The organism is Acidisoma sp. L85 (genome assembly GCF_009765865.1).
Taxonomy (GTDB): domain Bacteria; phylum Pseudomonadota; class Alphaproteobacteria; order Acetobacterales; family Acetobacteraceae; genus Acidisoma.
Genome location: NZ_LMUQ01000061.1, coordinates 186268 through 238111 on the forward strand (window position 1 = coordinate 186268; position 51844 = coordinate 238111).

General features: G+C 64.7%; 42 protein-coding genes and 3 pseudogenes (1 of these 45 cut by a window edge). 14 read left to right on the plus strand and 31 right to left on the minus strand.

Translation table 11 applies throughout. The features are described from left to right. The 3 genes from GSQ83_RS19280 to GSQ83_RS19290 all read right to left on the minus strand — a co-directional run. On the minus strand, positions 1 to 829 hold the 5' portion of the coding sequence (locus tag GSQ83_RS19280; RefSeq protein ID WP_158804506.1) for a zinc-binding alcohol dehydrogenase family protein. Its footprint begins 176 nt before the window's first position; 829 of the gene's 1005 nt are visible here — the first part of the coding sequence; it begins with the start codon at positions 827 to 829; its stop codon lies beyond the left edge, outside the window. Between the two features lie 93 nt (positions 830 to 922). Continuing rightward, a complete protein-coding gene (locus GSQ83_RS19285; RefSeq protein ID WP_254065792.1) occupies positions 923 to 1645 on the minus strand; it encodes a M48 family metallopeptidase in 723 nt (240 codons plus the stop codon). 5 nt (positions 1646 to 1650) lie between these two features. Next, a complete protein-coding gene (locus tag GSQ83_RS19290) occupies positions 1651 to 3063 on the minus strand; it encodes a nitronate monooxygenase family protein (RefSeq protein WP_158804507.1) in 1413 nt (470 codons plus the stop codon). Positions 3064 to 3329: 266 nt separating this feature from the next. Between GSQ83_RS19290 and GSQ83_RS19295 the strand changes: the two genes are divergently transcribed. From GSQ83_RS19295 to GSQ83_RS19305, 3 genes and pseudogenes are all read left to right on the plus strand, one after another. Next, complete coding sequence (locus GSQ83_RS19295; protein WP_254065793.1) at positions 3330 to 4175, plus strand: N-formylglutamate amidohydrolase; 846 nt, start codon at positions 3330 to 3332, stop codon at positions 4173 to 4175. Between the two features lie 44 nt (positions 4176 to 4219). Next, a pseudogene (locus tag GSQ83_RS19300) lies at positions 4220 to 4423 on the plus strand (hypothetical protein); the annotation flags it as partial. A gap of 77 nt (positions 4424 to 4500) precedes the next feature. Then, positions 4501 to 5547, plus strand: a complete 1047-nt coding sequence (locus GSQ83_RS19305; protein ID WP_158804509.1) for an LLM class flavin-dependent oxidoreductase — start codon at positions 4501 to 4503, stop codon at positions 5545 to 5547. Between the two features lie 153 nt (positions 5548 to 5700). Here GSQ83_RS19305 and rpiA read toward each other — a convergent pair whose 3' ends face one another. The 6 genes from rpiA to lepB are packed head-to-tail and all read right to left on the minus strand — an operon-like array spanning position 5701 to position 10719. Next, entirely contained in the window at positions 5701 to 6423 is a 723-nt protein-coding gene (gene rpiA / locus GSQ83_RS19310) for a ribose-5-phosphate isomerase RpiA (RefSeq protein WP_158804510.1), read from the minus strand. A 5-nt stretch (positions 6424 to 6428) separates the two neighbouring features. Next, the gene (locus GSQ83_RS19315) at positions 6429 to 7463 is read right to left on the minus strand and encodes an NADP-dependent oxidoreductase (protein WP_158804511.1); all 1035 of its coding nucleotides are present in this window, start codon (positions 7461 to 7463) and stop codon (positions 6429 to 6431) included. A 24-nt stretch (positions 7464 to 7487) separates the two neighbouring features. Further along, positions 7488 to 8357, minus strand: a complete 870-nt coding sequence (locus tag GSQ83_RS19320; protein ID WP_158804512.1) for a D-amino-acid transaminase — start codon at positions 8355 to 8357, stop codon at positions 7488 to 7490. Between the two features lie 33 nt (positions 8358 to 8390). Further along, on the minus strand, positions 8391 to 9290 hold the full coding sequence (era, locus tag GSQ83_RS19325; protein WP_158804513.1) for a GTPase Era: 900 nt from the start codon (positions 9288 to 9290) through the stop codon (positions 8391 to 8393). Further along, a complete protein-coding gene (gene rnc / locus GSQ83_RS19330) occupies positions 9287 to 9985 on the minus strand; it encodes a ribonuclease III (RefSeq protein ID WP_158804514.1) in 699 nt (232 codons plus the stop codon). The genes era and rnc overlap by 4 nt, the downstream gene beginning before the upstream one ends. Further along, positions 9982 to 10719 (minus strand): signal peptidase I, encoded by a 738-nt coding sequence (gene lepB, locus GSQ83_RS19335; protein WP_158804852.1) that lies wholly within the window; start codon positions 10717 to 10719, stop codon positions 9982 to 9984. Before lepB ends, rnc begins: the two co-directional genes overlap by 4 nt. Before the next feature lie 208 nt (positions 10720 to 10927). Here lepB and GSQ83_RS19340 point away from each other — a divergent pair, with 208 nt between their 5' ends. After that, the gene (locus GSQ83_RS19340; protein ID WP_158804515.1) at positions 10928 to 12733 is read left to right on the plus strand and encodes an ABC-F family ATP-binding cassette domain-containing protein; all 1806 of its coding nucleotides are present in this window, start codon (positions 10928 to 10930) and stop codon (positions 12731 to 12733) included. Positions 12734 to 12844: 111 nt separating this feature from the next. Next, positions 12845 to 13453, plus strand: coding sequence for a hydrolase (locus GSQ83_RS19345; RefSeq protein WP_158804516.1), 609 nt, complete (start codon positions 12845 to 12847; stop codon positions 13451 to 13453). Positions 13454 to 13522: 69 nt separating this feature from the next. Here the strand turns inward: GSQ83_RS19345 and acpS are convergent, their stop codons facing one another. The 4 genes from acpS to folK all read right to left on the minus strand — a co-directional run bounded on the left by acpS (position 13523) and on the right by folK (position 17282). Further along, positions 13523 to 13933 (minus strand): holo-ACP synthase, encoded by a 411-nt coding sequence (acpS, locus tag GSQ83_RS19350; RefSeq protein ID WP_158804517.1) that lies wholly within the window; start codon positions 13931 to 13933, stop codon positions 13523 to 13525. A gap of 10 nt (positions 13934 to 13943) precedes the next feature. Further along, complete coding sequence (locus GSQ83_RS19355; protein ID WP_158804518.1) at positions 13944 to 16244, minus strand: bifunctional (p)ppGpp synthetase/guanosine-3',5'-bis(diphosphate) 3'-pyrophosphohydrolase; 2301 nt, start codon at positions 16242 to 16244, stop codon at positions 13944 to 13946. Positions 16245 to 16252: 8 nt separating this feature from the next. Beyond that, positions 16253 to 16660, minus strand: coding sequence for a DNA-directed RNA polymerase subunit omega (rpoZ, locus tag GSQ83_RS19360; RefSeq protein WP_158804519.1), 408 nt, complete (start codon positions 16658 to 16660; stop codon positions 16253 to 16255). 121 nt (positions 16661 to 16781) lie between these two features. Further along, entirely contained in the window at positions 16782 to 17282 is a 501-nt protein-coding gene (folK, locus tag GSQ83_RS19365) for a 2-amino-4-hydroxy-6-hydroxymethyldihydropteridine diphosphokinase (RefSeq protein ID WP_158804520.1), read from the minus strand. A 258-nt stretch (positions 17283 to 17540) separates the two neighbouring features. On the opposite strand from folK, the gene GSQ83_RS19370 reads away from it, so the two are divergent. Both GSQ83_RS19370 and GSQ83_RS19375 read left to right on the plus strand, forming a co-directional pair. Beyond that, on the plus strand, positions 17541 to 18140 hold the full coding sequence (locus GSQ83_RS19370; RefSeq protein ID WP_158804521.1) for an NYN domain-containing protein: 600 nt from the start codon (positions 17541 to 17543) through the stop codon (positions 18138 to 18140). Further along, complete coding sequence (locus GSQ83_RS19375; protein ID WP_158804522.1) at positions 18140 to 18808, plus strand: uracil-DNA glycosylase; 669 nt, start codon at positions 18140 to 18142, stop codon at positions 18806 to 18808. Before GSQ83_RS19370 ends, GSQ83_RS19375 begins: the two co-directional genes overlap by 1 nt. Before the next feature lie 37 nt (positions 18809 to 18845). Here GSQ83_RS19375 and GSQ83_RS19380 read toward each other — a convergent pair whose 3' ends face one another. From GSQ83_RS19380 to GSQ83_RS19400, 5 genes and pseudogenes are all read right to left on the minus strand, one after another. Next, positions 18846 to 19910: a lipid A deacylase LpxR family protein gene (locus GSQ83_RS19380; RefSeq protein ID WP_158804523.1), complete on the minus strand. Its 1065-nt coding sequence runs from the start codon at positions 19908 to 19910 to the stop codon at positions 18846 to 18848. A 65-nt stretch (positions 19911 to 19975) separates the two neighbouring features. Then, complete coding sequence (glgX, locus tag GSQ83_RS19385; RefSeq protein WP_158804524.1) at positions 19976 to 24232, minus strand: glycogen debranching protein GlgX; 4257 nt, start codon at positions 24230 to 24232, stop codon at positions 19976 to 19978. A gap of 62 nt (positions 24233 to 24294) precedes the next feature. After that, positions 24295 to 25740 (minus strand): annotated as a pseudogene (glgA, locus tag GSQ83_RS19390) (glycogen synthase GlgA); the annotation flags it as partial. Between the two features lie 15 nt (positions 25741 to 25755). Then, positions 25756 to 27933 carry a 1,4-alpha-glucan branching protein GlgB gene (gene glgB / locus GSQ83_RS19395; RefSeq protein ID WP_254065825.1) on the minus strand — a complete coding sequence of 726 codons (2178 nt, stop codon included), beginning with the start codon at positions 27931 to 27933 and terminating at the stop codon, positions 25756 to 25758. 77 nt (positions 27934 to 28010) lie between these two features. After that, positions 28011 to 30425, minus strand: coding sequence for a glycogen/starch/alpha-glucan phosphorylase (locus GSQ83_RS19400; RefSeq protein ID WP_158804853.1), 2415 nt, complete (start codon positions 30423 to 30425; stop codon positions 28011 to 28013). Between the two features lie 476 nt (positions 30426 to 30901). On the opposite strand from GSQ83_RS19400, the gene treY reads away from it, so the two are divergent. Next, positions 30902 to 33475, plus strand: a complete 2574-nt coding sequence (treY, locus tag GSQ83_RS19405; RefSeq protein ID WP_158804527.1) for a malto-oligosyltrehalose synthase — start codon at positions 30902 to 30904, stop codon at positions 33473 to 33475. Between the two features lie 150 nt (positions 33476 to 33625). Here the strand turns inward: treY and GSQ83_RS19410 are convergent, their stop codons facing one another. The 5 genes from GSQ83_RS19410 to GSQ83_RS19430 all read right to left on the minus strand — a co-directional run bounded on the left by GSQ83_RS19410 (position 33626) and on the right by GSQ83_RS19430 (position 37673). Continuing rightward, positions 33626 to 34450, minus strand: a complete 825-nt coding sequence (locus GSQ83_RS19410) for a hypothetical protein (RefSeq protein WP_158804528.1) — start codon at positions 34448 to 34450, stop codon at positions 33626 to 33628. Positions 34451 to 34561: 111 nt separating this feature from the next. Beyond that, positions 34562 to 35281, minus strand: coding sequence for a phosphate regulon transcriptional regulator PhoB (phoB, locus tag GSQ83_RS19415; RefSeq protein WP_256367114.1), 720 nt, complete (start codon positions 35279 to 35281; stop codon positions 34562 to 34564). A 15-nt stretch (positions 35282 to 35296) separates the two neighbouring features. Then, entirely contained in the window at positions 35297 to 36016 is a 720-nt protein-coding gene (gene phoU, locus GSQ83_RS19420; RefSeq protein WP_158804529.1) for a phosphate signaling complex protein PhoU, read from the minus strand. A 13-nt stretch (positions 36017 to 36029) separates the two neighbouring features. Beyond that, a complete protein-coding gene (pstB, locus tag GSQ83_RS19425; protein WP_158804530.1) occupies positions 36030 to 36851 on the minus strand; it encodes a phosphate ABC transporter ATP-binding protein PstB in 822 nt (273 codons plus the stop codon). A gap of 168 nt (positions 36852 to 37019) precedes the next feature. Then, entirely contained in the window at positions 37020 to 37673 is a 654-nt protein-coding gene (locus tag GSQ83_RS19430) for a peroxiredoxin (protein WP_158804531.1), read from the minus strand. 522 nt (positions 37674 to 38195) lie between these two features. Here GSQ83_RS19430 and GSQ83_RS19435 point away from each other — a divergent pair. From GSQ83_RS19435 to GSQ83_RS19450, 4 genes and pseudogenes are all read left to right on the plus strand, one after another. After that, a complete protein-coding gene (locus GSQ83_RS19435; protein WP_158804532.1) occupies positions 38196 to 38867 on the plus strand; it encodes an HAD-IA family hydrolase in 672 nt (223 codons plus the stop codon). A gap of 112 nt (positions 38868 to 38979) precedes the next feature. Further along, positions 38980 to 39363, plus strand: a complete 384-nt coding sequence (locus GSQ83_RS30035; protein ID WP_216850357.1) for a hypothetical protein — start codon at positions 38980 to 38982, stop codon at positions 39361 to 39363. 38 nt (positions 39364 to 39401) lie between these two features. Continuing rightward, positions 39402 to 40094, plus strand: a pseudogene (ispD, locus tag GSQ83_RS19445) (2-C-methyl-D-erythritol 4-phosphate cytidylyltransferase); the annotation flags it as partial. A gap of 145 nt (positions 40095 to 40239) precedes the next feature. Next, positions 40240 to 40980 (plus strand): SDR family oxidoreductase, encoded by a 741-nt coding sequence (locus GSQ83_RS19450; protein ID WP_158804534.1) that lies wholly within the window; start codon positions 40240 to 40242, stop codon positions 40978 to 40980. Between the two features lie 7 nt (positions 40981 to 40987). Here the strand turns inward: GSQ83_RS19450 and GSQ83_RS19455 are convergent, their stop codons facing one another. The 8 genes from GSQ83_RS19455 to GSQ83_RS19490 form a co-directional block, all read right to left on the minus strand. Further along, positions 40988 to 41905: an NAD(P)-dependent oxidoreductase gene (locus GSQ83_RS19455; RefSeq protein ID WP_158804535.1), complete on the minus strand. Its 918-nt coding sequence runs from the start codon at positions 41903 to 41905 to the stop codon at positions 40988 to 40990. Between the two features lie 33 nt (positions 41906 to 41938). After that, entirely contained in the window at positions 41939 to 42595 is a 657-nt protein-coding gene (locus tag GSQ83_RS19460; protein ID WP_371418047.1) for an acetate uptake transporter, read from the minus strand. 92 nt (positions 42596 to 42687) lie between these two features. Next, positions 42688 to 43857, minus strand: coding sequence for an aromatic ring-hydroxylating dioxygenase subunit alpha (locus GSQ83_RS19465; protein WP_158804537.1), 1170 nt, complete (start codon positions 43855 to 43857; stop codon positions 42688 to 42690). Between the two features lie 18 nt (positions 43858 to 43875). Beyond that, positions 43876 to 44724, minus strand: coding sequence for an ABC transporter permease subunit (locus GSQ83_RS19470; RefSeq protein WP_158804538.1), 849 nt, complete (start codon positions 44722 to 44724; stop codon positions 43876 to 43878). Beyond that, on the minus strand, positions 44721 to 45752 hold the full coding sequence (locus GSQ83_RS19475; protein WP_158804539.1) for an ABC transporter permease subunit: 1032 nt from the start codon (positions 45750 to 45752) through the stop codon (positions 44721 to 44723). The genes GSQ83_RS19470 and GSQ83_RS19475 overlap by 4 nt, the downstream gene beginning before the upstream one ends. 130 nt (positions 45753 to 45882) lie before the next feature. Beyond that, complete coding sequence (locus GSQ83_RS19480) at positions 45883 to 47067, minus strand: ABC transporter ATP-binding protein (RefSeq protein ID WP_158804540.1); 1185 nt, start codon at positions 47065 to 47067, stop codon at positions 45883 to 45885. 14 nt (positions 47068 to 47081) lie between these two features. Next, positions 47082 to 48191: a polyamine ABC transporter substrate-binding protein gene (locus tag GSQ83_RS19485; RefSeq protein WP_216850359.1), complete on the minus strand. Its 1110-nt coding sequence runs from the start codon at positions 48189 to 48191 to the stop codon at positions 47082 to 47084. A 149-nt stretch (positions 48192 to 48340) separates the two neighbouring features. Beyond that, positions 48341 to 49021 (minus strand): TetR family transcriptional regulator C-terminal domain-containing protein, encoded by a 681-nt coding sequence (locus GSQ83_RS19490; RefSeq protein ID WP_158804541.1) that lies wholly within the window; start codon positions 49019 to 49021, stop codon positions 48341 to 48343. A gap of 186 nt (positions 49022 to 49207) precedes the next feature. Between GSQ83_RS19490 and GSQ83_RS19495 the strand changes: the two genes are divergently transcribed. Together GSQ83_RS19495 and GSQ83_RS19500 are read left to right on the plus strand one after the other, a co-directional pair. Beyond that, positions 49208 to 50593 (plus strand): aspartate aminotransferase family protein, encoded by a 1386-nt coding sequence (locus tag GSQ83_RS19495; RefSeq protein WP_158804542.1) that lies wholly within the window; start codon positions 49208 to 49210, stop codon positions 50591 to 50593. Then, positions 50590 to 51844, plus strand: a 1255-nt coding sequence (locus GSQ83_RS19500) for an NAD(P)/FAD-dependent oxidoreductase (protein ID WP_216850361.1), incomplete at its 3' end; no start/stop codon positions are given. The genes GSQ83_RS19495 and GSQ83_RS19500, both read left to right, overlap by 4 nt.

Below are 51844 nucleotides of genomic sequence, written 5' to 3' on the forward strand. Positions count from 1 at the left end.
CGGCGGTGTGGAAAACCGAGCGCGTGAACATCGACTCCCAGTGCAGCGCGATCGACCGCGACTTCAGTTCGCGCGCGTCAAAAGGCTGCGGATCGTCGATAAGCCCGATATGGCCCTCCGGCATAACCGCCTTCACAAGCTCGCCAAAGGCCGGCGTATTCGTGCTGAACACGTAATCCACGCCCTTCAGCCCGAGATCTGCGAGTTGCCCGGAGAGGCTGCGCTTGTGGCTGATCACGTCATGCGCGCCCATCTCCTTGCACCAGGCAACCGTCTCGGGCCGGCTCGCGGTCGCGATCACGCGCAGGCCGGTGAGCTTGCGCGCAAGCTGAATCGCCATCGAGCCGACACCGCCGGCGCCCCCAATCATCAGCAGCGTGCCCGAACTCACCTTGGCATCGCGCGGAATGCGAAAACGGTCGAACAGCATTTCCCACGCGGTCAGCGCCGTGAGCGGCAAAGCCGCCGCGTCGGCGAAGGAGAGCGAACGCGGCTTGTGGCCGACGATGCGCTCATCCACGAGATGAAACTCGCTGTTGGTACCTGGGCGGTTGATGGTACCGGCGTACCAGACCTCGTCGCCGATGCTGAAGTGCCGCACGTCCGGACCCATGCCTCGGACAATGCCGGCCGCGTCGAAACCGAGAACACGCTCCTCACCCAGCGGCTCGGCGGTGCGGCGCACTTTCGTATCGACCGGATTGACCGAGACCGCCTTGATCTCAACCAGCAGGTCGGCGTGGCGCGGATGCGGTTCGGGGTGATGGACGTCGATCAGGGCATCCTCATGCGTGATCGGATAGGCGTGGGTGAAGGCTACTGCTTTCATGCGCAACTCCTTGGTCCAAAGCGAGGCGGGTTCACCCGAGAAGGGCGGCGTAAGCTGTGTCCGAATGGTTCGTTGGAGAAGCGGAATTGGCGCTCAGCCGATACGCATGAGGCGCGGTCCATCCCGCCTCAGCCAGGCGGCGTCACGCTCCCATCCCGCATGCAGTTCGCCGACCAGCGACCAGAAAGCGCGGCCGTGATCGAGGTGCCGCAAATGCGCCGCCTCATGCGCGGCCACATAGGCCTGGATCCTCGGCGGTGCCATGACGAGGCGCCAACTAAAGGCGAGCGTGCCATCCGGCGCGCAACTGCCCCAGCGACTGCGCGTATCCTTGATCAGAACCCGGCGGGGTTTCAGCCCGGCGACGGTGGCCTTCTCCCAGGCGAGCGCGGTGAGGCGGCGCCGCGCCTCCAGCCTGAGGCAGTCGGCAACGCGCCGCCGGAGAAAGGCTGGATCGCCCGAAACGATGATCTCGCCAGCCTCGATCGAGGCAGCGCCTGGCCGATGTCTGTGGTGTCGGATGGCATGCGGCGTGCCATGCACCGGCACTTCCGCGCCATCGGCGAAAACGATGCTTTCCGGCAGTGCCGCCAACCGTCCCCTCACCCAATCCGCATGGTCCTTCAGCATCGTCAGACCGGTGCGGCGGGAGGAACGCATGGGGAGGGTGACGACCACCGTGCCGTCGCGCGGATCGATGCGCAGAGTAAGGCGCCGGGCGTGACCGCTGCGCCGCCATTTCACCTGAACGGGGCCGCCGGGCATGGCGACGGTCTCGATCTCCGGCTCGGTCGCGACGAGCCGGCTTACGGGCATCGGACTCAGCGTCCGGTCGTGATCCGCTCGAAGAGCTGCTTCACCGTCGGGATGAAGCCGTTCGAGTAGAAGGGATCGAGCGCGAAGCGGAAGCCGTTATGACCGCTGAACATGAGATTGTCCTCGGTCGTTTCCTGCCGTTCCGCCTCATGGCCGATAGTCTGCAAGGTCTTCTGGATGCAGAAGCTACGCGGATCGGCCTTCTTGCCGTTCGAGTAGTCGGGCGCTTCCTGACTCCAGTTCGAGAAGCGGCACTGGCTAAGACAGCCCATGCAATCGACCTGGTCCTGGTAGATCTGCCCCGCGGTTTCGGGGGTGACAAAGATCAGCGTGGTGTCCGGCGTGCGCAGCGCCTCGGTAAAGCCCTGGGAGGCCCATTTGCGCACTCGCGCGAGGTCCTGGCGGGTCAGATAGACGATACGCTTGCGCGGGCCGACACCGAACTCGGCCAGATGCTCGCCCACGATCTCCGTGGTGTAGGCGACCTGTCGCTCGCTGCGGCCACGCAGTTCCTGGATGAAGCCGTTATTGACCGCGCTCGAATAGAAGCCGGTGGGGCTGAAGCGGTTGAGGAAGATGTCGCCCTTTTTGAGCGTGAGCAGCTTCTGCTTCCAGTTCGCGCCAATCGGGCTTTCCACGGTCAGCAGCGGACGCGTACCGAACTGGAAGGCGATAGGGCCAAGATCGGGATTGTCGATCCAGTCCTCCCACTCCTCCAGCCACCAGACGCCGCCGGCCATGATGATGGGGGTATCATCGAGCCCGAAGGCGCGCATCTGCCGGCGCAGAGCCAGCACGCGCGGGAAAGGATCCTCGGGTCTCGACGGATCCTCGCCGTTCGACAGGCCGTTATGGCCGCCAGCGAGCCAGGGATCCTCATAGACGACACCGCCCAGGAGGTTTGATGCCTTGTGATAGGCGCGCTTCCATAAGGCGCTGAAAGCGCGGGCCGAGGAGACTATGGGGTAGTAGTGGACGCCGAAACGTGTCGCGATGTCGGACAGGCGATAGGGCATCCCGGCGCCGCAGGTCAGGCCGTTGATGAGGCCCTTGGCCCCTTCCAGTACCCCGGTAATGACGCGTTCGGCCGCGCCCATCTCCCACAGGATATTGGCGTTGATCCGGCCCTTGCCGCCGTTAATCTCATGGGCCTGCTGCGCCTGGGCGATGCCGCCGGAGATCGCATAGGCGACGAGTTCCTCATGCCGGTCCCGCCGGGTCCGGCCGTGATAGACCTGCGGGATCGGGCGCCCGTCCTCGTCATAGCTATCCGCGTTCACCGCGCTGAAGGTGCCGATGCCGCCCGAGGCCGCCCAGTGGCCGCAGGTTTCCCCGTCCGTGACCGCCACGCCCTTGCCGCCCTCGACAAGCGGAAGCACGTCCACCCCGCCCATCCGTATCGCGTTCAGCGCCTTCATGACCTCATTTCCGATTGGCTCAGGACCCGCCCCGTCGCCGGTGTCTCGCCTAGCCTCCGGAGCGACAGGCCCTCGCCGGATCGGCCGGGCGCCCTTTTGCCACTGCGTGAACGAATTCCCTAGCGTGCCGAGTGGGTTTTCCACAAGTGGATTGCTGAGCGCCACTCCCATGCACAGCTCATGAAACTAGCGTGAGGGGGTGTTTTAGCCGCCGCGGCAAATCTACAACGATGACAGAAGCGGGTTACCCCGGTTCAATGGACGCCATGGATACCGAAGACCGGCCCCCGCCCCTCGTCGTCTTAGAGCCCGCGCCCCAGACGGCGGCGGTGATCTTTGCCTCGCCCCATTCCGGCGCGCACTACCCGCCTGACTTCCTCGTGGCGAGCCGCCTCACCGCCCATACACTCCGGCGGAGCGAGGATTTTTGTGTCGACCGGCTGTTCGCGGCAGCCCCCAGCCGGGGCGCCCCTCTGATCTCCGCCACTTTCCCGCGCGCCTATTGCGATCCGAATCGCGAACCATGGGAACTCGATCCTAGCATGTTCGAGGATCCCTTGCCGGCCTGGGTCACCACCAGCAGCGTCCGCATCGGCGCCGGGCTGGGCACGATCCCCCGGATCGTCGCCTCGGGCGAGGCGATCTACGACCATAAGCTCCGATTCGCGGAGGCCGAGGCGCGCATCCACCTGTGCTGGGAGCCGTATCACCACGCGCTCAAGGGCCTGCTCGACCGCACCCGCGCGACTTTCGGGCGCTGCCTGCTCGTGGACTGCCACTCGATGCCTTCGATGACGGGGGCCACGACGCCCGATATCGTGCTCGGCGACGCCCATGGCACGTCCTGCGCCGGGATCATCACCCGGCGAACCGAGGAGTTCCTCACCCTTCGCGGCTATAGCCTGCGGCGGAACGACCCCTATGCCGGGGGTTTCGTGACCCGGCACTATGGCCGGCCGCGCGATCAGGTGCATGGCCTGCAGATCGAGATTGCCCGTCGCCTCTACATGGACGAGCACCGGATGGAACCGCATGGCGGGTTTCGGAGCTTGCAAAGGGATCTTTCGGATCTGGTTACCTATATGACGAGCGACGGCTTCCTGCCGTCCTGACGGATCGTCCCATCGGCACCCAGCTTCTCTAGGAGTCTACCTTCATGCGTCTGCTTCCCCTATTCGGCGCGCTGGCGCTGGTCGCGGCGTCCGGCATTTCAGCAGCCCGGGCCGAGCCCGGCGGCTGTCTGAAATACGGCGCGGTCGGCGCGGTCGGCGGCCATCTGATGCATCATGGCGTCCTAGGCGCGGCGGGCGGCTGCGCGGCGGGAATGTACAAGCGCCACGAATACCGCAAGCATGAGAAGGAAATGCAGGAACAACAGGAAATGCAGGAAGTGAAGCCCACCGGCAGCGGGCAGAACCTCTAGCCCGGCGCGTTCCGGTGGAACTCGGCATCTACAGCTTCGGCGAGACGCGCCACGATCCCGCGACCGGGCGCCAGATCGACGCCGGACAGCGGATGCGCGACCTCGTCGAGGAAATCGTGCTGGCGGATCAGGTCGGGCTCGATGTCTTCGGCCTCGGCGAGCATCACCGGCCGGATTACGTGGTCTCTGCCCCCGCCGTGATCCTGGCAGCCGCAGCAGCGCGGACACGGCGCATCCGGCTCACCAGCGCCGTCACCGTGCTGAGTTCCGAGGATCCGGTGCGGGTCCTGCAGGATTACGCGACGCTCGACCTGCTGTCGGAGGGTCGCGCGGAGATCATGGCGGGGCGCGGCTCCTTCATCGAGTCGTTCCCGCTCTTCGGCTACGCCCTGGACGACTACGAGTCGCTGTTCACGGAGAAGCTCGATCTCCTCGTGAAGCTGCGGGCGGATCAGGGAATTACCTGGAGCGGCGAGCATCGGGCGGCGCTGACGGGCGAGCCAGTGTATCCGCGATCCGAGCAGGCGAGCCTACCCATCTGGGTGGCGGTCGGCGGCACTCCGGCCTCAGCCTCGCGGGCGGCCCGGCTGGGGCTGCCGATGGCGGTCGCGATCATCGGCGGCGAGCCGGCGCGGTTCGCGCCTTTGCTGGAGTATTATCGCGAGTCGGGGCGCCGGGCCGGTCACGCGGCCGCGGCCCTGCCGGTCGGCATCAACTCGCACGGTTTCGTCGCCGACAGCGCGGAACAGGCGGCGGCGGAGTTCTACCCATCCTTTGCCGAAGTCATGAACCGGCTTGGCCGCGAGCGCGGTTGGAGCGCCATGTCCCCGGCTCAATATGACGAGATGCGCGGACCGCGTGGCGCCCTGCTGATCGGCGGGCCGGAGGAGGTGGCGGAGAAGATCTTGGCGCAGCACGCGGTGCTGAAGCACCAGCGATTCTTGCTGCAGGTCAGCGTCGGGCCGATGCCGCATGACCGGATCATGCGGGCGATCGAGCTTTTTGGCACACGGGTGGCGCCTATTGTGCGGGCAGAAGTGGCGCGGCGGGAAGCGGCTTGACGGCCGGTTCGTCATGCTCGGCGAAGGCCGAGCATCCACGCCTTTACTGCCTCGCCCGAGAAAGAAAGGCGTGGATCCTCGGCCTTCGCCGAGGATGACGAGGAGACAATTCCCGGTGCAGGTTGCTGGCGCAGCCGCACCGGCCAAAAGTGCCTAAACCCGATCCGCGTAGTCCAGACGTTCCACGCTGCCATCCGCCCTACCGACGATCGCGTCTCTGGCAATGCCGATGAACAGCCCGTTTTCCACCACCCCGGCGATCTGATTGAGAGCGATGGCGAGTGGCTCGGGATGGGTGATCGCCTGAAGATAGCAGTCAAGGATGATGTTGCCGCTATCCGTCAGGAACGGCGCGCCGTCGCCGCCGCGCAGCCGGAACTCGACGTCGCCGTAACCGCTCTCGACGAAGAGCGCGCGCAGTTGGCGTTCGGTGGAGAAACGGCCGAATCGCAGCACTTCGACGGGCAAGGGGAAGCGGCCGAGTTGGGTCACCGTCTTGCTGTCGTCGATCACGGCGGTGTAGCGCCGCGCGGCGGTTGCGACGATCTTCTCGCGCAACAGGAAGCCACCACCGCCCTTGATCATTTGCCCGGCGCCGTCGATCTCGTCCGCGCCGTCCAGCGCGAGGTCGAGCTCCCCGACGCTATCCAGATCGACGATGGGAATGCCGGCGGCAAGTGCGAGTGTCTTGGTCTCCTCGGAGGTCGGGACGCCGGTGATGCGCAGCCCCTCCTCCCTCACGCGGCGGCCGAGGCTGGTGACGAAGCGGTGCAGCGTGCTGCCGGAGCCAATGCCGAGCAACATGCCGTCCTCGACAATCCCGGCCGCGGCATCCGCCGCGACCTGCTTGGCCTGGTCCTGCTTGCTGTCGGGCATCTGGTTCAGCCCCCGGCGCGGGTAGGTTCGGCGACGCGCACCACGAGCTTACCGAAATTATGGCCGCGGAGGAGTTCGATGAAAGCCTCCGGCGCGTTTTCGAGGCCGTCCACGACATGCTCGCGATAGCGCAGGCTGCCCTCGGCGACCCATGGCGCCGCGAGTTCGCGCCACTCGGCGAAACGCTCCGGTTTGTCGCTGACGATGAAACCCTCGATGCGGAGACGCTTGCGAACGGCGGCCATGAGATTCGGTCCGGGACGCGGCTTGGCGTCGTTATATTCGGCGACCATCCCACAGAGGATCATGCGGCCGAAATTATTGAGCAGCGGAAAGACGGCTTCCTGAAGATCGCCACCGACATTCTCGAAATAGACGTCGATGCCATTCGGACAGGCGTCGCGCAGGGCGGCATCCATGTCCATCACGCCGCGATGATCGACGCAATCGTCGAACTCCAGAACCTCCTGCACGAACATCGACTTATCGGAATTGCCGGCGACACCAACGACGCGCGCGCCGGCCCGTTTGGCGATCTGGCCCGCGACCGAGCCGACCGCGCCGGAGGCGGCGGAGATCAACACCGTTTCGCCGGCTTTCGGCTGGCCGATATCCTTCATTGCCGAATAGGCCGTGGTGCCGGGCATGCCGAGAATGCCGAGATAGGCGGAGAGCGGGATGTTGCCGCCATGTGCGGCCGGCAGCGGCACCAGTTGGTCGCCATGGGTCACGAGGTGGCTTGCCCAGCCCCGGGGATTCTGGACGATCTGGCCCGGCGTGAAGCGCGGATCCTGGGAGGCAACGACCTCGCCAATAGTCTCGCCGGTCATCATTCCGCCGATCTCGACCGGTGGGGCGTAGGATGGGCGGTCGCTCAGCCGGCCACGCATATAAGGATCGAGTGACAGCCAGAGCGTGCGGGTCAGCACCTCACCGGGGCCGGGGTCCGGGATGGTGCTTTCCTCCATCGAGAAGTCGTCGACATGCGGCAATCCCTTGGGCCGCTGGCGCAGGGCGATCGTGCGGCGGAGAGAACTCATCGGCACATCCTTCTGGCGGTCATTTCAGACCTCGTTCGGCAGATCGCCTTTCGCGTGACGCGCGAAAGCCGAGAAGAGCTTACGCGTGACGGGGCCGACCGCGCCATCCGCAACAGGCGCGCCGTCGATGGCAGTGATCGGCCGCACGAAGCTGGTAGCGCTGGTGATGAAGACCTCCCGCGCGCCCCGCAACTCGTCGAGGCTGAAGGCCGTCTCGGAGAGGGTGAGTTTCTCGTCGCCGAGCAGCGCCGCCAGGGCACCGCGCGTGCAGCCCGGCAGGATCTCGTGGCCCAGGGCGCGCGTGCGAAGGTGGCCGGAGGCGTCGACGATCCAGATATTCGAGGAGGCGCATTCGGTGACCATGCCGTCGCTATCGATCATCGCCATCTCGAAGGCACCGGCTTCGCGTGCGGCCTGTTTCGCCAGCACGTTGGGCAGCAGGTTCACCGACTTGATGTCGCAGCGGGCCCAGCGCTGGTCCGGCCCGGTGATGATGCGGGTGGCCCAGCTATCGGGATCGCGCGGATAGGGCGGCAGGGCGCGCGCAGTGACCACCAGCGTCGGGGATGTCGGCGGCGGGAAGACGTGCTCGCGCCGTGCCGCGCCGCGGGTGATCTGGATATAGGCGAGCGCGGCGCCGCGAAGCCGGTTGCGGGAAACGACCTCTCGCAGGATGCCGCCGAGCACCTCGCGCTTGACCGGCCAGTCTATGCGTAGCTCGCCAAGGGAGCGATGCAGGCGGTCGAGGTGGCGGTCCTCGTCCAGGAAGCGGCCGCGATGGATGTAGACGACTTCGTAGACGCCATCACCGAACTGGAAGCCCCGGTCCTCTACCCGGACCTGCGCTTCGGCGAGCGGGAGGTAGCGTCCGTTGACATAGGCGATGCGGCTCATGACAGCGTTTCGGTCGTTTCAGGAAACACAGAACTAATCGTCCAGCCCCAGCGCGCGGAGGTGCTGGGTCTTCTCGTCCCAGCCCGCGCGTTCCTTGACGTTCAGGAAAAGGTGAACCTTGCGGTCGAAAAGCTTCACCAGTTCCAGCCGCGCCTTGGCGCCGATCTCGCGAATGCGGCTGCCTCCGGCGCCTATAAGGATTCCTTTATGTCCGGCGCGGGACACGGTGATCGTCGCCTCGATCCGCACCGAGCCGTCCTTCTGCTCCTTGAAGCTCTCGGTCTCGACGGTCGTCGCATGCGGAACCTCCTGATGCGTTTGCAGCAGGATTTGCTCGCGGACGATCTCGGCCGCCAGCAGACGGTCCGGCAGGTCGGTAAGGTCGTCGTCGGGGTAGAGATGCGGACCCTCCGGCACGGCGCCGGCCAAGGCATCGCGGAGCTGGTCTACGCCCTCGCCCGTGACCGCGCTGACCATGAAGGTCTCGACGAAGGTCAAGCGGCTGTTGAGTTCGGCGATGAGCGGCAACAGGCGGGCGGGCTCGACGAGGTCCGTCTTGTTCAGGACTAGCCACAGCTTGCGGTCGGTTTTCGCCAGCGTCTCGATGATGCTGGCGGTCAGGCCGCTGATCCCGGCCTTGGCGTCGACCAGTAGCACGCTGATATCGGCATCCTGCATGCCGGTCCAGGCGGCGGCGACCATGGCGCGGTCGAGCCTGCGCTTTGGCTGGAAGATGCCGGGCGTATCCACCAGCAGGATCTGCGAGGCGCCGCGCATCAGCACGCCCATGATGCGGAAGCGCGTGGTCTGCGCCTTCGGGCTCACGATGGAGAGCTTGGTGCCCGCCAGACGGTTCAGCAGGGTCGACTTGCCGGCATTGGGGGCGCCGATGATCGCAACGAAGCCGCAGCGTGGGGCGGTTGTTTCGTTCATGAGGCGGATAGCCGGTTGAGGAGGGCGCGGGCGCCGGCCTGCTCGGCCGCGCGGCGGGTGCCGGCTTCGCCCGTGGCGCTGTGCTCACCGAGCGTCACGCGGAGCACAAAGCGCGGGGAATGCGATGGTCCTTCCTGCGATTCGACCTCGTAGCCGGGCAACCCGAGGCTGCGGGCCTGGGCCCATTCCTGCAGGGCGGTCTTGGCGTCCTTCGGTGGCTCGGTGTCGGCGATCATGGTTTGCTCGAAATGCCGGCGCACAAAACGCTGCACAGGGTCGAGGCCGCCATCCATGAACATCGCGCCCAGAAGCGCTTCCACTGCGTCGGCGAGCACCGAGGCACGGAGGCGCACGCCGGCACGGGCCTCGCCGGGCGCCACGGCCAGGAGATTGGGCAGGCCGAGTTCCTCGGCGATCCGGGCGAGCACGGGCTGGGAAACGAGATGGGCGAGACGGCGGCCGAGGGCGCCTTCCTGCTCGCGCGGATAGCGCTCGGCCAGCCAGACGGCGACGGCGAGGCCGAGAACGCGGTCACCGACGAATTCGAGACGCTCGTTGGAGTGGCGGCCGGACCCAGCGGCGGATCGATGGGTGAGCGCCTCGCGCAACAGGCGAGGCTCGGCGAAATGATAGGCGAGGATGCGCTCGACCTCGGGTGCCGGCGAAGTAGCAGCCGCGGCGGAAACGGCGGTCAATGCACGAGCTGCAGGAGACGGCCCCACCGGATTTCGAACGGCCACTCCCAGACCTCCCACCACGGATAGCGCGAGTCGATCGAGAAGAAGATGATTTCCGCCTTACCGACCAAGTTCGCGACCGGGATATAGCCCACCGCATCGAGCACGCGCGAGTCGAGGCTGTCGTCGCGGTTGTCGCCCATGCCGAATACATAGCCCGGCGGGACATGATAGACGTCGGTATTGTCAAGCGGGCCGTCATCCGAGGCTTTGAGGATCGGGTGCTTCACCCCATCCGGCATCGTCTCGATATAGCGCTTGAGCACCATCGGCGGACCATCGCCCTCGGCGGTGAAGGTGCCGGACGGGTCGCGCGGCAGTTCCTTGCCGTTGATGTAGAGATGGCCGGACTTCATCTGGATCTCGTCACCGGGCAGGCCGACGATGCGCTTGATGTAATCAACGGAGGGATCACGCGGCAGGCGGAACACCGCGACATCGCCACGCTGCGGCAGGCTGCCGAAGATGCGGCCCGAGAAGAGGCTCGGGGAGAGCGGGAAAGAGTAATTCGAGTAGCCGTAACTGAATTTCGAGACGAACAGGTAATCGCCGACCAGCAGTGTCGGGATCATGCTTCCGGACGGAATATTAAACGGTTCGTAAAGAAAGGTTCTGATGAAGACCGCGATGAGCGCGGCATAGATAACGGTCTTGAGGCTGTCCCCCCAACCGCCCGAATTACGCTGCGCCATCGTCTTGTCGTATTCCTCAGAGGGACCGGGCCGGATGAAGCCGAAAGGTTCCGGCCTGTCAAGCAAGCGGGGCGCCGGGTCGTTGCCCTCTCCTGCGCTGGCCGGCGGTCCTCCGCAAGCTGGCAAATCGTTACCTCAGGCTTGCGAGTGGCAGCCGCGCCAAGCCGCGCCTTGCGGCGGCGGCGGCGCATCGGCGACAAGGCGCGTCATGGCCCCCCCGCTCCTCACGCTTCAGACGATCCGGCTTCACCTCGGCACGACCGCTCTGCTCGACGGCGCCGAACTCAGCGTCGGCGCGGGGGACCGGATCTGCCTGGTCGGCCGCAATGGCTCCGGCAAATCGACGCTGCTCAAGCTCGCGGCCGGGCTGATCGAGCCCGATGGCGGAACGCGCTTCCTCCAGCCAGGCACGACGATCCGCTACCTTCCGCAGGAGCCCGATCTGTCGGGCTATGCCACCACGCTGGATTACGTCGAAGCCGGACTGGGGCCGAGCGACGATCCGTATCGGGCGCGCGCTTTGCTCGATGCGCTGGGGCTTTCGGGCGAGGAGCAGCCGGACCAACTGTCCGGCGGCGAGGCTCGGCGGGCGGCGCTGGCGCGGACGCTGGCGCCCGAACCTGACCTGCTGTTGCTCGATGAGCCGACGAACCACCTGGACCTGCCGGCGATCGAGTGGCTGGAGACGGAACTGGCGCGGCTGCGGGCGGGGATCATTCTCATCAGCCATGACCGTCGGCTGCTCACCGGCCTCTCGAAGTCGATGATCTGGCTGGACCGTGGCGTGACCCGCCGGGTCGATCGCGGCTTCGGCGAATACGATCAATGGCGCGAGGAGATCCTGGCGCAGGAGGAGGCGGAGCACCACAAGCTCGGCCGCCAGATCGCGCGTGAAGAGGATTGGATGCGCTACGGCGTGACGGCCCGGCGCAAGAGGAATGTGCGCCGTGTCGGCGAACTTCGGGCGTTGCGCCAACGGCATCGGGAACGCGAGGGTGCTGCCAAGGGCGCTCGCATGTCGGCGAGTGAGGGCGAGGTTTCCGGCAAGCTCGTCTGCGTCGCCGAGCAGGTCAGCAAGAGTTACGACCGGCCGGTGGTGCGGAACCTCGACCTGCGGGTGATCCGGGGCGACCGGCTCGGCATTGTGGGGCCGAATGGCGCGGGGAAGTCGACGCTGCTGCATCTTCTCACCGGGACGACGCAGCCGGATACCGGGACGATTCGCATCGGCACGAACCTCTCACTGGTGACCCTCGACCAGCAGCGCGGCGCGCTCGATCCCAACCGGACCTTGGCCGAAACGCTGACGGATGGGCAGGGCGACATGGTTCAGGTCGGCGAGGAGCGTCGGCATGTCATCGGGTATATGAAGGACTTCATGTTCAAGCCTGAACAGGCGCGCACGCCGGTCGGCACGCTGTCAGGTGGCGAGCGTGGGCGGTTGTTGCTGGCCTGCGCCCTCGCCCGGCCGAGCAATCTGCTGGTGCTCGACGAACCGACCAATGATTTGGATTTCGAGACGCTGGATTTGCTGCAGGAGATGCTGGCGGATTACGCGGGCACAGTCCTTCTGGTAAGCCATGATCGCGACTTTTTGGATCGCGTCGTGACCTCGACATTGGCATCGGAAGGCGATGGCCGCTGGACGGAATATGCTGGTGGTTACAGTGACATGCTGTCGCAGCGCGGCGCCGACTTGCCGGACCGGCCGACGACAGCGGCGATCGCGTCCTTGCCGCGCGCGCGTTCCGAGACTGGTCGCGTCGAGAACACGCGCGTGAAAATGAGTTTCAAGGATCGCCACGCGTTGGAGCGGCTGCCGCGCGACATCGCGAGCCTGCAAGCGGAAGCGGCGCGGCTGCGTGGCATCCTGTCGGACGCCAATCTCTATACGCGCGACAACAAGCGCTTTGCCGCAACTACGGCGGCGCTGGCGAAAGCCGAGGCGGATCTCGTGGCGCAGGAATCTCGCTGGCTGGAACTGGAGATGCTGCGGGAGACGCTCGAAGGCTGAGTGCGGCGCGGTCAGCGCAGCCGCCGCCGTCATGCTCGGCGAAGGCAGAGCATGACGGCGCGCGTTATGACTCAGCGTCGCATCCTTGCCGCAATGAGTAGGGAGTTTACGATGTCGTTATCTCTTGATCCCCGCACGACCGCCCTGGTGCTGATCGACCTGCAGCAGGGCGTCCTCTCGATGCCGCTCAGCCCCTATGGCGCACCGCAGATCATCGAGCGTTCCGTGCGCCTCGGCCGGCGGATCCGGGATGCGGGCGGGATTGTGGTGCTGGTGAATGTCGCCTTCGCGAGCGGCTTCGCCGACAGGCTCAACCTGCCGGTCGATGCACCACAGCCGGCGGCGCCGGGAGGACTGCCGCCGGACTGGTCCGAATTCGCACCCGAGGTAGCGGCTTTGCCGGGCGATGTGCTGGTGACCAAGCGGCAATGGGGCGCGTTTCACGGCACGGAACTCGACCTGCAACTGAGGCGGCGCGGCATTACCACCATCGTGCTCGGCGGCATCGCGACGAATTTCGGCGTGGAGTCGACAGCGCGCGAAGCGTGGCAGCACAATTACGCGGTGGTCATCGCCGAGGATGCCTGCACCAGCATCGGCCCCGAGATGCATCAGTTCGCGATCGAGAAGATATTCCCGCGCTTGGCGCGCATTCGTTCCACGGAGCAGATTCTTGCGGCATTGCCAGCCGGGTCGGGTCCGGCGACGCCGCCGGTTTGAGGCTGACTCGCGGCTTCACGCTGCGGCGGTCGACCCACCCCCAGCCCCTCGCTGCCAGGGAGGGGAGCGTCACTCCGGGATAGGGAGTGCTTCGATAATGACCTGGGCAAAAGCGTAGGGGTATTCGTCCGTCATCGTCAGAGCGACGACCGCGCGCATTCCAGGCGGGGTCAGCGCCGCCAGGCGGCGGGCGGCGCCGCCGGTGAGGAGGAAACCCGGCTGGCCGGAGCGCTGGTTGACCACGCCGAGATCCGACATGAAAACCCCGTTGTTAAAACCGGTGCCGAGCGCCTTGGCGCAGGCTTCCTTGGCGGCGAAACGCTTGGCGAAGGTGCCCGCCCGCAGCTTGTCGGTGCGGCGCATCGCCTTCTCGCGCTCGGTTTCCGTGAAGACGCGCTGGAGGAAGCGGTCGCCGTGGCGCTCCATCGCCTTCTCGATGCGGCGAATGTCGCAGAGGTCGGAGCCGATGCCGATGATCATGGATCTGCGTTCAGCCCTTCGCGCGCTCGACCTGATTGATGCCGCCGGTCGCGCGCAGCCCGGCGATGACGGTGGAGAGGTGCCGCAGGTCGCGCACCTCCACATCCAGCAGGATCTCGCAGAAATCCTGCTGCCGGCTGACCACCCGCAGGTTCAAGACCGAACCGTCATGCTTCGTCACGGCATTGGAGATATTGGGCAAAAGGTCGCGCTCGTTGCTGGCGACGACACTGACGCGGCCGGCGAAAACCTGGCCGCCCTTGGCCTGCGGCGGCAGCGTGTCGTCCCATTCCACATCGATGAAGCGTTCGGGTGTCGCGGCGAAGCTCTGCAGCTGCGCGCAGTCCCGCGTGTGGATCGTCACGCCGCGGCCTGTCGCCACGATGCCGACGATGGGATCGCCGGGCAGCGGATGGCAGCAGCCCGCATAGCTCACCACCATGCCCGAGATGATGCCGCGGATCGGCGCGCCGGCTGGCCCCTCGGTCTTGGAACCGCTGCGGCCGGCGGGCCTCGGCGGCAGGCCCATGCCGGGCAGCATGCGGGGTGCGCGTGCCGTCTCCCGCATCTCGGGATAAGCGGCGTGCACCACATCCTTGGCGCCGATATGGCCGCTACCGACAGCCACATAGAGATCGTCGATCGACGCCTGCTTGAGCGTCTTCAGCGCCGGGTCCAGCGCCTTCTCCGACCCATCCAGCCCTTCCTGACGGAAAGCCTTGGCGAGGGTCGCGCGGCCCTGCTCGCGATTGACGCCGCGCTGCTGCTGGGTGACGAAGCGGCGAATACGGGCGCGCGCCTTGCCGGTGACGACAAACCGCTCCCATTGCGGGGACGGCGTGCCGCCCCGCGCCGTCATCACCTCGACCTGATCGCCGTTCTGCAACTCATAGCGCAACGGCATGAGGCGGCCGTTGATCTTGGCGCCGACACAGGTGTCGCCGACCTGACTATGGACGGCATAGGCGAAATCGACGGAGGTCGCGCCGCGCGGAAGCTGGATCAGCTCGCCCTTCGGCGTAAAGCAGAAGACCTGGTCGCGATAAAGTTCGAGCTTGGTGTTTTCGAGAAACTCGTCCGCCGCCTGACTGTTGTCGAGGATTTCGAGCAGATCCTGAACCCAGCGGAAGCGCTGGATATCGGAGGCCGCGGCATCGTGCTGCTTATAGTGCCAGTGCGCGGCGACGCCTTTCTCGGCGACCTCGTGCATCTGGAAGGTGCGGATCTGGACTTCGATCTTTTGATTGCGCGGTTCGCGCAGCGTCACGCCGGTATGCAGGCTTTGGTAACCATTGGCCTTGGGCGTCGAAATATAGTCCTTGAAGCGGCCTGCGATCACCGGGAAGGCCGAATGCACGGCGCCCAGCGCGACGTAGCAATCATCCCGTGTCGGCACCAGAAGTCGGAAAGCCATGATGTCCGAAAGCTGCTCATAGGCGACGTTGCGGTGCTGCATCTTCTCCCAGATGGAGAATGGCGATTTCTCGCGGCCCGTCACCTCGATGCCGCTGACCCCGGCGGCGAGGCAGACTCGGGTGAGGTCCTGCCGCACCTCCTCGATGACGTCGGCGCCCTGGCCGCGCAGGAAGTTCAGGCGGGCTTGGATGGTGTCAAAAGCCTCGGGCTCGAGCTGTGCGAAGGCGAGGCTCTGCAACTCGGTCTTGACGGAATCCATGCCGATACGGCCGGCGAGCGGCGCGTAGATCTCCATCGTCTCGCGGGCGATGCGCTGGCGGCGCCCGATCTCCAGCACGAAATGCAGCGTGCGCATGTTGTGCAGACGGTCGGCGAGTTTGACGAGGAGAACACGGATGTCCCGGCTGAGCGCCAGCACCAGCTTGCGGAAGTTCTCCGCCTGTTTGGTGCGATCCGACTGCAGCTCCAGCCGGGTGAGCTTGGTGACGCCATCGACCAGCCCGGCCACGTCGCCGCCGAAGCGGGACTCGACTTCCGCCAGGGTGACCGGGGTGTCCTCGATCACATCATGCAGCAGGCCGGTGATGATGCTGCCGGAATCGAGCCTGTAGTCGGCGAGGATGCCGGCGACGGCGACCGGGTGGTTGATATAGGGCTCGCCGTTGTCGCGGCGCTGCGGCGCATGGGCGCGCCGCGCCATCGCATAGGCGTCCTCGATCAGCGCGAGATCGGCATTGGGATCGTAGCTGCGGATCTTGGCTGTAAGCTCGGCCAAGGCCCGCTGATCCTCCGCGGGGAGGAGGATATCGGCGGCTACTGGGGCACCATCAGGGGAGCGAGCAAGGGCCGGCAGGAGAGGCGTGACTGGTTCGGAAGCGCCTGGTCCGGCCGGCATGCGTGTCCTTAACCCCGGCGGCGGCCGCCGAGTTCGGCCTCGATCGCGGCTTCCATGTCATCGACGCTCAGCGCCTCGCCCTTATCGGCGAGTGCCGCCGCTTCCTCGTCCGCCGAGACATCCTGCAGGCCGAAGATGTTCTGGTCGGTTGGGATGAGGTCCATGACCTCCTCGTCCGCAGGCTCCGGCTCCGGGGCGCGGGACAGCGAGCGAATCAGATCGCTCTCGATCCGCTCGAGATCAATGGTGCCCTCGGCAACCTCTCGCAGCGCGACGACGGGGTTCTTATCGTCGTCGCGGTCGATCGTCAGCTCCTCGCCGCGCGCGATATTGCGCGCCCGCTGAGCTGTCAGCAGCACCAGCTTGAAACGATTCGGCACCTTGACGATGCAGTCTTCCACGGTGACGCGCGCCATCCCGCTCACTCTCCGCCATTTTTCGAGTAGAGGACTACCTAGCGTCTGGGATTGCGGGATGCAAGAACCGTGGCGCTTCGGTGAGGGCATGGCTGGCAGCCAGCCGCGCGTCCAGCGGGCATCAATCCCAATCGGCCAACCGCCGCACGGGTTGGTCGGCAACTTTGGCCAGGAGCGCCTCCACCTTTATTCCGAGTAGCGGATGGCGCCAGCCAGGGGCTACATCAGCGAGTGGCCGCAGCACGAAGGCGCGCTGATGGGCACGGGGATGTGGTAGGATGGGGTCGGGCGCCTGGCGTAGTGTCTCACCCATTGCGATGATATCGAGGTCGAGGCTGCGCGACCCATTCCCTTCGCCGCGTTGCCGCCCGAACCGCGCCTCGATTTCGAGCAGGGCCGCAAGCAGCGCGGCCGGGTCGATGTCCCCGGCGAGCCGCAGAACGGCGTTGCGATAGGCCGGCTGTCCGGATGGTGGCTGCGGAGCGGATTCATATAAGGCGGATGTCGCTTCGATCCGCAGATTGGGCAAGCGTGCAATCTCCGCAGCCGCCGCGCGGAGTGTCACTGAGGGAGGAGAGCCGGAGGGAGCCGGAAGATTGGCGCCGAGTGCTACAAGGATCATGCCATTGCGTGGCGTAACGGGATGACGAGTGCAAGACTGCATCATCTGAATTGGTCAAGACGGCTGCTGACCAAACTGATGATCGCCTCGTTCATAATTCTTGCATCTAACGGGGCTACAAAACTTGATTATTAAGCTCAATTTTGGCACCCTGTAGTCAGGGCTTGCAACTTAAAGTTGTAGCGACATGATTATGTCACCGACTAATCGGCGTTGTGTTTCTCAAGCCTTACGATTTGTTCATCGAGGTGTCCGCGAATGCTTTTCCCCAACCATGAGCGGACTGTCTTATTCATAGATGGTGCTAAACTCTACGTCGCGTCACGCCACCTTGGCTTTGACGTCGACTATCGTTCACTTCTAGAATATTTCAGAAGCCGAACCAATGTTATCCGCGCGTATTACTATTCGGCAATGATCGATAGCGACGAATATTCGCCGCTTAAGCCACTGACCGACTATCTCGCCTATAACGGGTATTCGCTCGTCACGAAGACGGTGCGGGAATACACGGATCCATCCGGGAAGCGGCGGGTCAAAGGCAATATGGACGTCGAACTGGCGGTCGATATGCTTGAGCTGTCGCCGCATATCGAACACGCGGTGCTGTTCTCGGGCGATGCCGATTTCCGCCGTGTCGTCGAGGCCGTGCAGCGTCATGGGGTGCGCGTCACCGTAATCTCCTCGGTGAAGAGCAATCCGCCGATGATCGCGGACGAACTTCGCCGGCAGGCCGACCAGTTCCTCGATCTCGCGGACCTGATGGAGGATATCGCGCGCAAGGTCAGCGATGTGCGGCCACGCGCCTCCCGTACCGCCGTGGCCGACCTCGTGACGGTGCAGCCCGGCCAGGCGTGATGGAGAAAGACGGGGCGCTGCCCAGCCACGACTGCCCGCTATGCCCTCGCCTCGTCGCCTACCGGCAGGCGAATCGTGCGGCTCATCCTGACTGGTTCAACGGCCCGGTTTCCGGCTGGGGGCCCCTCGCCGCTCCCCTCGCGATCGTAGGGATGGCGCCGGGGGTCAAGGGTGCGAACCGGACCGGACGGCCCTTCACCGGCGATCATGCGGGTATCATCCTCTATGAGACGCTTCTGGAATTCGGCCTGGCACGCGGCCGCTTCGATGCGCGGCCGGATGACGGGTTGGAGCTGACGGGCTGCCGGATCGTCAATGCCGTGCGCTGCGTGCCGCCGGCCAATCTGCCTACCCCCGCGGAAGCCGCGACCTGCAACCGGTTTCTCACGGTCGAGCTACAGCGGATGCCGGGGCTTCGCATTGCGCTTGCCTTGGGGGTGCTGGCTCACGCAGCGGTTTTGCGCGCCTGCGGGATTCCGCAGAGCCGGGTGCGCTTCCAGCATGGCGCTTTCCACGAACTGCCGGACGGTCTGATCCTCTGCGACAGCTATCATGTGTCCCGATACAACACGAATACCGGGCGACTGACCGTGCCGATGTTCCAGGATGTCATTCGCAACATCCAGGCGCGGCTCGAACGCGCTTTGCCTCAGGTCGCGAACGCCTAGCGGGACGACCCAGAAGCGGGTCGCATCCGCCGCAAGGTCAGAAGCGCGCCGACACGGCGAGTGAGCCGAATTCGAACATGCCGCCTTGCTGGGTGTCGAATTCATGGGTCTGCCAGACCTGGGTGTAGCTGATCTTCACACCGTGCAGGATGATGGCGAGACCGGCCTCGAACTCGGCCACGAAGGGCTTGGGGTTCACATGGGGACCTTGGCTCGTGAAGGAATTGCCGTCGAGCAGCGTGTCATAGGCCACGGCCTGACCATCGACGCCGCCGAAGGCATACCAGGTAAGTCCCGGGTTCTGGTTATAGGCGTCGCCGCCCGTCATGCCTGGCAGGATGCGGGCAACGCCATAGTCCGTGTCCAGCCCCTGGCCGATACGGAAGGTGGCGCCAGCCTCGCCATAGACCCGCTGAGTGCCGACGAAGCCGGTGATGTCGGGTAGCATGTCGATGGCCAGGCCCGAGGACGCCACATAAGGCACGTCGACCGGCAGGTTCAGCAGCGGCACGCGATAGGTGCGGTCGATGAAGAGGTTCACGATGGGACGGTTGTCGAGCTGATAGGCCCAGCCCTTGTTCTGCGCATCGCCGATGATGGTGTGGAAAGCATTCTGCACCAACTGGCCGCCGGCATCCGGACCCAGCACCCCGAGCTGCGTGCCGATCTTCGTGCGTGAGATCTCGTCATCCTGGATGAGCTGGCCGGTCACGACCAAGGTCGCGGCATAGGGGCGGTCGGTCGGATCGGGGGGGCTGATCTGAGTATTGACCGGCGTGAAGATCGATTGGCTGATGTCGATGCTGATGCGCTGCTGGCCGTCGCCGAAAGCGGCATGGCCGGCGCGGGCGATGAAATCCGGGAGGTAGCCGGTTGGCCCTGTCCAGCCGATCTGGTCGCCTGCGCTGTAGTAGCGGTCAGTATTGGCGAAGGTGTCGTTCTCGACCCGTAGCGTGTAGATGCTGCCGTCATCCGCCGGCGGCATCCCCTGCGCCCGCACGGGACTGGCTAGAAGCGTTACCGAGACCAAGGCTGTCGCGCCACAAAGGCAAAGACCGATCCAGCCCGTGAACCGGGACGCCTCGCGTGGAACATCACTCATCGAAAATGCCTCTCTTTAGCGCGGACGCCAGTTCGCGGCGCAACCCTACGCTTTGTAAGCATTCTTTAAGCGGATGAGAAAGTCCTTCCCTGCTCGGTCAGGTCCCGCAAGATGAGATCCGCGGCCTCTGTTTCCCAAATGCCCTCTATTCCGACGCGGATTTTGCGCCGCCAGTTGGGGCGCTCGCGATCCGTCCCCGGTAAGTTGATGGGCACCGTCTCCGCCGCCAGGTCGTCGGCCTGGACCAGATCGAGCAGGCAGGGCGTGGCCGCGACGTAGCTGTGTATGGCGGCGTTGAGTGCGGCCGAAAGTGGCGCATCGAGGTCGATCGCTGCCGGAGCGAGGCCGTTCGCCGCGAGCGCTTCCAGCAATTGCGCCTTCTCGCGGCGCCGTTCGGTCCTTGCCGCCTCAGCGGCCGCGGCGTCGGAAAAGCCGAGACCCAGCCGCTCGTCGATGTCCTCGCCAGCCCACCAGCCAGCGATCGTCGGCAGGTCGTGGGTCGAGACACAGGCCGCCGCCTGCGCCGGATAGCTTGACGGTGGCTTGAAATGCTCGCCATCCCGCTCGAACCAGAGGACGCGGTAGGAGAGCACGGATCTCGCGGCCAGGGTTTCGCGAACACCATCCGGCACCGTGCCGAGATCCTCGCCGACCACGATGCATTCCGCGCGCTGACTTTCGAGCGCGACATTGCCCAGCAGATCGGCGAGCGGAAAAGCCAGGTAGGAACCCTCCGCCGGCGGGACGCCCTCGGGGATCAGGAAGAGGCGGTTGAGGCCGAGAACGTGGTCGATCCGCAGCGCCCCGGCGTGGCGCATATTGGTCTGCAGCATTTCGGCGAAGATCGAGTAGCCGTCCGCGGCCCAGGCGAGCGGGTTGGCGGGCGGCAGCATCCAGTTCTGCCCCTCGACGGAGAAGGGATCGGGCGGCGCGCCCACTGAAACGCCTCGCATGAGCGACTTCTGTTCTGCCCAGGCGGCCGCGCCATCGGGCGAGGTGCCGACCGCGAAATCCCGGTAGAAGCCGATGCTCAGCCCTTCCCGCTTCGAGACGGCGGCGGCGTCCGCGAGCTGCGCATCGGCGAGCCATTGCAGGAAGCAGGCAAAATCGACCTCGGCCGCGTGGCCACGGACAAAGTCCCGCACCGCTTCGCTGTCAGGGCGCTGGAGCGCCTCGGGCCAACTGCGCCAGGGGGCGCCTCTCCGCGCCGCCGAGATGGCCTCGAACTGCGCGAAACAGGCGAGCGAGGCGCCTTGCGCCTGTTTGAAGGCTGCGAATTCAGCTTGGGCCGGATGGTCGTCGCGCAACGCGGCAATAGCGTCGAAGCTGGCGCGCAGCACAGTCTCCTTTGCGGTCCACACGGTGGGGTAGTCCACCTCGCCGGCCAGCCGCGCCGCCGCGAAGATCGCCGCCTGCTCGGCAAGGGCCGCGCGCACCGCCGGGTGGTCCGGCAGATGCGGCAAAGCCGTCACGTCGACGTAGATCGGGTCGAGGAAGCGGCGGTCGGAGGGCGAATAGGGGCTGGTGAGGCTGCGGTCCGAGCAAAAGAGAACATGCAGCGGATTAAGGCCGACGACCGAGCCGCCTTTCGCCGCCGTGGCGGCGCCGATGCGAGCGAGCGTCGTGAAGTCGCCGATGCCCTGATCGCCATCGCGCCTCAAGGTATAGAGATGCGCGGCAAGGCCAAAGCGCCGGCCGCCATGCTGCAAAGCCGGGGGCAAGTAGCATTGCGCCGGTGTGATGGTGAGGTGGCAGGAGATCGGCTCCGGCCCGTCGATCCACATCAGTTGGTGCCGACCGAGCGGCTGCGGCGGTAGTTCGACCGTCCGGATCGAGGCCTGGCGGCCGTCGGGCGCCGACACCACGCTCAAGGCGCCGGTCTGTGGCGTGACCACGACGCGGTGTCGGCTGCCATCCTCGCGCTGGATCAGCAGCGCTGCCGCCCGGTCGAGGCGCGCAATCGCCGGGCCTAGGGGAAGCCTGACGGGCCGCCCCTCCTCGGCCACCAGCGTCGCGGGCAGGGCGCGGAGAACCGTGCGGCGTGAGAGGCTGTGCAGACTGTCCTCGACATCGTCGCGGCTGTCGGCCGGCAGACCCATCGCGGCGAGTAGCTTCCGTTTGGTCGTGTCTGGCACTAGATGATTCGTGCCGCTGATGTCCCACCAGTCATGGGTGAGGCCCGCGGCGACGGCGAGTTCGGCAAGACGTTCGGACGTGCTCGCGCTGCTTTCACGCTTGCGGCTCAGTTCAGCGGGTTCCTCGATGAAGAGGAGAACCGCGCGCGCGGCGACTGGTTGTGTGCCCTCGGCTCCGGCCACCGCCGCGTCCGGTGATGCGGTGTCGATCACGCGGCGCCAGGCGAAGCCTTCGCGCGGCGGTGGCAGGACGAGTGTGAAGGCGTTCCAACCGGCGTGAAGTACGACAAGCGCGCGGCTGGCGGCCGTCTCGTCTTCGGCGGGGCGGTAGAGATCGGCGATGAGCGTGCGATGCTCGGGGTTCTGCCAGTCTTGCAGCCCCATCGGCTGCCCATCCGGCCGCAGCCAGGCGACGTCGGGGCGGAGGCTGTCATCCACCGCCTCTCCCGTCAGGTGAGCGAGGCTGGTCAGAGCGGGGCAGCCACGGCGGGCGACAACCAGGCGGCTTACGAAACCGGAGAGGCCTTGGTCATCGGCCGTCCAATCCATCCAGGAGATCGGGTTGTCCTGGGCATAGCCGTTATTATTGCCGCGCTGCGTGCGTCCGCGCTCGTCCCCCATGGTGAGCATCGGCGTGCCGCGAGACAGCAGCAGCGTCGCCAGGAGGGCGCGGATATCGGCGCCACGGGCGGCGAGGATGCCGGCGTCCTCGGTCGGCCCTTCAACGCCGTGATTCCAGGAGTGGTTGTCGGAGGTGCCGTCGCGATTGGCCTCGCCGTTCGCGTCGTTACGCTTGTTCTCGAAGGAGACCAGGTCTGCGAGCGTGAAACCGTCATGGGCGGTGACGAAGTTGATGCTACGGCTCGGCTGGTGCGGCGCGCTGCCGAAGATGTCGGTGGACCCCGCGAGGCGCGTGGCGGCGGCGCCGAGCAGGCCGCTATCGCCGCGCCAGAAGCGACGGATGTCGTCGCGGAAACGGTCGTTCCATTCGCGCCATGGTGCGGGGAAGCGGCCGAGCTGGTAGCCGCCGGGTCCGATATCCCAGGGCTCGGCGATCATCCGCAAGCGGCGAAGTTCGGGATCCTGAGCGACAGCCTGCAGGAAGGCGGAGTTGGGATCGAAGCCGGTAGCCGTGCGCGAAACGGTGGTGGCGAGGTCGAAGCGGAAACCGGCGAGCCCGCAGCGGCGTGCCCAAAGCCGCAGGGAATCCATCACGAGGCGGAGCACGATCGGCCGGTCCACCGCCAGCGAATTGCCGGTGCCGGTGTCGTTCACCATGCCATCCGGCGCGCGGGGGTCGAGGCGGTAATAGGTCGCGTGATCCAGCCCACGCAGCGACAGCGTCGGCCCAACGGTGTCGCCTTCACCGGTATGGTTGTAGACGACGTCGAGAATGGCGGCGACACCCGCTTCGGCAAGGGCGTCGACTGAAGCGCGGATCTCGGCGAAACCGCCAGGGGCGAGGCGCGGATCGGGCGCCATGTAGGTGACGGGGTTGTAGCCCCAGTAATTGGTGAGGCCGAGCGGCGGGAGATGCCGCTCCTCGATCCAGCCGGAGGCCGGCATGATCTCGACGGCGCTCACACCTAGCCTGCGGATGTGGTCTAGGGCCGCAGGTTCCTTCAGAGCGGCGAAAGTGCCGCGCACGTTCTCGGGGATGGACGAATTGAGCTTCGAGAAGCCACGGACATGCATCTCATAGACGACCTGGCCCTCCCAGCCGGCGACGGGTGGCGCCAGTTCGGTCGGCGGGGCGGCCGGTTCGATGATGGCCTTGGGCATGAAGGGGGCGCTGTCCACCTGGCTCGGCGGGCCACCGGAGGGCGAGCCAGGTGGCCAGTCGAACATGCTCGCATGCAGGACGAGCGACCGGTCGAGCGATGTCGCGTAGGGGTCGATGAGCAGCTTCGAGGGGTTGAAGCGGTGGCCCTTCGCCGGCTCAAACGGGCCATACGCCCGCAGGCCATAGCGCGCGCCGATGGCGATGCCGCCGATATGGCCGTGGAAGACGTTGTCGGTGCGCGCCGGCAAGAGAACGCGCTCGACCTCCTCCTCGCCCTTCTCGTCGAAGAGGCAAAGCTCAATGGCGGTTGCGTTGGCGGAGAAGACCGCGATGTTGATGCCGTCAGCGTCGAGGGTGACGCCGAGCGGCTCCGGACTGCCGTCCGTTAGGCGACGTTCGGTCATGCGCTCATCAGATAATCACTGGTCTCCGGGGGAAGCTCGTCATGCTCCGGCGCGATCTCTCCAGTGGCGAGTTCGCGGTAGAGTTCGGCATAGAGCCGGGCGGAGCGGCGCCATGAGACATCGGTCCGCATACCGTTCCTCTGGATACGGCGCCAGAGCGCCGGTTTGCGCCAGAGGGCGGCGACGCGCAGCACGGCGGATTCCAGCATCTCGACGGAGGGTGGCGCGAATTGGATGCCGGTGCCGATGCCTTCCGCGCGCGCCATTTCGTTGGCGTCGATGACCGTATCCGACAGGCCGCCGACGCGCGCCACCACCGGCACGCAGCCGTAGCGCAAAGCATATAGCTGAGTGAGCCCGCAGGGCTCGAAGCGCGATGGCAGCAACAGCGCGTCGGCGCCGGCCTGGATGAGATGGCCGAGTTCCTCGTCATATCCAATGACGCAGCCGACGCGACCAGGATAAGCCGTCACCGCGTCACGCACCGCGCGCTCCATGCCGCGGTCGCCCTGGCCGATGATGGCGACTTGCGCTCCGGTGCCGAGGATCAGCGGCAAGGCATCCAGCAGCAGGTCGATGCCCTTCTGCCAGGTGAGGCGGCTGACCAGGCCGAGGACCAGGACATCCGTATCCTCATGCAAACCGACGCGGCGCTGCAAGGTCAGCTTATTGACGCGCCGTGGCTTGATATGAGCGCGATCGAACTTGGCGGAGATCAGGTCATCGGCCGACGGATCCCAAACGCTTTCGTCGATGCCGTTGAGGATGCCTTGCAGATCGACGATGCGGTCCCGCAACAGCCCGCCGAGGCCCATGCCGCCTTCGAGCGTGCAGATCTCCTCGGCGTAGCGCGGCGAGACGGTCGTGATGCGGTCGGCGAGCTGGATGCCGGCTTTGAGGAAGCCGATTCCGCCGTAATATTCCACGCCATCGACGCCCATCGCCTCGGGCGGCAGACCAAGCTGTTCGAGCAGTTCGGGGCCGTATTGGCCCTGGAAGGCGAGGTTGTGGATCGTCATGATGGTGGCGGGCCGGTCGTTGCCGCCGCGATAGTGGAGATAGGCTGGAGTTAGCCCGGCTTGCCAATCATGGGCGTGCACGACATCGGGCCGGTATCCGGCGACCTCTCCCAGCCCGATCGCGGCGCCGACCGCGCTCAAGGCCGCGAAACGGATCGGATTGTCCGACCAGTTCTCGCCGTCTGGCCCGACGTACGGGTTGCCGACGCGGGCATAGAGATGCGGCGCATCGATGACGATCAGGTCGAGCCCCGCTGCGGTGGCCCGCAACAGCGTGGCGGGGGCGCCGAAGAGGTTCTGAAACTCGTGGATCGCGACCGCGTTGCTGATCTTCGCGAGCACGGCGGGATAGCCGGGCAGCAGCGTGGTGGTGGCGATCCCCTCTGGCCGCAAGAAGGCCGGCAGCGAACCCGCGACATCCGCCAGTCCACCCGTCTTGATGAGCGGGAAGAGTTCGGAAACGACCGAGAGAACCGCGACGGGTTTCAACCGAGGGCCTTTCCGTTAGGAACCGAAGGAGACCGGAATGTATTCCAGGTAGATCGTCGCCAACGGAGGGATGGTAATCGCAGCGGAGTGGGGATGACCATGGCTCGGCACGTCTTCCGCCCAGATTCTGCCCATATTGCCGATACCGCTGCCGCCAAATTCGGCGGCGTCGGTATTGAGGATCTCGTCCCAGCGGCCGCCATGCGGCAGGCCGATGCGGTAGCCCTCGCGCGGGACCGGCGTCATGTTGCTAATCACCAGCACGGGACGCCGTGACCCCTCGCCGCCGAACCGCAGCCAGGCATAAACGGACTGCGCGGCGTCATCGCCCACGACCCATTGGAAACCCTCGGGCTCGCAATCCCGCTCATGCAAAGCTGGCGTGTGCCGATAGGCATGATTGAGTTGGCGGACGAGCGATTGCACGCCGGAATGGAGCGGATACTGGGTGAGATGCCAGTCGAGGCTCCGCTCGGCATTCCATTCCTCCGACTGGGCGAATTCCTGCCCCATGAACAGCAACTTCTTGCCGGGCATACCCCACATGAAGCCGTAATACGCGCGCAGATTTGCGAAACGCTGCCATTCGTCTCCCGGCATCTTGCCGATGATCGAGTGTTTCCCATGCACCACTTCGTCATGTGACAGCGGCAAGACGAAATTCTCGGTGAAGGCATAGACCATGCCGAAAGTCATCAGGTGGTGGTGCCACTGCCGATGCACCGGCTCCTTCGACATGTAATCGAGGGTGTCGTGCATCCAGCCCATGTTCCACTTGAAGCCAAACCCCAGCCCGCCGAGATAGGTCGGCGCTGACACGCCCGGCCAGGCGGTCGATTCCTCCGCGATCATCGTGGTGCCGGGCTGCAGCGAATAAGTCAGTTCGTTGACACGGCGCAGGAATGCAACGGACTCACGGTTCTCGTTGGAGCCGTCGTCATTGGGGATCCACTCGCCCGGCTGCCGCGAGTAATCGAGATACAGCATCGAGGCGACGGCATCCACGCGCAGGCCATCGACGTGGTAGACATCGAGCCAATAGACCGCGTTTGAGACGAGTGTCGCACTCACCTCGCGCCGACCGAAATTAAAGATCGCGGTGTTCCAATCGGGATGGAACCCCTTGCGCGGATCGGCGTGATCATAAAGCGCTGTGCCGTCAAAGTTTGAGAGGCCGTGCGCATCGACCGGGAAATGCGCCGGCACCCAATCCAGCAGCACGGAAATCCCCGCCTGATGCGCACGATCGACGAAACGCGCGAAGGCCGCGGGATCACCGAAACGACGGGTGGGCGCGAAAAGTCCAACCGGCTGATACCCCCAGGAAATGTCGAGGGGATGCTCGCTGATCGGCATGAGTTCGAGATGGGTGAAGCCCATGTGATGGGCATAGGGGATCAGTTTGTCGCCGAGTTCGTCATAGGTCAGGAAGCGATTGCCCTCGCCGCGCTGCCACGAGCCTAGGTGAACCTCGTAGATCGAGATTGGCTTGCGGCGCGGATCGCCTTGCGCGCGGCTGGCGAGATGCGCCTCGTCGTGCCAGGAGAAATTGTCGATGCGCGCCGTCATCGAGGCGGTCGAAGGCCGCATTTCGGCGGAGAAGCCGACCGGATCGGCCTTCAGCGGCAACAACTCGCCGCCCGCGCCAACGATCTCGTATTTATAGGCGACACCCTCACCCAGTTCAGGTGCGAAAATCTCCCAGACGCCTACGCCGAGGCGTTTGCGCATCTGGTGACGCCGGCCATCCCAACCGTTGAAGTCACCGACCACCGCGACGCGGCGCGCATTCGGCGCCCAGACCGCGAAATGAACGCCCGGAACGCCCTCATGCTCGATGAGATGCGCACCCAGCCGCTCATAGATGCGCTGATGCGTGCCTTCCGCGAGAAGATAGTCGTCGAGCGAGCCGAGCACCGGACCGAAAGCGTAGGGATCGTGGATCTCCCAAACGCCACCGGCATTGCGGGCACGCAGCTTGTACTGCGTGTCGCTCTCCAGGTTGGGAACCAGACCCTCGAAGAAGCCGTGCGAGTGGCGCGAGCCGAGCGATCCGATCAACGTGCCGTCGAGGCCGATCACCTCCAGGGTTTCGGCATGCGGTACGAAAGCACGCACCGCGATCCCCGCATCGGTGTCATGGACACCCAGGATCGCGAAAGGATCGCCATGACGGGCGCCGAGGATCGCCATGAGGTCTGGCTCCGGCACCCGCCAATCGGTGACGCGGCGAAGACCACGCTCGCGCTCACCGATGGCCGGGCGGCGGCTCACGGCGCGGACCAGGTGGGCACGTTCCACAGCTCCGACGCGTATTCGCGGATCGAACGGTCGGAGGAAAACCAGCCCATGCCGGCGGTGTTGAGGATCGCCGAGCGCCGCCATTGCGCCGTTTGACGCCAGCGTGCTCCGACATCGCGCTGCCGCGCGTAGTATGACTCGAAATCGGCGGCGACGAGGAAGTAGTCGTGATGGCGGACGATATCCATGAGGCCGCGATAGCGGTCCGGCTCGTCCGGGGAGAAGTTGCCGTGTTCGACCGCAGAGACGACTTCCGAGAACACCTCGGATTGCTCGATGAGCGATGAGAAGTCGATGCCGTCACGGCGCCGTGCCTCGACCTCATGCGCTTCCATGCCGAAGATGAAGATATTGTCGGGGCCGACGCGTTCGAGCATTTCAACATTCGCGCCGTCGAGCGTGCCGATCGTCAGCGCGCCGTTCAACCCGAGTTTCATATTGCCGGTGCCGGACGCCTCCATTCCCGCCGTGGAAATCTGCTCCGACAGATCCGCCGCCGGGATGATAATCTCCGCAAGGCTCACATTGTAGTTGGGAAGGAAGACGACCTTAAGGGCGTCGCGTACCACAGGGTCGCTATTGATCACCCTGGCCACGTCGTGGATGAGCTTGATGATGAGCTTCGCGCGATGGTAGCTCGGCGCGGCCTTGCCAGCGAAGATCTTCACCCGCGGCGTCCAGTCCCGGAAGGGCTGCGCGCGGATCGCGTTATAAAGCGCGATGGTTTCCAGGATGTTCAGCAACTGGCGCTTGTATTCGTGGATGCGCTTGATCTGCACATCGAACATCGCCCCGGGATTGAGGCGAATCTGCATTTGGTCGGAAACCAAAGTCGCCAGCGCTTCCTTATTCGCCAGCTTCACCTTGGCGAAACTCTCCTGGAAGCCGGCGTCGTCGGCGAAAGGCTTCAGTTGTTCGAAAGCGCCTTCGTTGTCGAGGAAGCCATCGCCGATTGTCTCGCGCAGCAAAGCGGTGAGGCGTGGGTTGGCCTCGTACAGCCAACGGCGGAAGGTGATGCCATTGGTCTTGTTGTTGATCCGGTCCGGATACATGGCGTGGAAATCGCGGAACACGGTTTGCCGCATCAGATCGGTGTGGAGCGCGGAAACCCCGTTGATCTTGTGCGAACCGAGGAAGGACAAATGCCCCATGCGGACCCTCCGGCCGTGTTGCTCATCGACCAGAGAGAGGGTCGAGAGAAGCCGATCATCCTCCGGATGCGCTTTATTCACATCATCCAGGAACGTCACGTTGATCATGTAGAGAATTTGCATATGGCGCGGCAGCAGCCGCTCCATCAGCGAGACCGGCCAGCTTTCCAGTGCCTCGGGCAGCAAAGTGTGGTTCGTGTAGCAGAAGGTTTTCTGCACGATGCCCCAGGCTTCGGCCCACTCAATATGATGGACATCGACCAGGATGCGCATGAGCTCGACGATGGCGATCGAAGGATGCGTGTCGTTGAGCTGGATGGCGGCCTTGTCCGGCAAGGTCCGGATCGTGCCGAAGGTTTGCAGATGCCGCCGGATGAGATCCTGCAAGGACGCGGCGGCGAAGAAATACTCCTGCCGCAGCCGCAACTCCTGACCGGCTGGCGTCTCGTCGCTGGGATACAAAACGCGCGAGATCGCCTCGACCCGTGCGCGTTCGCTGATGGCGCCGACATGGTCACCGAGGTTGAAGGCGTCGAGGCGGATCGGGTCAACCGCGCGGGCAGACCACAGCCGCAGCGTATTCACATGCCGCCCGCGCCAGCCGACGATCGGAATGTCATAGGCGACGGCCGATACGCGCTCCGCCGGATGCCAGACGTGCTGGACCTCGGAGTCGAGCTGGGACACGGCCTCAACCGAGCCGCCGAAGCCGATGTCGTAGGAGATTTCGGCGCGTTCGAACTGCCAGGGATTGCCCAGCTCAAGCCAATCCTCGGGGAATTCGAGCTGGTAGCCGCCCTTGATGAGCTGACGGAACAGCCCGTGATCGTAGCGGATGCCATAGCCGAAAGCCGGGATCGCCAGGCTCGACATGCTCTCCAGGTAGCAGGCCGCGAGCCGCCCGAGACCGCCATTGCCAAGCGCCGCATCCGGTTCCATCTGGCGGATCGCGTCGAAACTCACCCCAAGGCTTTCGAGGGCCTGCAAGGCGTCATTCTCGATGCCGAGGTTGGAGAGGCTGTCGCGGAGCTGACGACCGATCAGGAACTCGAGCGAGAGGTAGTAGACCCGCTTGCTGCCGCTCGAATAGGCGCTCTTGGTGCTTGCATGCCAGCGCTCGACCACCTTGTCGCGCACCGCGAGCGCGGTCGATACGTACCAATCGCGGTCATTCGCCGAGGCGCGGGTCTTGCCGACCATGTAGTAAAGCTTTTGCAGAATGCTCTCGCGCATCGCCGCTACGGGCTCCTGCGCGACAGATGACGGCGGGGGCGCCGCTTCTTCAGTGGTTGCCTCGTTCTCGATCCGATCCGCTAGCGTCACGAGTAGCTCCTTGTGGTGATGGACCGGCCAATCGCCGGGCGGCACGTCGTTTCGGCACGTCGGACGCAGACGACGGGCGAAGAACCGGCCCTCCCGCCGCACAGCTTGCGCAGGATGGCGCACGAAGAAAAGGGCCAAACCGCTGGCCAGGCGCCGCCGGCTAGACGGTTGCCGCTTGGCCGGGGCCTATGACCTCGTGGTGTCGGCTCAACTGTCCGTGACCGGCGACGTCGATGCAATGGCCTCGCCACGGGTGGCGCTGGACGTCCTCTCGGGCGTCCCCAACTCTGCCATTCTCGCGTCTCCAGCCCTGGGGTCGCTCAAACGCCATTGATTGGCGTAGGGCGGACCCGTCACTCTCTCCTCGGTTATGCAAGGACGACGCCATGGCGGTTCCTCTTCGTGCGACCTACCGGCTCCAGTTCCACAAGGGGTTTACCTTCTTCGATGCTGTGTCGCAGGTTCCCTATCTCAGCCGGCTCGGCATCAGCCACGTCTATGCCTCGCCCATCCTGATGGCGCGGCCCGGCTCGACCCATGGCTATGACGGCATCGATCCAAGCCGCATCAATCCGGAGCTTGGCGGGGAGGATGGCTTTTCAGCGCTCGTTTCGGCCTGCCGCGCGGCAGGGCTCGGGCTCATCATCGACATCGTGCCGAACCATCTGGCGGTCGATAGCCTCAATCCGCTGTGGATGGAGGTGCTGGAACTTGGGCGAGCGGCGCCTGCCGCCAGCGTCTTCGACATCGACTGGGCGAAGGGGCCGATCGTCTTGCCGACGCTTGGCAAGACCCTGAACGACGCGATGGGAGCCGGCGAAATTGCGCTGCGGGTCGATTGGGAGTCGGCGCGCATTCTTGTCACCTACTTCGACAATTTCTGGCCGCTGCGGGCCGAGAGCGTCAGTGCCATCTTGCAAATGGCGTCCGAGAAAGCCGGGCCGTCACTGGATGGCCTGGCCAATGCCTGGCAGGCGCTTGAGGGACCGTCGCAAACCTTGCCGGACGAAATCCTGCGTGCGCGGCGCGGTCTGCGCGGCCTTGGTGTGGAGGCGCGCCGGCATGTCGAGGATGCGGTGGCGCGGGAAGATATTGGGCATCTGCTGCACCGGCAGCATTGGCTGCTGACGCATTGGCGGGCAGAGAGCGACCGTCTGACCTATCGGCGGTTCTTCAATATCACCGGCCTGATCGGTGTCCGCGTGGAAGACCATGCGGTTTTCGAGCGTATCCACGCGCGGCCACTTGCAATGGTGCGGGCCGGCGAGGTCGATGGGCTGCGGATCGATCATATCGACGGGCTGGCGGATCCGACGGCGTATTGCGGGCAGCTCCGCCGCGCGGTGAAGCCGGATACGATTTTGCTCATCGAGAAAATTCTCGGCCGCGAGGAGCCGCTGCGGAATTGGCCGATCACCGGCACCACCGGCTACGAGCGGCTGAACGACATTAACGGCTTGTTCGTCGATCCCGACGGATGGCGTGCGTTGGATGGCTATCTGGTGAGCCGCGGTGCTCTGGCGGCCGAACCGGAAGCCCGGCTAGCGGCGGCTAAGGCCTTCGTGCTCCGCACGAGCTTTGTCGCGGAGGTCAATAAGCTCGGCGAACTCGCCTTGCGGCTGGCGAAGGACGATCCGCGGGCCGCCGACTTCGGGCCCTCGACGTTGCGGGACGGGATCGTGGCGCTGCTCATCCGGTTTCCGGTGTATCGCAGCTATGGGCCGGATACGGGGTCGGATCCGGCGGATCATGCGCCTTGGGAAGCGGCGCTCGGTCTCGTCACTGAGCATGACAACCCCTGGGTGGCGCAGGCGGCCCGGTTCCTGGTGGCGCGGGTGGCCAAAACGACCGACACGATCGCGGAGGAGTTCGTTCGCCGCTTCCAGCAGCTCAGCGGCCCAGCCATGGCGAAAGGACTGGAGGATACCGAGTTCTACCGCAGCGTCGCGTTGAGTTCAGTCAATGAGGTGGGCGGCGATCTTGCCCAGCCCTGGCGCAGTGCTGAGGAGTTCCACGCGATCTTCACCGCCCGCGCAGCGGAGGGACGGCAGGATCTCATTCCTCTCGCGACCCATGACACCAAGCGCGGGCCGGAGACCAGGGCGCGGATCAATGCGCTCTCACTTTGGCCGCAAGAATGGATCGAGGCCTTTGAGAGCTGGCACGAGATCAACGCTCCGCTGTTCAAGACGGTGGCGGGTGAGGCGGCGCCCGATCCGATCGATGAGTGGCTGATCTATCAGACGCTGCTCGGGGCATGGCCGATCTCGGTCGAGCGGCTCTCCGAATACCTCACCAAGGCGATGCGGGAGGCGAAGCGGCGGAGCTTTTGGGAGAATCCCAACGAGGAATACGAGGCCGCCGTGCAAGGTTTCGCCAAGGCTCTGGTGCAGGGCAAGACGAGTGAGGCTTTCCGCGCACAGCTTGATCGCGCGGTCGTGGCGGTTGAGCCAACGGCGCGGGTCCATGCGATTGCCCAGACGATTCTCCAACTGACGCTGCCGGGCACGCCTGACATTTATCAGGGCACGGAGTTCTGGGATCGCAGCCTGGTCGATCCCGACAATCGCCGTCCGGTGGATTATGCGGCACGTGCCGCCGTTCTGGCGGAAGCGTCCCCCCTCAGTCTCGCCAGCCGCAATGATGGCTTCGCGAAGCTGACAGTGACGCATCGGCTTTTAGCGTTGCGTGCGAGCGAATTGGCGTTGTTTCAACACGGCGATTACCGGGCGGTGGCGCTAGCCGGCGGCGCGGGGTGGCTCGGTTTCACGCGTAGTCACGGAGATCGGCACCTTCTCGTTGTGGTGCCGACGCGGTGGAGTGGCGATGGCGGGTTGTCGCTTCCGCCGGAGGTTGAGACGGGTTGGAGGGACGTGTTGACGGGTGTCGAAGTTGCCGCAGCGGATGGGAGGAAGCGTGACGCAAGCTGGCCGTTTATTGTTGCGACGCGGGTTGGGTGAAGGCCGAGGCGAAGGCCGCTTATGCTCCCGTGCCGAGCGTCGTGGACACAAGAGTGGTCGTGCACGGCGCGGGGCGGTGATCCTGGTTTGGTAGAGCCAGCTCAGCATGCGGCGATCGCGAGCGACTCTTCCGCGGAGAGTCGGCCGCGACTAGTCGCGTATGGCTGGAGAGGCGCGAGGCTTGCTCCGGTTGGCGGCGACGCCAGGAGCGGCCGGTTCTTCGGCGTCGGGGTCGGCACCCTTCTTCCCCATATTGCTGCCGAATAGCGCAAGTCTCGCAAATGCAGCGAAAGACACCCAGGGGTGTTTTATCTGAAAAGTTGCCGCTCTCATCTGGAAGAATAGTTGCAAAGCTCTCCGACCGAACTCTCTCGGGCTGATTTTGCCCGCTGCAAGAAGAACATCAAGTTGCCCGGCCCTCTGGAACAACGGCCCAAGGATCATTGCCTGGGGGTTGAAGCCCATCCCTGGCATCATGCCCATACCCATCCCGTTCATGCCCATGCCGCCGATCCCGTTCATGCCCATGCCCATGCCGGGCAGTCCGCCCATGCCAGGCATCATGCCCATGCCGCCGATCCCGTTCATGCCCATGCCCATGCCGGGCAGTCCGCCCATGCCAGGCATCATGCCCACGCCGCCGATACCGTTCACGCCCATGCCCGTGCCGGGCAGTCCGCCCATGCCCATGCCAGGCATCATGCCGCCGATGCCGTTTACGCCAATGCCTGGAACTCCCCCCGCGTTGGGCAGGCTCGTCGAATTCGGTTTTGGCGAGGAGGCGGCAGCCCGACGCGGCGGAGATGGCGTTGCCGAACTATGACCCGCGGCCAGACCCGCGACGGAAGCTTGCTTGGTATTCGCGGTCAGCAGATGGTTCTGGAAGCTGTTAGCAGCGTGGCCCACAGCAGCAGCCTTCGACGGTATCGCAGCGATCCGTCCAATGCTCTGCGTCTGATTGATCGTCTGTGCCACCTCGCCGCTCCCCTTCAGATCGGAGCGATAGGATCACAGTTACATTAAAATGACATTACGATTGCCGCTTCTATCGGCGTCGGCACGTACTAGCATGAGCGCCGACAGAGGCTACGCCGCCTCCGTATCCAGCGCGTAGCCCGCGGCGCGCACGGTGCGGACAACGTCCAGCTCGCCCTCGCCATTGATCGCCTTGCGCAGGCGCCGGATATGGACGTCGACGGTGCGCGGCTCGACATGGATCGAGGGGCCCCAGATGGCGTCCAGCAGTTCCTCGCGCGAGAAGACGCGGCGGGGCCGCTGCATCAGGAACTCCATCAGCCGGTATTCGGTCGGGCCGAGATGCAGCGCGCGGCCGTTGCGGCTGATGCGATGGGCCGCGAGGTCCAGCACAATGTCGTGGAAGCGCAGCTCGCCTTTGGCCGGCACCGTGTTGGAGCGGCGCATGAGGGCACGCATCCTGGCCACGAGTGCCTCAGTGCTGAAAGGTTTCGTCACGTAGTCGTCGGCGCCGGTATTGAGCCCGCGCACAGTGTCCTGATCCTCGCCACGGGCAGAGATCATGATCACCGGCAATTCGCGCATCGCCGGACGCCTGCGGATCTGACGGCAGACCTCGATGCCGGACAGATGCGGCAGCATCCAGTCAAGCAACACCAGGTCAGGCTTGAGTTCGGAGATGCGGGTCAGCGCCTCCTCGCCATCGCCGGCTTCCTCGACGCGGAAGCCCTGCTTTTCGAGGTTGTAGCGCAGCATGGTCATGAGCGCGGCCTCGTCCTCGACAATGAGGACGAGCGGCTTGCTGGAAGCGACGAGGCTTTCCGGGATCACGCTGGGTGTCTCCGTTCAATCCGTGCGGCGGTTGAGGGCGACCGAGCTTTCGCCGCGCGGCCGTTCGTCTCCGATTGCTTCGCCAGTGATGGCATAATGCAGCGTCTCGGCAATATTCGTTGCATGGTCGCCCATGCGCTCTAGATTCTTCGCAATGAAAAGTAGATGCGTGCAGGGCGTGATATTGCGCGGATCTTCCATCATATAGGTGATCTGCTCGCGGAAGATGCCGGTGTAGACGTCATCGATCTCGCGATCGGCGTGCCAGACGTCCTGCGCGCGGGACGCGTCATTATCGCCCACCGCATCGACCGTGTTCTTGAGAATCTCCTGCACCAGCCTCGCCATATGGCCGAGGCCGCTCAGCGTGTAAGGCTGCGCCATGTCGTTGAGCACGAGGCTACGCTTGGCGACATTTGCCGCGTAATCTCCGATGCGTTCGAGATCGCCGCTGATCTTGAGCGTCGCGACAACAAGGCGGAGGTCGGCGGCGACAGGCTGGCGCAGCGCGAGCAAGCGGATCGCGAATTGCTCGATCTCCCGCTCCAGCGCATCGACCTGCGGATCGTCCTGCACCGCGAAGGTCGCCGCCTGCACGTCATGCTCGATCACCGCGCGGGTAGCATTGGCGGCCTGGGATTCAACCAGCCCGCCCATCTGCGTGATAAGACCGCGCAGCCTGCTCAACTCCTGGTCGTAACTTTTCACGATGTGCTCCACCTGCGGGCCGGCCATGATTCTGTTCCGATCAACCGAAGCGGCCCGTGATGTACTCCTGGGTCTGGCGCTTCACCGGATTGGTGAAGATGCGCTCGGCGGCGCCGACTTCAATGAGTTCCCCCAGGTAGAAAAACGCCACGCGATCAGCGCAGCGCGCCGCCTGCTGCATATTGTGTGTTACGATGACGATGGTGAAGTCGCGCTTAAGCTCGTCGATCAGCTCCTCGATCTTTAGTGTGCTGATGGGATCGAGCGCGCTGGTCGGCTCGTCGAGAAGAATAACCTCGGGGCGGACGGCAATACTGCGCGCGATGCAGAGGCGCTGCTGCTGGCCGCCGGAGAGGCCGCTCGCCGTGGTCCGCAGGCGATCCTTTACCTCGTCCCACAAGGCCGCACGGGTGAGCGACCACTGCACCCGCTCATCCAGCGCGGCGCGTGACAGCTTCTCGTGCAGGCGGACGCCGAAAGCGACGTTGTCGTAGATCGACATCTGGAAGGGCGTCGGCTTCTGGAAGACCATGCCGATGCGGCCGCGCAGCTGGTTGAGGTCGATATCGGGCGCCACGATATTGACCTCGTCGAGCATCACCTCGCCCTCGGCGCGCTGGCCTGGATAGAGGTCATACATGCGGTTTATGACGCGCAGCAGGGTCGACTTGCCGCAGCCCGAGGGCCCGATCATGGCGACGACCTGACGGTCGGGGATCTCGAGATTGATCTGTTTAAGGGCCTGGTTGGACCCGTAATAAAAATTAAGGCCGCGGATCGAAATGCGGCTCTGGGCGTCAGCCTTTGCAGCGGCCGCCGGTATCGGGCCTGGCCTCAGCCGCTCAGACACTGCCATCTCCATCCACTCGCCCCAATGCCCACATCAGCCTCACCAGCTCTCGCCGGATTGTTGCCCGCATAGAGGAGTGCATGCGGTCCGGCCATGGGCGTAGCGTGAAGGTTTGATGACGGGGTGTCGAGAGCAAGCGCTCTCCGCCCCGAGATCAGAGGCGGAGAGTATCGGGTGAAGTCACTCGGCGGCCTGGGCCGTCTCGTCCCGCAGTTCGACCACGCGGAGATAGGGCCGCAGTTCCTTCCAGCCTTGTGGGAATCGCACCTTGGCGTCTTCGTTTGACAAAGCGGGCGAGATGATGACCGGCTGGCCCGGCTGCCAGTCCGACGGTGTCGAAACCTTATTCTTATCCGTGAGTTGCAGGCTGTCGATCACCCGGAGGATCTCAGCGAAGTTGCGGCCGGCGCTGGGCGGATAGGTCAGCGTGAGGCGGACCTTCTTGTTCGGATCAATCACGAAAACGCTGCGGACGGTGACGCTTGGATCGGCCTCGGGATGGACCATGCCGTAGAGGCTGGAGACCGTCCGGTCCTTATCCGCGAGCACTGGGAAGTTGAGGGACTGACCCTGGGTCTCGCGGATGTCCTCGGCCCAGCTGGCGTGGTTCTCGGTGCTATCGACCGAAAGCCCGATGACCTTCACGTCGCGCTTCTTCCATTCCAGCTCGAGTCGCGCGACGGCGGCCAATTCGGTGGTGCAGACGGGGGTGAAGTCTTTCGGGTGGCTAAACAGGACGCCCCAGGACGAGCCCAGGTAGTCGTGGAAGCGGATGCGGCCGCGGCTGCTGTCCTGCTCGAAATCGGGGGCCGTCTGCCCTAGCTGGATGGTCATTCTGGTTTCTCCTTGCCGTTCGGTCGCGCTCAGATCGCACCTTGCGGGAGGGCGATCAAGCGTTCGCCGGGCAGTGGCAAGAGTGAGCGTTCCGCGCGGCATCTATGGAGTTTTCTACTATCTAAAATCTTTGTGGGAGAATTTTATGTCCAAGAAAGGCTTTTGATCGCGGACCGGAGAAGTTTCTTCCGCGAGACCTGATGTAGGACGGGCTGCGGCGCTTACTCCTTTCCTGCAAAGGGAGGGGGTGGGTATGGTTGTACGGCGATACTTCGACCCCTTTGCGCGCGGAAGAACTCACCCCCTGTCCCCTCCCTTGCAGGGAGGGGACAGCCAGCCCGCAGATGCCGGCTCGGATTTTGCGAGCGGCACATGTCAGCGCAAGGGCTGGCTCCATATGGTCACGCCGATCGGCCCCACGGTGACGGGTACGCCCGCGCCGTTTGCGCGACCGCTTTCCGGCCGGTAAATGCTTGGCGGCGGCCTTCAGTCGCGACAATTCCAACCGTATCAAGGGCCACAATGCAGCTGGAACCCGGCCGAACGCTCACCGCTCGTGGCTTGCTCTTCGACATGGACGGAACGTTGGTCGATTCGGGACCGGTCGTGGAGCGTGTCTGGTCGGCCTGGGCGATCGAGCAAGGTCTGGATGTCGCTGGCCTCTTGCCTGTCGCGCATGGACGGCGGGCGATCGAAACCATCATGATGTTCGCCCAGCACGTGCGGGATCCCGAAGCCGAGGCCCGTAAGCTTGAGGATGCCGAGCGGCTGGACATTGAGGGCCTCAAGCCCATCGAGGGTGCGCTGGCGCTCATCGCAAGTCTGCCGGCCGATCGCTGGGCGCTCGTGACCTCGGCGGATGAGTCGCTGGCCCGGACGCGCCTCGCTGCCTGCGGGCTTCCGGTGCCGGATGTAATGGTGACGGCCGAATCGGTGGAACGCGGCAAGCCCGCGCCTGATCCGTATTTATTGGGGGCGCGGGGGCTCGGCTTCGACGCCAGCGATTGTATCGTGTTCGAGGATGCGGATGCAGGCCTCGCCTCGGGTCATGCCGCGAAAGCGCAGGTCATCGCGGTCGCGTCCCTTCAGTCGCCTGAAGCGCTGGACCGGAAGAAGGAGCTTTGGGTTCCTGACCTCAGCCGTCTGCGCGTGCGGTTGGTCGATGGACTTTTGCATCTGACCATCGAAGGCTAATCCAGCAGCAAATGCAGCGCGACGCTCTGCCTCGCCTTGGTCACGCTGGCGCCCGGAAAGCGACATCCTCCACCGCCAGTTAGGCGAAATGCAGAGACGCCGTGAGGTCAGAATGATGCGCTTTCTCCGATCTCCCTCTTTCCGCGCCGGCCGAGTCATGGTGCTCGACGCTGTCGCGCTTGGAGCCCTGGCGATCGCCCATCCGAAGCCGGCGGAAGCTTGGTGGCGTGGCGGCTATTGGTATGGGCCGCCGGTCCCACCGCCAGTCTATTACGCGCCCCGGCCTTACTACGCAGCGCCGCCGGTGTATTACGCGCCCCCGCCACCGCCGCCCACGGTCTATTATCCGCCCCCTGCGAGTTACGGTCCGGGACCGACCGCGCGTAGCTGCTACGCGAGCCCTGTCGTCTGCCCGATGGAGGTGCCGCGGCCCATCGGCGTCGGCTGCTATTGCTCCGATGGCGCGGGTGGACGTGTTTGGGGTCGGACCGGCTGAGGCTTGAGCGCCGCCGCTTTCTGTAGCAGGAGCGCGGCATGAGCAGTTCCTCCCCGCGCCGCGTCCATGCCCTCATCGTCTGTGCCGGGCGCGGGCAGCGCATGGGCGGCGGGGTTCCGAAGCAGTATCGCACGCTAGGTGGGACCGCGATCCTGCGGCGCACCGCCGTCGCCTTCCTCGACCATCAGGCAGTAAGCGGCGTGATGGTGGTGATCCATCCGGACGACCGACCGCTATACGACGCGGCTGTTGCGGGCCTGCCGTTGTTGCCGCCAGTTCATGGCGGGGCGAGCCGCGACGCCTCGGTGCGGCTCGGGCTTGAGGCGCTGGAAGCCGAGGCGCCGGATTGCGTGCTGATCCATGACGGCGTGCGGCCCTTCGTGACGGCGGCGACGATCGCGGCAGTTACCGAGGCGCTGACCTCCGGCCCGGCCGCCATCGCGGCGATGCCTGTCTTCGACACGATCAAGCGTTGCGAGGGCGGCGTTATCACCGCGACCATCGAGCGTGCGCCTTTGTGGCGAGCGCAGACGCCGCAGGGATTCCACTACGCCACGATCCTCGCCGCCCATCGTGCGGCTGCTTCCCGGCCTGGCCATCTCCCGGCTTTTACGGATGATGCAGCTGTCGCCGAGGAGGCTGGTATCCCGGTTCGGGTCGTCGAAGGCACCGAGGACAATTTCAAGATCACGACGGAAGCCGATCTACGCCGCGCCGAGCGGCATTTGCGCGAGCTCTTGTAGGTCGCCGGTCGCGCTCGCAAATCTCCGCTTGACTGGGAATCCTCTCCGGTCAGCCTGGTTGGCTCTTTTCGGTCCGCCACGCTCGATGCCGGCGCGACCAGCCCTCAAAATCGTTTCTGGAGCCTAAAGTCTCATGACAAGCACCACAAAGACCGCCCTCGTTACTGGCGCCAACAAGGGCATCGGCCGCGCCATCGCGAAAGGCTTGGCGAAGCAAGGCTATACCGTCTGGATCGGCGCAAGGGACGCCGGGCGCGGCGAGGCGGCCGCGGAGCAGTTGCGTGAGGAGGGGCTCGACGTTCGGTTCCTCCCGCTCGATGTCGGCGACGACGCCAGTGCCAAGGCTGCCGCCACGAGTCTCGCCGAGCAGACCGACCATCTCGATGTCCTGGTCAATAATGCCGGTGTAGCCCTGGAGGGGATGGACGGGGTCATCAAGCCGAGCACGCTCGAGATGGCGAAGCTCAAGGCAACCTATGAGGTCAATGTCTTCGGGCCAGTCCGTGTCACCCAGGCCTTCGTCCCGCTGCTTCGCGAGGCACCGGCGGCGCGGATCGTGATGATGAGCAGCGGGCTTGGCTCGATCGCGCGGCAAGCCGATCCGAATGGTGCTTTCACGAGCCTCAACCTGCTCGGATACAGCAGTTCCAAGACTGCCTTGAACGCGGTGACCGTCGCCTTCGCGAAGGAATTTCGTGAGACGCCGATCAAGATCAACGCCGCCTGCCCCGGCTATGTCGCAACCGACCTTAATGGAAACAGCGGGACGCGCACCGTCGAGCAGGGCGCCACGATCGCCCTCCGCCTCGCGACGCTTCCGGCGGACGGTCCGAGCGGCGGCTATTTCAACGAGGACGGCCCGCTGCCCTGGTAAGGGCGGACTACTTGGCGGGCGGTGTCAGCGAGACGCCATTCGCCTCCGCGACGAAATCGGACAGCATCGGAACGTAATCCTCGCCGCGTCCAGCGCCCACGGCGGAGGCGAAGGCGTTCCGCACGGCGGCGCCCATCGGATTGGCGAAGCCGCTCGCGCCGGCGAAGCCCGCGAGATAGGTCATGTCCTTGGCGGCGTTGCGGATGGCGAATTGATGGGCGTTGCGGTCACGCTCCAGGACGTATTTGAAGAAGGTCTGGTAGAAGGGACAGTCCATCCGGCCGCCGCGAATCACGCTGTCAAAGACCTGCGGCGTGAGACCGGCCTTGGCGCCTAGAGCGAGCGCCTCCGAATAGAGCGCCGCGTACCCCATCGAGACGAAGTTGTTCAGCAGCTTCATGGTGTGGCCGGTGCCGGTCGGGCCGGTATGCGCGACCCGGCCCGCGAAGGCGTCCAGGACCGGGCGGACCCGCGCCACTGTCGCCTCGTCGCCGCCCACCATCACATCGAGCGTTCCGGCGGCGGCATCCTTAGGCGTGCGGCTGAGCGGGGCGTCGATCAAGGTGATGCCGCTCGCCTTGAGGCTTTCGGCCAGACGCAAGGTTTGCGAGGGGTCGGAGGTCGAGCAATCGACGATCACCAGCGGCTTGCCGGCTGCTGCTAGACCCTGCGGTCCCTCCACCACCGCCGCGACTTCCGGCGAGCCCGTGACGCAGAGAACGACGATGTCGGAGCGCTCGGCGAGATCGCGTGGACTACTCGCTTCCACCGCGCCTTCGGCGACCAGATCCTCGATCGGCGCCCGGTTGCGGTGGGCCAGCACGGCGAGCGGCCAGCCCTTGACGAGGATGTTGCGCGCCATGCCTTGCCCCATGAGGCCGAGGCCGATGAACCCGATGCGTTCCTTGCGGGCGGCCTCGCTCATGATGGTAGTCCCTCTCGTGCAGCGTCAGGCCGTCTATCGCCCGGCGAGCGCGGGTGCGCGGGCGCCGAGGGGCAGAATGACGCGGCCATGCGCCTCGTTGATGATCTCGCCGGCCGAAACGTAGAAGGCGATGATGGCGGTGACCAGCCCGGCATAGCCGCCGATCTTAGTGCAGATGCCCATACCCCAAGCGCCCAGAGCTAGCAGCAGGAAGGTGATCCAGAGGGCGAGGAAGATGAACGACACGGCGCGGGCATGCGCGAGGCTACCGATCCACATGTAGAAGGTGAAAAAGCCCCACATGAAGAGATACCAACCGACGAAAGCTGGCGGAACGTGCGCGGCGAAGAACAGGACGAAAAGCGCGAAGGACCACCAGAAGGCGCCGTAACCGCAGAATGCCACGAAGCCGAAGGTATTGCCGCGCGGCAGTTCCAGCAGCCCAGCGCAGAACTGCGCCGCGCCACCGAAAGTAAAGGCGAGCGCCAGGACCATCGGCACAGCGGCGCCGCCGTACCAGCCGGCATTGACCATGCTCAGCATCCAGGTCGTCAAAGCGAAGCCGGCAAGCCCAAGGGGCGCCGGATTGGCGAGCTTGATCATAGGACTATCCTCCCGCTCGCCGGGCCGGCGTTTCGCCGCCCGGTCATTGCTATTGCACCCGCGCAGCAGGCGGGCGGCGCATTCTATCGCGTCCTAGCAACGACCAGGAAGAAGAAATGTAACATCAGCGGCCTAACGTCCAAACCTCATGGCAGGTTTCCGACGTCGGATGGCGGGCGTCAGCTTTCGTCGAGCTGGGACCGCACCCAGTTGTGCAGTTTATGCACGAGATACTCCTCGGGCATCAGCGTGCCAGTGCGATGACGGAGCGAGTGCAGGCCTTTTTGGTTGAGTTCGCAAAGTGCGACGTCCTGCCGCATCACCAGATCGGCGAATTCCACCGCTTTGGGCAGATCAAAGGCGGGATCGTTCAAGGTCTCGGCCGGGAAGAGCCACTCGGCGGTGAGTTCGGTCTGCTCCGGGCCGAGCGGACGCATATGCACGATGCGCACATAGTCGATATGGGCGACCATGTACATCGAGGGGAGCTTGGTGAAATAGGTCTGGCCGGCGGCGCGCTCCGCTTCGGTCAGCTTCGGGAAGGTGTACGGCAAGGCCCGCCCGTCCATCGACCAGGTCTCGGCGCCGATCTTGAGCCCGCCCTTCAGCTTGGGATCCGTGGTGTCGCCCTGCGCGCGCCAGTTGGGGTCGTCGCGCTGAGACAGCAGGCCGCGGCTGTAAATCGGCACGATGTCCGAGAGCTCGGGATGGGCATGGGCGCAGTGCAGGCACTCGTTGTAATTCTCCCAGAAGACCTTCCAGTTGCAGGCGAGAAGCTTGCGGACTGAGTGCCCGACGCGAAGATCGGCAAGAGGCCAGTTGTCGACGGGTGCTGAATCGTCGCGATCGGGCGCGGCATCGAAGGGTCCCGCATTCTCATCGAGGTTAATGAAGACGAAACCGCTCCACTCGGCCAGGGCGATCTTGTAGAGACCGTGATCCGCCTTGCTGAAGTCCGGCGCACAAAGCTTGGACGGCATACGCGCGAGTTCGCCGGTCAGCTTATAGGTCCAGGCATGATAGGGGCAGGTGATGGCGCGCGCCTGCAATCTGCCGCTGGGCTCGGTCTTCAGCACCGCGCCGCGATGGCGGCAGGTGTTGTGGAAGGCGTTCAGCGCGCCGTTCTCGTCCCGCACGAGCAGCACATTCTGGTCGCCGATCTCGAAGGTGCGGAAGGCGAGCGGAGCATCAAGTGTTTCGCTGCGGCAGAGATAGATCCAGTTACGATACCAGATATTGCGCAGCTCGCGGTGATACTGCGCCGGATCGAAATACCAGTTGCTGGGCAGCGTCGGCTCAACCTGGGTCAGACCATTGACCTCGGGCTCGGCCTCCAGAATGTCACTCATGCGATCCTCCAAAAATCTTCAGGCCCGCGCCGCGGCTTCGGCGGCGAAGGCGAGTTGTTCGTCACGCAGCCGCTTGCGCTCGCGCGACGCCATGACGAAGCCGGCGATGATCGTGCCGATCGTGACGAATGCGATGACGATGGCCGCGAGGGCGTTGACGTCAGGCTTTACGTCCAGCTTGACCTCGGAAAAGATCAGCAGCGGCAAGGTTGTGGAACCGGGACCGGCGACGAAGCTCGAAATCACCAGATCGTCGAGCGAGAGGGTGAAGGCGAGCAGCCAGGCCGATAGCAGCGCGGGGGCGATAATGGGCAAGGTGATGTCGAACAGGATGCGAAGAGGCCGGCAGCCGAGATCCATCGCGGCTTCTTCCAACGAGCGATCCAACGCGACCAGGCGGGATTGCAGCACCACCGTGACGTAGGAAGTGCAGAAGGTGATATGCGCGATGGCGATCGTCAGCATGCCGCGATCGGCCGGCCAGCCGATGAGCTGCCCCATGGCGATAAACATGAGCAGCAGCGAGATGCCGGTGATGACGTCGGGCATTACCAGCGGTGCGGTAATCATGCCGCTGAACAAGGTGCGCCCCCGGAAGGGGCCGAAGCGGGCCAGCGAATAGCCTGCCATCGTGCCCAGCACGACAGCACAGGTGGCGGCGGTCAGCCCAATCTCCAGCGTACGGCGAGCGGCGGCCATCATGAAGCCGTTGTGGAAGAGCGAGGCGTACCACTTTGTCGAGAAACCACCCCACAGCATCACGATGCGGGAGCTGTTGAAGCTGAAGATGATCAGCGTGATGATCGGGATGTACAGGAAGGCAACGCCGACCCCGAAGACCAGCCGGGCGACACCGAGTTTCCTCATGGCGCGTCGACCTGTTTCGCCTGGAGGTATTGAAACAGGATCATCGGGATGACGAGCGCGAGGAGCAGCGCGATGGCGACCGCAGAGGCCGTCGGCCAGTCTCGGTTGGAGAAGAATTCGTCATAGAGCACGCGGCCGATCATGACGTTGCTCGCATTCCCCAGCAGATCCGGGATCACGTATTCACCGACCGCCGGAATGAAGACGAGAAGCGATCCGGCGATGACGCCGGGGATCGAGAGTGGGAAAGTGATGTCCCGGAATACCGCAAACGGCTTCGCGCCGAGATCGGCGGCCGCTTCATCGAGCGTGCGATCAAGCCGTTCCAGGCTCGCGTAGAGCGGCAGGATCATGAAGGGCAGATAGGAATAGACGATGCCGACATAGACCGCGAAGGGCGTGTAGAGCATCTGCAGAGGGGCGTGCGTCACATGCGCCCATTGCAGGAAGCGGTTCAGTAGACCGTTGGTGTCGAGGATGCCGAGCCAGGCGTAAACACGTAGTAGAAACGGCGTCCAGAATGGCAGCACCACGACCAGCAGCATGATGTTGCGCGTCTGCCGCGTGGCCCGCGCGATGGCGAGCGCCATCGGGTAGCCGAGCAGCAGGCAGAAGACGGTCGAAATCGCGGCGATCTTCAGGGAGTTTAGATAGGCGCGGAGATAGAGATCATCCTGCCACAGACTGGCGAAGTTATCCCAGGTGACGGTCAGCGCCAGGTGGTCGCCGTCGGGGTAGCTCAGCAATGGCGTGAAGGGCGGACGGGCGACCACGGAATCGGCGAAGCCGATCTTCAGGACGATCGCGAAGGGGATGAGGAAGAAGAGCAGCATCCAGCCGAAGGGAACCGCGACCATGATGCGCTGCCAGGAGTTCCCTAAGCTGTGCAGCATGTTTCCCGGGAAGCGGAGGCGGTCATTTGGACGTGGGCCGGGCGGCAGACCGGCAAGCTCCTCCGGCACGATGGCGGCACCGGGACCGATCGGCGCCGGGGTGGCGAGACCGCCTGAGTCGAGAAACTCGCTCATGGCGTCACCGAGCCCCGTAACCCGTCATGCTCGGCCTTCGCGTGCCGTGACGGGTTGCTTTGGTCGCACGCCTTCGCGCGCCATGACGGTTGGGTTTGGTCGTGGGTCGGGCAGTGCATCCCCCCCGCCCTCATTCCGTCAGCAGCACGGCGGACGCCGGGTCCCAGGTCAGGAAGACGCGCTCGTCCCAGTCCGCCCGCAAAGCCAAGGCGCGATCGGCGTTGGTGACGTTGACGGAAACCAGCCGGCCGTCTCCGACATCGATGCGGTAGGAGGTCGTGCCGCCGAAATAGCCGAGATCCTTGACCTTCCCTGCAACCATGTTCTGCGTCGCCGCGACCGGCGTGAGTGACAGCCGGATCTTCTCGGGCCGCACGGCGACCCAGACCGGCGTGCCATCCGGCACCGGCGCGCCGGGATGGGCGAGGAGGAAATCTCCGCCCTCCTTGCCCTTCACGCGCAACAACCGGTCCTCAAGCCCCAGCACCACGCCCTCGAACATGTTCATCGTGCCGATGAAGCCGGCGGTGAAGCGGCAGTTGGGATATTCATAAATCTCGATCGGGCGGCCGACCTGATAGACCTGCCCGCGATCCATGACCGCGATACGAGTGGAGAGGGTCATCGCCTCTTCCTGGTCATGTGTCACCACGATGAAGGTGATGCCCACCTTGTCCTGGATGTTCATGAGTTCGTACTGCGTCGCCTCGCGCAGCTTCTTGTCGAGCGCGCCCAGCGGCTCGTCGAGCAGCAGCGCCTTGGGGCGCTTGACCAGGGACCGCGCCAAAGCCACGCGCTGACGCTGGCCGCCGGAAAGCTGGTGCGGCTTGCGCTCGGCATAGGGACGAAGCTGTACCAGCGCCAACGCCTCATCGACGCGCTTGGCGATCTCTGCGCGGGCGACACCGTCTTTCTTCAGGCCATAGGCGACGTTGTTGAAAACGCTCATATGCGGAAACAGCGCATAGGATTGGAACATCATATTGACCGGCCGCTCGTAAGGCGGGACGCCGGTCATGTCCTGGCCGTCGATGATGATGCTGCCGGAACTTGGCGTCTCGAACCCCGCGATCATCCGCAGCAACGTGGTTTTGCCGCAGCCGGAGCCGCCCAGCAGCGAGAAAAGCTCGCCCTTGTAGATTTTGAGGCTGACATCCTGCAGCGCGACGAAGGTGCCGAACTGCTTGCTGACGCCACGGATTTCGATGAAGGGCTTGGCCGCGCTATCGCGCCAAGGCTCCGTCACATCCGGTATCGCGGCGGAAACGCCCCCGGCCGGAAGATTGGTGTCTGGCCGAAGGAGCGTTTCCGCCATTGCATCAGCCTCGCTCAGGAACCGGTCTTGAAGTCGGAGAAGGCGCGGGTCTCGGCCTTGGTCGCCTTGGGCGGTAGCGGCTCCTCGCCGAAAGTGCGCTTCATGGTTTCCGCATCGGGGTAATTCGCCGGATCGCCGGTGATGCTTTTCGGGATGAGCGGTGTCGATTTGTAGTTGGCGTTCGCGTAGTTCGTGACCTCGGTGATGCCGGCCATCACATCGGGGCGCTGCAGGTAGTTGATGAACTTCAGCGCGCCATCGACGTTCTTGGCGTCAGACGGAATGAAGACCGCATCGAACCACAGGCCTGAGCCTTCCTTGGGGATGGTATAGGCGAGATTGACGTTCGCCTTGGCGCTCTGTGCATTCGCGACGGCGGTCGCGTAATCACCCGACCAGGTCATCGCGATACAGATCGATTTCTGCGGCAGCGCGGTGAGGTAATTTGAATTGTCGAAGACGCGGACATTGGACCGGATCTTGGCCAGCATCTCCTTGGCCTTGCGATAATCGGCCGGGTTCTGCGTATTCGGGTTGATGTGCAGGTAGCTCAGCGCCATCGGCATGACGTCGGTCGGGCCGTCGAAAAAGGACACGCCGCAGTCCTTGAACTTCGAGACGACGGCCGGATCGAACAACATCGCGAGCGAACCGACCGGGGCATCCGGCATCCGCTGCTTGATCATGTCGACATTGTAGGTGAATCCGGTGGTGCCCCACATATAGGGCACGCCATATTGCATATCCGGATCGTAAGAGTCGTAACGCTTGACCAAACTCGGATCCAGATTGGCGAGGTTCGGCAGCTTCGACTTGTCGAGCTTCATGTAGATGCCCGCCTTGATGTCCTGCGGGCCGTAATTCGACGCCGAATGGACCACCACGTCGTAACCGGTGTGGCCCGCCATGAGCTTGGCCTGCACGGTCTCGGACGAATCATAGGTGTCGTAGACCACCTTGATTCCGGTTTCCTTGGTGAAGTTCTTGAGTGTATCGGTGCCGATATATTCGGCCCAGTTGTAGACGTAGATGGTCGGCTGGTCGGCCGCGGCGGGCCTATGCCCGGAGAGGAGCGTGGCGGCGGCCAAGGCCCCCACCCAGATCAGCGTCTTCGAGCGCATCATCGGCACAGTTTCCTTGTCACTTGGCGTTTATCCTGCGGCGACCGGCCTCGCGCGCCCCGAGCGAGCTTGGACCCGACCTTGTTACGGCTGACATGATGGTCGCGGGACTTCCCGCTTGGCAACCATGTCCGACCAATCCTCCCAAAACTTCATTTGCCCGAAAATGCGCGAGGGAATACGGCGGCCAGGAAGCTGTCGATAGTCTGGCGGCCCGGCTCGCGGTCGATGCGGCCGGGGCTGAACAGCAGGCCGAGCCATATACCGTCGGTCAAGGCGCTCAAGCCGCTCGCCGCTCTTTCCGCCGCCATCTCCATTGCGGTCCCACCGCCGGCCTCGATCACAGCAGCGCAGAGCCCAACGAGTTCGGCATGATGCTCGGCCTCCCGTTGCGCGCAGCGGGCGAGGAAGGCTGGGCGAGCGCGGGCCTCGCCATAGAAGGCGTGCCAGACGGCGATGCGGCGGCGCGTGCAGACCTGCGGGTCGAGATCCGCCATCATCATCGCGCGCAGACGGGCAGCTGGGGCGGCGCCGGCATTGTCGATGGCGTGCCGCCAGCACAGGCGATATTCCTCGGACAGGTAATCGAGCGTCGCGTCGAGCAACTGGGCTTTGCTGACGAAGTGGAAGTTCACCATGCCGGTGGCGAGCTTCGCGCGCTGCGCCACCCCGGAGATCTTCAGACCCGAGAGGCCGTTCTCGGCGATCTCGGCGACCGTGCTCTCAATCAATTGACGGCGCCGGACCTCGCGGCTGGCGGTGCGGTCCAGGCCCCGACCGGAGCGTTCGGAAGAGATTGGGAGTGGCGCCACATCCTCGTCCTCGTCACGCATTTCTCGATCGAATTCGATCACTGCCCCCTGCCGTCCCGCGTCGCCGATTAAGCCCGATCATGCCTCAGGTAAGGCGAGACACGCAATGCTTTCCTGCCAAATCTTGACTGAATATGCATTCAGTCGCTGGACAGAACGCTGGTCTGGGGCGTAGCCTTAGTCTCATAACAGCCCGTGATGAGAAGAATGTCCGTATCGAACCAGAGGCCCCTCACCCGCAGCCGGCAGCAGATGGCGAAAGCCCGAACCAAGCTGCCTTTCGGCGTGGCCTCGACGTTTCGCTACTGGGGCGAGAATACGATCTATGTGAAGGAAGGCCGCGGCGCCCGGATCTGGGACATCGACGACAACGAATATGTCGATTACCGGCTGGGCTATGGCCCCGCCATCCTGGGTTATGCCGATCCCCGTGTGGATGCGGCAGCCATGGAGGGCATGAAGGTCGGCGGCGTTTTCGCGCTGGCGACCGAGAAGGAATACGAGGTCGCGACCCGGATCAGCCGCATGGTGCCGGCGGCCGAGTTGATCCGCTTCTCCAATTCCGGGACCGAAGCCGTAATGGCGGCGCTGCGCCTGGCGCGTGGTTTCACCGGGCGGGACGAGTATGTGATCGTCGAGGGCAGCTATCATGGCCTGTTCGACGCCGCGATGTGGCAGACGGATATGGAAGGCTGGGACGGCACCGGCGAGCCGGAGCTGAAGGCTTATGGCCGTGGTGTGCCGAGCCGGCTGAAGCAGATGATCCATCTCACGCCGCTGAACGACATCGAGCGGCTGGAAGCGACTTTTCGCGCCCATGGCGAGCGCATCGCGGCCTTCCTGGTCGAGCCGATCATGGGCAATTGCTGTGCGCTGACGGCACATACCGAATTCCTCAAGGCAGCCCGCGCGCTATGCGACAAATACGGCGTGGTGATGCTCATCGACGAGGTGAAGACCGGTTTCCGCGTGGCGCGAGGCGGCGTGCAGGAATTGTTCGGTGTGCGAGCCGACCTTTGCACCTTCGCCAAGGCGATGGCGAATGGCTACCAGATCGCGGCCTTCGGCGGGCGCGAGGACATCATGCGCACCATCGAAAAAGGTGTCGCGCATGGCGGCACCTATACGGCGCATTCGATCGCCATTGCGGCGGCCGCGCGTTGCCTGGAGATCCTGGAAGAGACCGATACGCTGGAGCGTATCGCCGATTATGGCACGCGCATGCAGAAGGGCATGAGCGCGATCCTGACGGAAGCTGGGCTGCCGCATTGCTTCACGGGGCACCCGAGCATGGGCGGGCTGTTCTTCCGCGAGGAGCCGCCGACGAATTATCGCGACTGGAAGACCAGCAATTACACCTTCTACGACACCATGGCGCCGCATCTGCATGACCGCGGCGTGCTCTGCGAGCCAGATTCGCGAGAGCCTTGGTTCATCTCGGCGGCGCATGACGAGAGCTGCCTCGCCACGACGCTGAGCGCCTTCCGCGATGCGGTGGCGGTGACCCAGGCCGAGCTTGAGGCGAATCTCGGCGCCGACCGGAAGGGCGATGGAATCATCGGCACGCGGGTGATCGAGGCATCGGCCTCGTGAACGAGATCAGCTCTGTCGCCGGAACCATCGAAGCGCCGGACGCGATCAGCCGCCCCACCGCGCTCGGCGCGCGGAAAGGCGACAAGGTTTGGGACGCGATCGTCATCGGTGCCGGGCATAACGGGCTGATCAACGCCGCCTATCTGCAGCGCGCAGGGTTGAATGTGCTGGTGGTCGAGAAGAACGGCCATATCGGCGGCGCGGCTGTCAGCAGCGTCCTGCATGACGGCTGGACCTATTCCAACTGCTCCTATGTCTGCTCGCTGTTGCGGCCCGAGATTCAGCGCGACCTCGAGCTGTACAAGCACGGGTTGCAGGTCATTCCCTATGAGGGGGGGATGACCATGATGCGGAACGGTGACCGTTTCTGCAGCTACTACGATCACGATGTTTTCCGCGCCGAGATCGCGCGCTTCTCGAAGAAGGACGCGGACGCCTACGATCATTACGCCACGGCCGTGATGAAGATGTGCCGCTGGATCAAGCCGCTTCTCATGCGTACGCCTCCCGACCCGACGCGTTTCCGGCCGCGCGATATTTCCGAGCTCATCTACCTCGCGAAGCACTTCTCCGGCCTCGGCGAGCGCGACATGGGGGAGCTGATCCGTTTCTTCACGCTGTCGATCGCCGAGTTTCTCGACGAGTATTTCGAGACGGATGTGGTCAAAGCGCATTTCGCCGGATCGGGGATCATCGGCACGGCGCTTGGCCCTTACTCCCCCGGCACGGCCTATGTGCTGCTGCACCATTATATGGGCGATATCGACGGCAGCGTCGGCGCCTGGGGTTTTGCGCGCGGCGGCATGGGCTCCGTCAGCAAGGCCTGCGCGGGCGCTTTTCAGGCGGCGGGCGGCACGATCGAAACGAATGCCGAGGTTGGTCGCATTCTGGTGCGCGACGGCCGTGCCGAGGGCGTGATGCTGGCGGACGGCACGGTGCTGCGCGCGAAACGGGTGGTGTCGAACCTCGATGTGAAGCGCACCTTCACCAAGATCGTGCAGGAGCGCGAGCTGCCGTCGGACTTTCTCGACACCGTCAAGAAGTTCAAGATCCGTGGCTCCTCCGGCAAGCTCAATATCGCGCTGGACGGCATGCCCGACTTCACAAATGTCCGCGCCGGCCATCCCAGCCTGCGCGGCGACCTGCATTTTACCGATGGCATGGAGCGCATGGAGCGCGCCTATGACGACTGGAAAGCCGGCCGCTGGTCCCGCGATCCTTACGTTGACATGCTGATCCCGACGCAAATCG

What these genes read in the sequence shown, in the direction of transcription:
- era (WP_158804513.1), bottom strand. Translation starts at nt 9,290, where the DNA reads ATGAACGAAACAACCGCCCCACGCTGCGGCTTCGTTGCGATCATCGGC.
- GSQ83_RS19380 (WP_158804523.1), bottom strand. Translation starts at nt 19,910, where the DNA reads ATGAGTGATGTTCCACGCGAGGCGTCCCGGTTCACGGGCTGGATCGGT.
- treY (WP_158804527.1), top strand. Translation starts at nt 30,902, where the DNA reads ATGGCGGTTCCTCTTCGTGCGACCTACCGGCTCCAGTTCCACAAGGGG.
- GSQ83_RS19480 (WP_158804540.1), bottom strand. Translation starts at nt 47,067, where the DNA reads ATGGCGGAAACGCTCCTTCGGCCAGACACCAATCTTCCGGCCGGGGGC.
- GSQ83_RS19320 (WP_158804512.1), bottom strand. Translation starts at nt 8,357, where the DNA reads ATGAGCCGCATCGCCTATGTCAACGGACGCTACCTCCCGCTCGCCGAA.
- rpiA (WP_158804510.1), bottom strand. Translation starts at nt 6,423, where the DNA reads ATGCCCGACAGCAAGCAGGACCAGGCCAAGCAGGTCGCGGCGGATGCC.
- glgB (WP_254065825.1), bottom strand. Translation starts at nt 27,933, where the DNA reads ATGGCGATCCTCGGCGCCCGTCATGGCGATCCTTTCGCGATCCTGGGT.
- GSQ83_RS19285 (WP_254065792.1), bottom strand. Translation starts at nt 1,645, where the DNA reads ATGCCCGTAAGCCGGCTCGTCGCGACCGAGCCGGAGATCGAGACCGTC.
- GSQ83_RS19400 (WP_158804853.1), bottom strand. Translation starts at nt 30,425, where the DNA reads ATGCGCGAGAGCATTCTGCAAAAGCTTTACTACATGGTCGGCAAGACC.
- GSQ83_RS19315 (WP_158804511.1), bottom strand. Translation starts at nt 7,463, where the DNA reads ATGAGTTCTCTCCGCCGCACGATCGCCCTGCGCCAGCGGCCCAAGGGA.
- GSQ83_RS19455 (WP_158804535.1), bottom strand. Translation starts at nt 41,905, where the DNA reads ATGAGCGAGGCCGCCCGCAAGGAACGCATCGGGTTCATCGGCCTCGGC.
- GSQ83_RS19340 (WP_158804515.1), top strand. Translation starts at nt 10,928, where the DNA reads ATGGCCCCCCCGCTCCTCACGCTTCAGACGATCCGGCTTCACCTCGGC.
- acpS (WP_158804517.1), bottom strand. Translation starts at nt 13,933, where the DNA reads ATGATCATCGGCATCGGCTCCGACCTCTGCGACATTCGCCGCATCGAG.
- GSQ83_RS19495 (WP_158804542.1), top strand. Translation starts at nt 49,208, where the DNA reads ATGTCCGTATCGAACCAGAGGCCCCTCACCCGCAGCCGGCAGCAGATG.
- GSQ83_RS19295 (WP_254065793.1), top strand. Translation starts at nt 3,330, where the DNA reads ATGGATACCGAAGACCGGCCCCCGCCCCTCGTCGTCTTAGAGCCCGCG.
- GSQ83_RS19290 (WP_158804507.1), bottom strand. Translation starts at nt 3,063, where the DNA reads ATGAAGGCGCTGAACGCGATACGGATGGGCGGGGTGGACGTGCTTCCG.
- pstB (WP_158804530.1), bottom strand. Translation starts at nt 36,851, where the DNA reads ATGGAGATGGCAGTGTCTGAGCGGCTGAGGCCAGGCCCGATACCGGCG.
- glgX (WP_158804524.1), bottom strand. Translation starts at nt 24,232, where the DNA reads ATGACCGAACGTCGCCTAACGGACGGCAGTCCGGAGCCGCTCGGCGTC.
- GSQ83_RS19375 (WP_158804522.1), top strand. Translation starts at nt 18,140, where the DNA reads ATGGAGAAAGACGGGGCGCTGCCCAGCCACGACTGCCCGCTATGCCCT.
- lepB (WP_158804852.1), bottom strand. Translation starts at nt 10,719, where the DNA reads ATGGCGCAGCGTAATTCGGGCGGTTGGGGGGACAGCCTCAAGACCGTT.
- GSQ83_RS19430 (WP_158804531.1), bottom strand. Translation starts at nt 37,673, where the DNA reads ATGACCATCCAGCTAGGGCAGACGGCCCCCGATTTCGAGCAGGACAGC.
- GSQ83_RS19465 (WP_158804537.1), bottom strand. Translation starts at nt 43,857, where the DNA reads ATGAGTGACATTCTGGAGGCCGAGCCCGAGGTCAATGGTCTGACCCAG.
- GSQ83_RS19490 (WP_158804541.1), bottom strand. Translation starts at nt 49,021, where the DNA reads ATGCGTGACGAGGACGAGGATGTGGCGCCACTCCCAATCTCTTCCGAA.
- GSQ83_RS19345 (WP_158804516.1), top strand. Translation starts at nt 12,845, where the DNA reads ATGTCGTTATCTCTTGATCCCCGCACGACCGCCCTGGTGCTGATCGAC.
- GSQ83_RS19435 (WP_158804532.1), top strand. Translation starts at nt 38,196, where the DNA reads ATGCAGCTGGAACCCGGCCGAACGCTCACCGCTCGTGGCTTGCTCTTC.
- GSQ83_RS19485 (WP_216850359.1), bottom strand. Translation starts at nt 48,191, where the DNA reads ATGATGCGCTCGAAGACGCTGATCTGGGTGGGGGCCTTGGCCGCCGCC.
- GSQ83_RS19475 (WP_158804539.1), bottom strand. Translation starts at nt 45,752, where the DNA reads ATGAGCGAGTTTCTCGACTCAGGCGGTCTCGCCACCCCGGCGCCGATC.
- GSQ83_RS19450 (WP_158804534.1), top strand. Translation starts at nt 40,240, where the DNA reads ATGACAAGCACCACAAAGACCGCCCTCGTTACTGGCGCCAACAAGGGC.
- GSQ83_RS19355 (WP_158804518.1), bottom strand. Translation starts at nt 16,244, where the DNA reads ATGCCGGCCGGACCAGGCGCTTCCGAACCAGTCACGCCTCTCCTGCCG.
- rpoZ (WP_158804519.1), bottom strand. Translation starts at nt 16,660, where the DNA reads ATGGCGCGCGTCACCGTGGAAGACTGCATCGTCAAGGTGCCGAATCGT.
- folK (WP_158804520.1), bottom strand. Translation starts at nt 17,282, where the DNA reads ATGATCCTTGTAGCACTCGGCGCCAATCTTCCGGCTCCCTCCGGCTCT.
- GSQ83_RS19470 (WP_158804538.1), bottom strand. Translation starts at nt 44,724, where the DNA reads ATGAGGAAACTCGGTGTCGCCCGGCTGGTCTTCGGGGTCGGCGTTGCC.
- GSQ83_RS30035 (WP_216850357.1), top strand. Translation starts at nt 38,980, where the DNA reads ATGATGCGCTTTCTCCGATCTCCCTCTTTCCGCGCCGGCCGAGTCATG.
- phoU (WP_158804529.1), bottom strand. Translation starts at nt 36,016, where the DNA reads ATGGCCGGCCCGCAGGTGGAGCACATCGTGAAAAGTTACGACCAGGAG.
- GSQ83_RS19370 (WP_158804521.1), top strand. Translation starts at nt 17,541, where the DNA reads ATGCTTTTCCCCAACCATGAGCGGACTGTCTTATTCATAGATGGTGCT.